Origin of the sequence: Kitasatospora sp. NPDC057223 (genome assembly GCF_042669755.1) — a bacterium.
Taxonomy (GTDB): Bacteria; Actinomycetota; Actinomycetes; order Streptomycetales; family Streptomycetaceae; genus Kitasatospora.
Genome location: NZ_JBHUWW010000008.1, coordinates 78,723 through 129,137, shown reverse-complemented (window position 1 = coordinate 129,137; position 50,415 = coordinate 78,723). Strand labels below are relative to the sequence as shown.

General features: G+C 73.1%; 42 protein-coding genes, 1 pseudogene and 1 riboswitch. Of the genes and pseudogenes, 26 read left to right on the top strand and 17 right to left on the bottom strand.

Going from position 1 to position 50,415, the window contains the following annotated elements:
• Nucleotides 1-40 precede the first annotated feature (40 nt).
• Nucleotides 41-772, bottom strand: coding sequence for a sensor domain-containing protein (locus ACFUK0_RS05800; protein ID WP_380246788.1), 732 nt, complete (start codon nucleotides 770-772; stop codon nucleotides 41-43).
• Nucleotides 773-891: 119 nt separating this feature from the next.
• Nucleotides 892-1,455: a GNAT family N-acetyltransferase gene (locus ACFUK0_RS05795; RefSeq protein WP_380246787.1), complete on the bottom strand. Its 564-nt coding sequence runs from the start codon at nucleotides 1,453-1,455 to the stop codon at nucleotides 892-894.
• A 34-nt stretch (nucleotides 1,456-1,489) separates the two neighbouring features.
• Here ACFUK0_RS05795 and ACFUK0_RS05790 point away from each other — a divergent pair, with 34 nt between their 5' ends.
• On the top strand, nucleotides 1,490-2,422 hold the full coding sequence (locus tag ACFUK0_RS05790; protein WP_380246786.1) for a hypothetical protein: 933 nt from the start codon (nucleotides 1,490-1,492) through the stop codon (nucleotides 2,420-2,422).
• A gap of 43 nt (nucleotides 2,423-2,465) precedes the next feature.
• On the opposite strand, the gene ACFUK0_RS05785 is transcribed toward ACFUK0_RS05790, so the two are convergent.
• Nucleotides 2,466-3,326, bottom strand: a complete 861-nt coding sequence (locus ACFUK0_RS05785) for a M23 family metallopeptidase (RefSeq protein WP_380246785.1) — start codon at nucleotides 3,324-3,326, stop codon at nucleotides 2,466-2,468.
• 12 nt (nucleotides 3,327-3,338) lie between these two features.
• Nucleotides 3,339-3,500: riboswitch (cyclic di-AMP (ydaO/yuaA leader) on the bottom strand.
• Between the two features lie 233 nt (nucleotides 3,501-3,733).
• Here ACFUK0_RS05785 and ACFUK0_RS05780 point away from each other — a divergent pair.
• The 15 genes from ACFUK0_RS05780 (at nucleotide 3,734) to ACFUK0_RS05710 (ending at nucleotide 18,068) form a co-directional block, all read left to right on the top strand.
• On the top strand, nucleotides 3,734-4,024 hold the full coding sequence (locus ACFUK0_RS05780; RefSeq protein ID WP_380246784.1) for a YiaA/YiaB family inner membrane protein: 291 nt from the start codon (nucleotides 3,734-3,736) through the stop codon (nucleotides 4,022-4,024).
• Between the two features lie 124 nt (nucleotides 4,025-4,148).
• On the top strand, nucleotides 4,149-4,970 hold the full coding sequence (locus ACFUK0_RS05775; RefSeq protein WP_380246783.1) for an alpha/beta fold hydrolase: 822 nt from the start codon (nucleotides 4,149-4,151) through the stop codon (nucleotides 4,968-4,970).
• 31 nt (nucleotides 4,971-5,001) lie between these two features.
• On the top strand, nucleotides 5,002-5,586 hold the full coding sequence (locus ACFUK0_RS05770; RefSeq protein WP_380246782.1) for a TetR/AcrR family transcriptional regulator: 585 nt from the start codon (nucleotides 5,002-5,004) through the stop codon (nucleotides 5,584-5,586).
• 149 nt (nucleotides 5,587-5,735) lie between these two features.
• A complete protein-coding gene (locus tag ACFUK0_RS05765; RefSeq protein WP_380246781.1) occupies nucleotides 5,736-6,896 on the top strand; it encodes a PP2C family protein-serine/threonine phosphatase in 1,161 nt (386 codons plus the stop codon).
• Nucleotides 6,897-6,967: 71 nt separating this feature from the next.
• The gene (locus ACFUK0_RS05760; protein ID WP_380246780.1) at nucleotides 6,968-9,262 is read left to right on the top strand and encodes a SpoIIE family protein phosphatase; all 2,295 of its coding nucleotides are present in this window, start codon (nucleotides 6,968-6,970) and stop codon (nucleotides 9,260-9,262) included.
• Nucleotides 9,263-9,455: 193 nt separating this feature from the next.
• Nucleotides 9,456-9,785 carry a hypothetical protein gene (locus tag ACFUK0_RS05755; RefSeq protein ID WP_380246779.1) on the top strand — a complete coding sequence of 110 codons (330 nt, stop codon included), beginning with the start codon at nucleotides 9,456-9,458 and terminating at the stop codon, nucleotides 9,783-9,785.
• A gap of 11 nt (nucleotides 9,786-9,796) precedes the next feature.
• Nucleotides 9,797-11,545 (top strand): alpha/beta hydrolase, encoded by a 1,749-nt coding sequence (locus tag ACFUK0_RS05750; RefSeq protein WP_380246778.1) that lies wholly within the window; start codon nucleotides 9,797-9,799, stop codon nucleotides 11,543-11,545.
• Nucleotides 11,546-11,660: 115 nt separating this feature from the next.
• Nucleotides 11,661-12,980: an ATP-binding protein gene (locus tag ACFUK0_RS05745; RefSeq protein ID WP_380246796.1), complete on the top strand. Its 1,320-nt coding sequence runs from the start codon at nucleotides 11,661-11,663 to the stop codon at nucleotides 12,978-12,980.
• Nucleotides 12,964-13,377, top strand: a complete 414-nt coding sequence (locus ACFUK0_RS05740; protein ID WP_380246777.1) for a roadblock/LC7 domain-containing protein — start codon at nucleotides 12,964-12,966, stop codon at nucleotides 13,375-13,377. Before ACFUK0_RS05745 ends, ACFUK0_RS05740 begins: the two co-directional genes overlap by 17 nt.
• Nucleotides 13,374-13,718 carry a DUF742 domain-containing protein gene (locus tag ACFUK0_RS05735; protein WP_380246776.1) on the top strand — a complete coding sequence of 115 codons (345 nt, stop codon included), beginning with the start codon at nucleotides 13,374-13,376 and terminating at the stop codon, nucleotides 13,716-13,718. Before ACFUK0_RS05740 ends, ACFUK0_RS05735 begins: the two co-directional genes overlap by 4 nt.
• Entirely contained in the window at nucleotides 13,696-14,337 is a 642-nt protein-coding gene (locus ACFUK0_RS05730; protein ID WP_380246775.1) for an ATP/GTP-binding protein, read from the top strand. Before ACFUK0_RS05735 ends, ACFUK0_RS05730 begins: the two co-directional genes overlap by 23 nt.
• The gene (locus ACFUK0_RS05725; protein ID WP_380246774.1) at nucleotides 14,334-15,836 is read left to right on the top strand and encodes a cytochrome P450; all 1,503 of its coding nucleotides are present in this window, start codon (nucleotides 14,334-14,336) and stop codon (nucleotides 15,834-15,836) included. The genes ACFUK0_RS05730 and ACFUK0_RS05725 overlap by 4 nt, the downstream gene beginning before the upstream one ends.
• Nucleotides 15,800-16,906 (top strand): cytochrome P450, encoded by a 1,107-nt coding sequence (locus ACFUK0_RS05720; RefSeq protein ID WP_380246773.1) that lies wholly within the window; start codon nucleotides 15,800-15,802, stop codon nucleotides 16,904-16,906. Before ACFUK0_RS05725 ends, ACFUK0_RS05720 begins: the two co-directional genes overlap by 37 nt.
• 43 nt (nucleotides 16,907-16,949) lie before the next feature.
• The gene (locus ACFUK0_RS05715) at nucleotides 16,950-17,795 is read left to right on the top strand and encodes a hypothetical protein (protein ID WP_380246772.1); all 846 of its coding nucleotides are present in this window, start codon (nucleotides 16,950-16,952) and stop codon (nucleotides 17,793-17,795) included.
• A gap of 54 nt (nucleotides 17,796-17,849) precedes the next feature.
• On the top strand, nucleotides 17,850-18,068 hold the full coding sequence (locus tag ACFUK0_RS05710; RefSeq protein ID WP_380246771.1) for a hypothetical protein: 219 nt from the start codon (nucleotides 17,850-17,852) through the stop codon (nucleotides 18,066-18,068).
• 65 nt (nucleotides 18,069-18,133) lie between these two features.
• Here the strand turns inward: ACFUK0_RS05710 and ACFUK0_RS05705 are convergent, their stop codons facing one another.
• Entirely contained in the window at nucleotides 18,134-18,967 is an 834-nt protein-coding gene (locus ACFUK0_RS05705; protein ID WP_380246770.1) for an isocitrate lyase/phosphoenolpyruvate mutase family protein, read from the bottom strand.
• A gap of 98 nt (nucleotides 18,968-19,065) precedes the next feature.
• Nucleotides 19,066-19,539, bottom strand: a complete 474-nt coding sequence (locus ACFUK0_RS05700) for a carboxymuconolactone decarboxylase family protein (RefSeq protein WP_380246769.1) — start codon at nucleotides 19,537-19,539, stop codon at nucleotides 19,066-19,068.
• Nucleotides 19,540-19,814: 275 nt separating this feature from the next.
• On the opposite strand from ACFUK0_RS05700, the gene ACFUK0_RS05695 reads away from it, so the two are divergent.
• Nucleotides 19,815-20,837, top strand: a complete 1,023-nt coding sequence (locus ACFUK0_RS05695) for a hypothetical protein (RefSeq protein ID WP_380246768.1) — start codon at nucleotides 19,815-19,817, stop codon at nucleotides 20,835-20,837.
• Between the two features lie 47 nt (nucleotides 20,838-20,884).
• Here the strand turns inward: ACFUK0_RS05695 and ACFUK0_RS05690 are convergent, their stop codons facing one another.
• The 6 genes from ACFUK0_RS05690 to ACFUK0_RS05665 form a co-directional block, all read right to left on the bottom strand.
• The gene (locus ACFUK0_RS05690) at nucleotides 20,885-21,085 is read right to left on the bottom strand and encodes a DUF6126 family protein (RefSeq protein WP_380246767.1); all 201 of its coding nucleotides are present in this window, start codon (nucleotides 21,083-21,085) and stop codon (nucleotides 20,885-20,887) included.
• 61 nt (nucleotides 21,086-21,146) lie between these two features.
• On the bottom strand, nucleotides 21,147-21,746 hold the full coding sequence (locus tag ACFUK0_RS05685; RefSeq protein WP_380246766.1) for a helix-turn-helix domain-containing protein: 600 nt from the start codon (nucleotides 21,744-21,746) through the stop codon (nucleotides 21,147-21,149).
• A gap of 88 nt (nucleotides 21,747-21,834) precedes the next feature.
• A complete protein-coding gene (locus tag ACFUK0_RS05680) occupies nucleotides 21,835-23,547 on the bottom strand; it encodes a pyruvate dehydrogenase (protein WP_380246795.1) in 1,713 nt (570 codons plus the stop codon).
• Between the two features lie 129 nt (nucleotides 23,548-23,676).
• Nucleotides 23,677-26,085, bottom strand: coding sequence for a glycoside hydrolase family 65 protein (locus tag ACFUK0_RS05675; RefSeq protein WP_380246765.1), 2,409 nt, complete (start codon nucleotides 26,083-26,085; stop codon nucleotides 23,677-23,679).
• Nucleotides 26,082-26,831 carry an HAD family hydrolase gene (locus ACFUK0_RS05670; protein WP_380246764.1) on the bottom strand — a complete coding sequence of 250 codons (750 nt, stop codon included), beginning with the start codon at nucleotides 26,829-26,831 and terminating at the stop codon, nucleotides 26,082-26,084. The genes ACFUK0_RS05675 and ACFUK0_RS05670 overlap by 4 nt, the downstream gene beginning before the upstream one ends.
• 93 nt (nucleotides 26,832-26,924) lie before the next feature.
• Entirely contained in the window at nucleotides 26,925-27,710 is a 786-nt protein-coding gene (locus ACFUK0_RS05665) for a VOC family protein (RefSeq protein WP_380246763.1), read from the bottom strand.
• Between the two features lie 543 nt (nucleotides 27,711-28,253).
• Between ACFUK0_RS05665 and ACFUK0_RS05660 the strand changes: the two genes are divergently transcribed.
• The 9 genes and pseudogenes from ACFUK0_RS05660 to ACFUK0_RS05620 all read left to right on the top strand — a co-directional run bounded on the left by ACFUK0_RS05660 (nucleotide 28,254) and on the right by ACFUK0_RS05620 (nucleotide 38,718).
• Entirely contained in the window at nucleotides 28,254-29,765 is a 1,512-nt protein-coding gene (locus ACFUK0_RS05660) for an ATP-binding protein (protein WP_380246794.1), read from the top strand.
• A 17-nt stretch (nucleotides 29,766-29,782) separates the two neighbouring features.
• Nucleotides 29,783-30,169: a roadblock/LC7 domain-containing protein gene (locus ACFUK0_RS05655; protein WP_380246793.1), complete on the top strand. Its 387-nt coding sequence runs from the start codon at nucleotides 29,783-29,785 to the stop codon at nucleotides 30,167-30,169.
• Nucleotides 30,166-30,525 (top strand): DUF742 domain-containing protein, encoded by a 360-nt coding sequence (locus ACFUK0_RS05650; RefSeq protein WP_380246762.1) that lies wholly within the window; start codon nucleotides 30,166-30,168, stop codon nucleotides 30,523-30,525. The genes ACFUK0_RS05655 and ACFUK0_RS05650 overlap by 4 nt, the downstream gene beginning before the upstream one ends.
• Nucleotides 30,506-31,120, top strand: a complete 615-nt coding sequence (locus ACFUK0_RS05645; protein WP_380246761.1) for an ATP/GTP-binding protein — start codon at nucleotides 30,506-30,508, stop codon at nucleotides 31,118-31,120. The genes ACFUK0_RS05650 and ACFUK0_RS05645 overlap by 20 nt, the downstream gene beginning before the upstream one ends.
• Before the next feature lie 110 nt (nucleotides 31,121-31,230).
• Nucleotides 31,231-32,694, top strand: coding sequence for a cytochrome P450 (locus ACFUK0_RS05640; protein WP_380246760.1), 1,464 nt, complete (start codon nucleotides 31,231-31,233; stop codon nucleotides 32,692-32,694).
• 222 nt (nucleotides 32,695-32,916) lie between these two features.
• Complete coding sequence (locus ACFUK0_RS05635) at nucleotides 32,917-34,059, top strand: selina-4(15),7(11)-diene synthase (protein WP_380246759.1); 1,143 nt, start codon at nucleotides 32,917-32,919, stop codon at nucleotides 34,057-34,059.
• Nucleotides 34,060-34,083: 24 nt separating this feature from the next.
• Complete coding sequence (locus ACFUK0_RS05630; RefSeq protein ID WP_380246758.1) at nucleotides 34,084-35,439, top strand: cytochrome P450; 1,356 nt, start codon at nucleotides 34,084-34,086, stop codon at nucleotides 35,437-35,439.
• A 375-nt stretch (nucleotides 35,440-35,814) separates the two neighbouring features.
• Nucleotides 35,815-38,220, top strand: a pseudogene (locus ACFUK0_RS05625) (discoidin domain-containing protein); the annotation flags it as partial.
• Nucleotides 38,215-38,718 (top strand): discoidin domain-containing protein, encoded by a 504-nt coding sequence (locus ACFUK0_RS05620; protein WP_380246792.1) that lies wholly within the window; start codon nucleotides 38,215-38,217, stop codon nucleotides 38,716-38,718. The pseudogene ACFUK0_RS05625 and the gene ACFUK0_RS05620, both read left to right, overlap by 6 nt.
• Nucleotides 38,719-38,817: 99 nt before the next feature.
• Here ACFUK0_RS05620 and ACFUK0_RS05615 read toward each other — a convergent pair whose 3' ends face one another.
• From ACFUK0_RS05615 to ACFUK0_RS05590, 6 genes are all read right to left on the bottom strand, one after another.
• On the bottom strand, nucleotides 38,818-39,831 hold the full coding sequence (locus tag ACFUK0_RS05615) for a LacI family DNA-binding transcriptional regulator (protein ID WP_380246757.1): 1,014 nt from the start codon (nucleotides 39,829-39,831) through the stop codon (nucleotides 38,818-38,820).
• A gap of 145 nt (nucleotides 39,832-39,976) precedes the next feature.
• Nucleotides 39,977-44,242, bottom strand: a complete 4,266-nt coding sequence (locus ACFUK0_RS05610) for a discoidin domain-containing protein (protein ID WP_380246756.1) — start codon at nucleotides 44,240-44,242, stop codon at nucleotides 39,977-39,979.
• 579 nt (nucleotides 44,243-44,821) lie between these two features.
• Nucleotides 44,822-46,459: a glycoside hydrolase family 13 protein gene (locus tag ACFUK0_RS05605; RefSeq protein WP_380246755.1), complete on the bottom strand. Its 1,638-nt coding sequence runs from the start codon at nucleotides 46,457-46,459 to the stop codon at nucleotides 44,822-44,824.
• Between the two features lie 121 nt (nucleotides 46,460-46,580).
• Nucleotides 46,581-47,471, bottom strand: coding sequence for a carbohydrate ABC transporter permease (locus ACFUK0_RS05600; protein ID WP_380246754.1), 891 nt, complete (start codon nucleotides 47,469-47,471; stop codon nucleotides 46,581-46,583).
• A 14-nt stretch (nucleotides 47,472-47,485) separates the two neighbouring features.
• Nucleotides 47,486-48,463 carry a carbohydrate ABC transporter permease gene (locus tag ACFUK0_RS05595; RefSeq protein ID WP_380246753.1) on the bottom strand — a complete coding sequence of 326 codons (978 nt, stop codon included), beginning with the start codon at nucleotides 48,461-48,463 and terminating at the stop codon, nucleotides 47,486-47,488.
• Between the two features lie 106 nt (nucleotides 48,464-48,569).
• Nucleotides 48,570-49,976, bottom strand: coding sequence for an extracellular solute-binding protein (locus ACFUK0_RS05590; RefSeq protein ID WP_380246752.1), 1,407 nt, complete (start codon nucleotides 49,974-49,976; stop codon nucleotides 48,570-48,572).
• Nucleotides 49,977-50,415 lie beyond the last annotated feature (439 nt).

Sequence of the window (50,415 nt, the reverse complement as noted above, 5' to 3'; positions counted from 1 at the left end):
GCCCGGCCGCGGTGGCGGCCGGGCCCTGCGGGTGCGCGGTTCAGCGGCCGAGCAGGCCGCGGATCGCGAGGCGGTCGACGTTGCTCATCGCGCGGACCAGCTTCGGGGTGAGGAGGACCATCACGAACCCGATCGCGGACAGCGCGGCGATCTGGGCCGGCGACTCGACGAAGTACTGGTGGTGCACGCCGTCCTTGGTGAAGTCGAAGACCTGGTAGCCGGGCCACGGCGTCCAGCGGGCGAAGACCCAGTGGTAGAGCGGGTAGGCGGCGACCACCCAGCCGGTGACCAGGAAGGTCAGCGTCAGCACGAAGCTGAGGATCGCCCACGGGAACATCACCACCTGGTACAGCACGGCCTTCCAGCCCGCCGGGTCGGTCAGGCGGGCGGTGGTGCCCGCCCAGAAGCCCTTCCGGGCCGGGCGGACGGGCTCCGGGGCCTCGACGTCCAGGGCGAGCATGCTCCGGGCCCGGGCCCGCTGGAGCGCCCCGAACCCGCGCGCCCCGCCCAGCAGCGCCGCCAGCACCGGCAGTCCGAGGGCGGTGACCAGGGTGCCGAGACCGAGGTTGAACAGGACGACGGCGAAGACGAACCCGGCGATCGCGACCGGGAGCCCGCTCAGCGCGAAGCCGACCTCGTGGAAGTAGGCGCGGCTGAACGGCGCCCGCCAGAAGCCGGCCGCCGGTGCGTCGTGGCGGACCGGCCGGCGGGTGGCGTACTCGTCGTGCCCGCCGTACTGGCTGTCCTGGCTGCGCTGCACGGTGCTGGTCATGGCCGCTTCCGTCCCCGTCGTGTCGTGTGCGGTGTCCTGCTGACCACTCCACGATGGCGGACGGGGCGGTCGGCGGGTATCCGGCCCACCGGCGGGTCCTGGGTGGGGTTAACCCCCCGTCACCCGGCGGGCGGCGTCCACTCGTCCTCCAGCAGCGAGTACTGCAGGGCGTCGTGCCAGGCGCCGCGCAGGTGGAGGTCGTGCCGGATCCGGCCCTCCAGCTGGAACCCGGCCCTGGTGAGCACCCGGGAGGAGGCGGTGTTGGCCGGGTCGACCCGGGCGGCGAGCCGGTGCAGGCCGAGGGTGGCGAAGCCGAGCCCGCAGAGCAGCTGGGTGACCTCGCCCGCGTACCCGTGGCCCCAGGTGTCGCGCCGCAGCGCGTACCCGAGGAACCCGGCGCGCTGCGGCTCGACGCCGAGGACGGCGTTGCCGATCGGCGCGGAGTCCTCGCCGTCCTCGTGCCGGACGACGGCGAGGCGGTAGGTGGTGCGCGGGACCTTCTCCGCCTCTTCGAGGTAGAGCTCGATCTGGTCGGCGCAGGTCTCCCGGTCACGCGGCTCGAACGGGAGGTAGCGCGCCGTCTCGGCGTCCCCGAACACGGCGTGCAGCGCGTCGACGTCGCCGGGGGTGTGGTGGAACTCGCGGATGAGCAGGCGCGGGCCGGTGAGCAGTACGGGGACCATGTCTGCCAACGGTACAGCGGCTACGGTACGTCACATGGACCACGATGACCTGCGGCTCACTCCCCGTACCCGGACCGCCGAACTCCTCGCCTGGGCGGCGGCCGAGGGCCGCGAGCCGGTGGCCGAGGGCCCGCTGCGGGCGGTCCTGGCGCTGCTGGAGCTGGGCGGCGCCAGGTTGCACGACGGCTGGCCGGAGCTGACCTCGGCGGCGGTCGAACACCTGCTGTACGAGCGGCTCTACCTGTACGTCCAGCCCGCCCCCGGCGAGGACCCGCTGGCCTACGGCGCCGCCGTCGAGCTGCTGATCGACCATCAGCGGGCCGCCAAGCGGCTCAACGCCAAGCGCTACGAGCGGCTCCAGGCCGAGGCCCGCTGGCAGGGCGAGGTCGCGGCCGGCCTGCTGCACCGGGCCGATCTGGTGACCTGGCCCCGGCTCTACACCCTGCTGCTGCGCGCGGACGGCGTGGACGAGCACGACCCGGAGGCCGTCCGCGGCTGGCTCGACTGGTTCCGCGACCTGACCCCGGAGGACCGGGTGGCCGTGTACGAGGCCCTGGAGGACACCGGCACCCTCGACCGGGTGGACGTCGACGGCGGCTGGGGCCCGGCCCGGATGCTCTCCGTGGCGATGGCCACCGACGGCGCCCGGCTGATGCTGGAGAACGGCCTGATGCAGCGCAGCTACCGCAACCTGGCGGACGCCAACGCCCTGGGCCTGCCGATGCCGGCCGAGCTCGCCGGCGACCCGGCCTCGTTCGAGGCGGCGGTGGTGGCCGAGGCGTTGGAGCTGTTCGGCGGGTGGACGGTGCCCGGCCTGCCGGAACTCCTGGCCACCGAGTACCTGGACCTCGCCCCGGAGCCGGGCCAGGACGAGATCGACGCCTACCTGGCGCAGTTCCCACCGGAGGAGGAAGCCGTGGAGGAAACCGTGGAGGAACAAGCGGCCGGGCAGGAGCCGCAGGACTGACGGGCCGCCCCGCCCCGGCGGCGGCCGGGGCGGGCGGCAGCCGTCAGGGGTTGACGCCGCGCTGCTCGAACCAGGTCTCCGGGTCGACGGGGGCGCCGCCGTCGGGGCGGACCTCGACGTGCAGGTGCGGGCCGGTCACGTTGCCGGTGGCGCCGACCCGGCCGATCTGCTGACCGGGAACGATCTTGCCGGAGGCGCGGAGGATCGCGGAGAGGTGGCAGTACCAGATCTCGGTGCCGTCGGGCAGGGTCTGGATGATCCGGTAGCCGTACGAGCCGGACCAGCCGGCCGAGGTGATGCTGCCGGCGCCGACCGCGTACACGGGGGTGCCGGTGGAGGCGGCGAAGTCGAGGCCGGTGTGCAGGTGGGCCCAGTAGGAGGCGCTCTGGCCGTAGTGCGCGGAGAGGTGGTAGTCGCGCACCGGCAGCTGGACGGCGGCGAGCTTGGCCTTCTCGGCGGCCGCGGCGGCCCGGTCGGCCTCCTGCTGCTGGGCGGCGCGCTTGGTCTCGGCCTCCTTGGCGGCCTGAAGGCGGGCAGTCTCCTCGGCGGCGGTGCGCTGGCTGTCGGCCTGCAACTGGATGCGGGCGGCGAGCGCGAGACCGGGGTCGGCGGAGAGCACGGGGGTCTCGTCGGGCGAGGCGACGGCCGGTGCGGCGGCGGGGGTCGCGGAGGCGAAGCCGGTGGCGCCGAGGGTGGCGGCCATCGCGGTGACGCCGAGCAGCGGACCGGTGCCGCGGGACTGACGGGGCATCCGGTGGCGGTTGGCGTCGGCGGGCTGGTGGGCGGCCGCGCCGTCGGGGGCCGCGCCGTACGTGCCGCCGTGGGCCGGGGGCCACGGGTGGTCGAGCAGCTGGGTGCCGGCCTGGGAGCCGGACGGGTATGCCGGAGAGTGCGTCGACGCCACGGAGGCGCGCTCCTTTCCTTCCTTCGCGCCTACCGGGTTAGCTGACGGGTTCGGAGCAGGAAGGTCTCCTACGGCCGGGCCTGGGCCTGGCCGATTCACCCCAAGGAACGGTGGTTCCCCGGCTCCCCGACACGCCCCACAGGGCGGGTCTTGGGGATTAGGCGCAGGCGCACGGTGCCGTTGGTACGGCGTTGCCGACCGCGCTGCGTTATCAAACGTTAATCCTAGGAGCCCCTGATTCCAAGCCATTCGTGGTGCGGAGTCACATTTCTAAGGGTCAAAATGGGCGGTTTGGCATGGTTCTCATCGGTCGGCACTACGGATCGTGAGCATCTGTCGACGAACAGCTCTCGAATCTGAGTACTCGTACTCATGTGCGGCGCACGACAGTTGGCCATCCTGACGACATGAGCACCCCGATGCAGTCGCGTACCACGGCGGCGTACTACGCCCAGGCCGTGCTGTCCTTCGCCCTCTCCGCCACGGCCCTCGCGGTCGGGATCGCCTACCTGCCGGTCAGCTCCTGGATGAGGGCCTTCCTCGCCGTCGGCCTGCTGTACACGGTCACCTCCTCGTTCACCCTGGCCAAGGTGATCAGGGACCGGCAGGAGAGCACCGAGATCGTCACCCGGGTCGACCAGGCGCGGCTGGAGAAGCTGCTGGCGGAGCACGACCCGTTCAGGGTCGAGGGAATCTGACGGCCGAATCGGCGCGCCGTCGCGGGCATCCCTTGACGGCTAAGGCTATTAGCCTTAGCTTTATGGCTATCGGCAGGTCGCCGACAGCACCGCCAAGGCAAGGCCCAGGCCAAGGAGGCCCGCGATGTCCCAGACCACCGCTCCCGCCACCCAGTACCTCGACGTCCCCGGCGGCCGGCTCGCCTTCGACGACACCGGGCACGGCACCGGCGCCCCCGTCCTGCTGCTGCCCGGCATGATGGTCCCGCGCAGCGTCTACCGGGACGTCCGCCCGCTGCTGGCCGCGGCGGGCCACCGGGTGATCACCCTGGACGTGCGCGGCTTCGGCGACTCCTCGATCGCCTGGGACGACTACTCCCCCGCCGCGCTCGCCGACGACGCCCTGGCCCTGCTCGACCACCTCGGCATCGAGCGCGCCGTCCTGGCCGGCCACTCCTACACCGGGGCCACCGTGGTGAGGCTCGCCGGGCTGGCCCCCGAGCGGGTCGCCGGGATCGCCCTGCTCGCCGCCTTCGTCGAGAGCCCCGCGCCGAACGCCGTCATGAAGGTCCTGATGAAGGTGATGGGCGCGGCCTTCGTGCACCTGCCCAGCACCTGGGGGATGTACCAGAAGCTGGCCTTCCCGACCAAGCCCGCCGGCTTCGAGGAGTACCGCGCCGGGCTGGTCGCCGCCCTGCGCACCCCCGGCCGCAAGCAGGCCACCCGCGGCTACGTCACCGGCGACTCCGCGCCGGTCGGCTGGAGCGCCGCCGTGACCTGCCCGGCACTCGTCGTGATGGGCGGCAAGGACCCCGACTTCCCCAGGCCCGAGCTGGTCGCCGACCGCCAGGCCGCCGCGCTGCACGCCCGTAAGGTGATCGTCGAGGGCGCCGGGCACTACCTGATGGTGGAGCGTCCGCAGGCCACCGCCGACGCCCTGCTCGGCTTCCTCGCCGACCTCGCCTGAGCCCCCTCACCACCCCGCAGCGGAGACCCCCATGCCACGCGTCGGACTGACCCCGGACAGCGTCGTCACCCACGCCCTCGGCCTGATCGACGAGCAGGGCCCCGATGCCCTGACCCTGGCCGCCGTCGCCGCCCGGGCGGGCGTCGCGACCCCCTCCCTCTACAAGCACGTCGCCGGCGGCCTCGCCGAACTGCGCCGCCTGGTCGCCGTCCGGGTCACCGAGGAGCTCGGCGCCCGGCTCGCCCGCGCCGCCCTCGGGCGCAGCGGCGACGAGGCGGTCGAGGCGGTCCTCCGCGCCTACCACGCGTACGCCACGGAGTACCCGCACCGCTACAGCTCGCTGCCGCAGGCCCCGCAGCCCGACGACGAGCTGACCCGGGCGGCGGCCGAGCTGGTCGGCGTGATCGTCGCGGTGCTGCACGACTACGGGCTGCCGGACCGGGAGGTGATCCACGCGGCCCGGACGGTGCGCTCGGTGGCGCACGGTTTCGCCTCGCTGTCGATCGCGGGCGCGTTCCAGCTGGCCGAGGACCCCGCGGTGACCCAGGCGCGGCTGATCGGGATGCTGACCGGCGGCCTGCGGGCCTGGCCGAAGGCCGCCGCGCCGGAGGGCTGAGCCCGGCGGCGGATCCGCGGGCCGCCCCGGCCTGCGTCCGGCGCCGTGGGCCCCGCGTCCTGCCAGGACCGAACACCCGTATGGCGTTAGATTGACTGCTCCAACGGGTGGTCAGCACGGGTGACCTCCCGACCCCGGGGGAGGTCGAGGTGTCCGCACCGAAGGAGGCAGCCGGACACCGGCCGGGCCGGGGGCGCTGGTCCCGCGTGCTGCGCCGGGGCCCGTTCGGCCGCTGGGGCAACCGCCTGCTGGACGGTGACCCGGGCGCGGAGCGGGACGCGCTGCTCCTGCTGCTGGTGTCGGCCGCCCTGTTCAGCACGATGTCCATCGCACTGCCCGGTAGCTGGCCGCCGTCCTCGCTCGTCCTCCCGCTGGTGGCCGGCTGCACGGTGCTGCGGACGGGCCGCCAGCTGGTGCTGACCTCCGCCGTCCTGGCCGGCAGCCTGCTCAGCGGCCTGCTGGCGGAGCCGCACGGGGTGCGGGTGGCGGTCACCGCGGTGCTGGCCTGCACCGCCGGCTTCGGCCTGCTGACCTCGCGGTTCCGCAACCGGCTCGGCCTGCGCGGGCTGCGCGGCGACTCGATGCTGCTGGAGCTGGCCGAGCACACCCGGGCGCTGGGCCGGCTGCCGGACCGGCTGCTGGACTGGCACTTCGACCGGGCCCTCGCGCCGGTCGGCGGCAACTCGTTCTCCGGCGACTTCCTGCTCTGCTCGCACCGGCCCGACCAGGATCTGCTGGAGGTCGTCCTGGTGGACGTCTCCGGCAAGGGCAGCCGGGCCGCCGCGCGCTCGATGCACCTCTCGGGCGCGTTCGCGATGCTGCTCGGCTCGGTACCGGCGGAGGCCTTCCTGCCCGCCGCGAACGACTACCTGGTCGGGCTGGGCTGGGAGGACGAGTTCGCCACGGCCGTCCACCTGGCACTGCGGCCGGCCAGCGGGCACTACCGGCTGTTCAACGCCGGTCACCCGCCGCCCGCGCACTACACCCCGGCGCGCGGCGGCAGCTGGCTGCTCGGCGGCGAGGGCGGGCCCGCGCTCGGGCTGCTGGCCGGCAGTCCCTATCCGGAGACGCACGGACGGCTGGCCCTCGGTGACTCGCTGCTGCTGTACAGCGACGGGCTGGTGGAGGTGCCCGGCCAGGACATCGACACCGGGATAGGGCGGTTGCTGACCGCGGCCGAGCCGGTGCTGCGGCTGCCGCGCGCGGACGGCAGCCCGGCGGGGCGGCTGCTGCGGGCGGTGGCCAGGGACGTGCCCGACGACCGGACTCTCGTCATGGTCCGGCGTCTCGGACCACCATTCCACCCCTGAGCAAATAGGATAAACAATTACGTATGCCATAAGCCCGCACCCCTCGCAGAACGGAAAGGCCGGGTAGCCCGATGGACCTGACCTCCCCGTGGTTCCCTCCCTCCCCGCCGGCCGCCGGCGAGAACGGGACCCCCCTCGCCGCCACCGGCACCCGCAGTGCCATGCGCTGCGTCCGGCTGCTGCTGCAGTGCTCCAGCGCGGGCGAGCTGCTCGGCACCGTCCTCGCCGAGGGCCCGGCCTGGATCACCGGCGAGGGCAGCGCCCTCTACCTGCTCGATCCCGCCGGCATGCTCCGGCTGACCGCCTCCCACGGCCTGCCCGACTGGGCGCACGAGCGCTACGGCACCGTCGACGCCGACAGCGACCTGCCCGCCGCGATGGCCCTGCGGCTGCGCCGCCCCTACCTGCTCAGCCCCGAGCGCACCAGCATCGACTACCCCAACCGCAACACCGGCATGGGCACCGGCATGGTCGCCCTGGTGGCGCTGCCGATGATCGTGGACGAGCAGCCGGTCGGCACCCTCGCCCTCGCCCTCGCGCACCGCGGCACCGTGCCCCGGCGCGACCTGGACGTCCTGGAGACGATCGGCGCCGCCTGCGCCCACCGGCTCTCCCACCTGCTGGACCACGTGCACGCGAGCACCGGGGCCCCGAAGGGCGTCCGCACCCACACCCCCGCCGGCAATCCCGCGCCGCTCGCGCACCCGCTGCTCTCGCTCGCCGTCCACGCGGCCGGCGCGGGCGCCTTCGAACGCGACCTGGTCACCGGCGAGACGTTCTGGGACGCCCAGGCGTACCGGGTGGTCGGCCTGCCGCCGCCGCCCGAGGGCAGTGCCGCCGAGGCCCCCGACCTGAGCCGCCTGGTCCACCCCGAGGACCTGCCGGACGTCCAGGCCGGGCTGGCCGAGGCGCTGTCCGACGGCGGCCCCTACCGGCTCGCGTACCGGGTGCTGCGCCGGGGCGGCGGCGTCATCCGGGTCGGCGAGAGCGGTGAGGTGATGCTCGACGTCCACGGCCGCCCCGTCCGGATCGCCGGCCTGCTCGCCGACCGCGACCGGACCGGCGCCGAGGACCGGCCCGACACCGCCGAGGACGCGGACGCCGACGCCGACGCCCCGCCGCTCGGCGCCCGCTCCGCGCTGCTGCTCGCGCTGACCCGCACGCTCTCCCGCGCGGTCACCGTCCGGGACGTCACCACCGCGATGACCGACGTGGCCGGCCCCGCCCTGGGCGCCGCCAGCCTGGTGCTCGACCTGGTGGACGAGGGCCGGCTGCTGCCCGTCTCGCACACCGTCTACGGCGGCCCGCGGCGCACCGAGCTGAACCGGCTGGCCACCCTGTCCGAGGGCGTCATGCAGCACTCGCTGGCCCGCTCCACCCCGCTGTTCAGCGAGCCCGGCCGCGGCGGGAACGGCGGCGGCCGGGACGGCGCGAGCCCGCTCACCCCGCCCGCCTGGGCCGTCCTGCCGCTGATCGCCTCCGGCCGGCAGGTGGGCTCCTGCCTGATCACCTTCGCCACCGAACGCGGCTTCAGCCGCGACGACCGCACCCTGTACTCGGCCTTCGCCGGCATCCTCGCGCAGTCCCTGGAACGGGCCCGGCTGTACGACACCCACCACCACCGGGCCACCGAACTCCAGCGCGCGATGCTGCCCCGCACGCTGCCCGCCATCCCCGGCGTCACCGCCGCCGCCCGCTACCTGCCCAGCACCGAGGGCATGCAGATCGGCGGCGACTGGTACGACCTGATCCGGCTGCCGGACGGCAAGGTCGGGCTGGTCATCGGCGACGTCCAGGGCCACAACGCCGAGGCCACGGCGGTGATGGGCCAGCTCCGCAGCGGCCTGCGCGCGTACGCCACCGACGGGCACGACCCCGCGGCCACCCTCACCCGGACCAGCCGGCTGCTCGCCGAGCTCGACACCGACCTGTTCGCCACCTGCCTCTACCTCACCCTCGACCCCGCCGACGGCACGCTGCGCGCGGCCCGCGCCGGGCATCCGCCGCCGGTGCGGATCAGCGGCGCGCAGGCCACCGAACTCGACCTGCCCGGCGGGCCGCCGCTCGGCGTCGACCCGGGTGCCCCGTACCGGCTGACCACCGGGCACCTGGCGGCCGGCGAGTCCCTGCTCGTCTACACCGACGGCCTGGTCGAGGACCGCGAGGAGGACTACGACGAGTCGGTGCACCGGATGCTCGGCGGCCTGGAGCTGTGGGCCCGCCAGACCGGCCCCGTCCAGGGCGCGTCCGGCGCGGAACTGGAGCGGCTCGCCGACCTGCTGACCCTCAACGTGACGGAACGGCGCTCCCGCCCCGACGACGTGGCGCTGCTGCTGCTGCACCGCACCGGGGCCGCCGGAAACTGATACCGGCCTGAACCCTCACTGAACCCGCCCTGAACCGGCCCGGGCCGGGACCGGCCCCACCCGCGGGCGAGCGCCCGCCCGCGCACGCCGCCGCACCCGCCCGCGCGCACCGCCCCGTTCACGCCCCGGCGCCTGGAACCGCCCGCCCCGCCTGGCTAGCCTCGGCCCGAGCACCGCCGGAAGGGGCACGCGGATGACAGGCACGGCAGCGCCCCACGGCGCCGGGTTCCACGTCCGGCCGGACGAACTGCGGGCCGCCGGGGACAGCGCCCGGCGGACGGCCGAACTCCTGCCGCCCGCCGCCCGGCCCCTGCTGGAGGCGGCCGACCGGGCCGAGAACGCCCTCGCCGGCTGGGCCACCGCCGCCGGGCTCGGCGGCTGCGCCGACTCCTGGCGGGCCCTGCTCGGCGCACTCGGCGCCGAACTGGACCGGCAGGGCGGCAACCTGCTGGCCACCGCCGCCAACTACCGGGACTGCGACACGGCCGCCGCTGCGGCCGCCCGCCCGGCAGCCGGCCGCTGAGGGCCCCGGAGATGGACGTCCCCGCCCTGCGCGACGCCGACCCCGTCGAGCTGTACACCTGCGCCGACGCGTACGACCGGCTCGCGGACGAGTTCACCGCACACGCCCGGAGCTGGCAGGACACCGTCCACGCCCGGGTCCGCGACTCCGGCTGGACGGGCGGCGCCGCCGAGCGGGCCGAGGACGCCCTGAGCGCCACCACCGCCCGGCTGGGCGCCGCCCGGACCGAACTCGACCTGGTCGGTCCCGTCCTGCGGGAGGGCGCCGAGGCCTTCCTGCTCGCGCAGTCCCAGCTCCGGCAGGCCCTGACCGAGGCCGCCGGCCACGGCGGCACGGTCGCCGACGACGGCTCCGTCTCCTGGCCGCCCCCGCCGGCGGCCGACCGGCACGACCCCGACGCGGCCCTGCTCACCGCCGCCGGCCGCGACCTGCGCCGCCGAATCACCCGCGCCCTCGCCGACGCCGACCGCGCCGACCGCGCCGTGGCCGACCGGCTGCGCCGCTTCGCCGACCTCACCCGCACCGGCCCCGCACCGGCCCTCGCCGCCGCCGAACGCGCCCGCAGCGCCACCGCCCACGTGCTCGGCGCGGACCAGCCGCTCACCCTGGGCATGCCGGCCCCCGGCACGGCTCCGGCCGAGACCGCCGCCTGGTGGCGCCGGCTCACCGACGCGGGACGCGAGCGCCTGCTCGACCGCCACCCCGAACTGCTCGGCAACCTGGACGGCCTGCCCGCCGCCGTCCGCGACGCCGCCAACCGGCGCACGCTGCCCCGGCTGATCGCCCGGCTGGACGGCACGCTCCCGCGCACACCGCGCGAACAGGACCTGCTGGACGGCTTCCGGCGGATCCAGGACCGGCTGCGCGCGGAGGACGCCGCGGGCGGCGGACCCGTCCTCCTGCTGGCGCTCGCCGAGGAGGGCCAGGGCCGGGCCGCCCTCTCCTTCGGCGACCCGGACACCGCCGACGACGTGGCCGTCTACGTCCCGGGCCTGGGCACCCGACTCGGCGACGTGGGCGGCAAGGACGGCGACCGGGCCAAGACCCTGCTGGCCGCGGCCCGGGCCGCCGACCCCGCCCGCAGCACCGCCTCGGTCACCTGGCTCGGCTACGACGCCCCGCAGCTGGAGAGCGCCGGACCGGACGCCCTGGCGGTCGCCGGCACCACCCGGGCCGAGCAGGGCGGGGCCGGCTACCAGCGCTTCCTGCAGGGGCTGCGGGCCGGCCGCGCGGGCGCGCCCGCGCATCTCACCGCGCTCGGCCACAGCTACGGCTCGCTGACCGTGGGCCTGGCGGCGCAGCGCCCGGGCGGCATCCCGGCGGACGAGATCGTGCTGGTCGGCAGTCCGGGCACCGGCGCGCAGCGGGCAGCCGACCTGCGCGCCGACCCGGGGCACGTGTGGGTGGGCGCCGCCGAGCACGACCCGGTGACGCGCCTGCCGGGCCGGGCCGCGGCCGGCCGGGCGGGGCTCGGAGCGGGTGCCGGGCTGCTGCTCGCCAATCCGGCGGCGGTGGCGGCCGGGGCGGCGGCCGCCCGCTCGGTGGCCGCCGCCGACCCCGGCGAGCTGTGGTTCGGCCAGGACCCGGCGAGCCGGGAGTTCGGCGCCCGTCGCTTCGCGGTCGAGGACGGCGACTGGCAGCACGCGCACTCCGACTACTGGGGGCGGGACTCCGGGGGCGCCGGCGGGAGTTCGCTGGACAGTCTGGGGGCGATCGTCTCCGGGCACGGCGAACGGGTGCCGCGGCAGTCCCCGAGGTGAGCGGCGGCGGCCTTCGGGGAGAGCCGCGCCGGGCGCCTTGGCAGGATCAGCTCAGCTGACCCGGGATCCGTTCACATCATCGTAGGATCATCGCCCTAGAATTCGCGGCGTGACGATGACTCAGTGGTGCGAAGCAGCGATCGGCGTTCTGGCCGCCCTCTCGCTGGCAGCGGTCGCACGGTACCGGGCGGTCACTCGCACGCAGCGTCGCCGGCTCGCCGCCCAGCAACGCGAGATCGACTCGCTGCGCGAACAACTGCACGCCGAACTCGTCCACCGCGGCAGCGAGAACGCCGCCGTCGAGCAGGAGCAGGAACTCAACGCCTCCACCCAGCGGGCCTTCCTCAGCGTCGCCCGCCGCATCCTGGTGATGGCCCACGACCAGCAGGCCCTGCTGGACGAGATGGAACGCACCCACCACGACCCCGAACTGCTGGACGGTCTGCTCAAGGCCGACCACGCCGCCGCCCAACAGGCCCGGCTGGCCCAGACCCTGGCCGTCCTGTGCGGTGCACGGGCCGGCCGGCACTGGCCGGAGCCGGTCTCGCTGGAGGACGTGGTCCGCGGCGCCCAGTCCCGCATCCTGCCGTTCCAGCGGGTGGTCGTCCGCAGCCGGCTGGAGACCGCGGTGATCGGCGCCGCCGCCGAGGCACTGATCCACGCCGTCGCCGAACTCCTGGACAACGCCACCCGCTACTCGCCGCCCAGCACCCAGGTGTTCGTCACGCTGATGCCCGTCCACAACGGCGCCGTCATCGAGATCGACGACGGCGGCGTCGGCATGCCCGAGCAGTCCATCGCCAAGGCCGCCTCCGTCCTGGCCGGCGGCACCACCCTGGAGGTGTCCCGGCTCGGCGAGGTACCGCAGCTGGGCCTCGCGGCGGTCGGCCGGCTGGCCGAGCAGTACGGCTTCCGGGTGACCCTCAGCACCGCGCCCTCGCCGTACGGCGGCGTGCGGGTCGTGGTGCTGCTGCCCAACACCCTGCTCACCGATCCGCTGCCGCCGACCGTACCGACCCTCGGCGGGCCGGTACCGCCGCTCGGCCTCGGCGGCGGTCAGTCCGGCGGGCTCGGCGGCCTCGGCGGCGGCGTCTCCGGCAGCGGCGGCAAGGCCGCGCGGCACGCCGGCCCCGCCCGCCCGGCCGGCGCTCTCCCGTCCCACCAGAACGGCGAGGCCGCCCCGGGCGGCGGCACCCCGCCGCCGCTGCCCCGCCGCCGGCACCGCCGGGACAGCGTCGCCGACACGCCCCCGCCGCCCGCCCCCGGGCCGGTACCGCCCCGGTCCGCCTACCAGGCGCAGACCTTCATGGCGCTCTTCCAGGCCGGCACCGCGAACGGCCGCTCGGCCGCCCGCGAACAGTCCGGGGCGGACCACCAGCAGGACCGACCGCACCCTCACCAGCACTCCGGAGAATTCGATGACCACCAATCCTGACCTCGGCTGGCTGCTGACCGACATCATCACCGTCCCCGAGGTCCAGCACGCCGTCGTGGTGTCCAACGACGGGCTGGAGATCGGCCGCAGCGGCGCGATCCCCCGCGAGGACGCCGAGCGGCTGGCCGCCGCCTGCTCCGGCCTGCAGTCACTGGCCAGAGGCGTCGCCCAGGGCTTCGGCGGGCGGAACAGCAGCACCCGGCAGATCATCATCGAGTACGGCGGCGGCTACCTGTTCATCGTCGCGGCCGGGGCCGGCACCCACCTCGCGGTGGTGACCGGCGAGGCCGTCGACGCAGGGCTGGTCGCGTTCCAGATGCAGGTGCTGGTCGAGCGGATCGGCGCCCACCTCACCAGCCCGCCACGGGTCGACCACGCGGCGGGCGGCCTCCGGTGAGCAATCCCGTCCGGCCGTACGTGATCACCGGCGGCCGCAGTCGAACGAGCCGTGAGTCGCTGGCCCTGGAAAGCCTGCTGAGCGTCTCGCCCGACTGCCCCGAGTTACCCGCCGACAGTCTCAACCGGGAGCACCGGCGGATCCTGGCCCTCTGCCGCCGGCTGCTCTCGCTGGCCGAGGTCGCCGCCCACCTCGGCCTGTCCCTGGGCGTGGTCAAGGTGCTGGTCGGCGACCTCTGGGACCTCGGCGCCGTGCAGGTCCTCCCGCCCGCCCCGCAGGCCGAACGCCTGCCCGCAACCCTCCTGGAAGAGGTGCTCGTTGGCCTCCGCCAACTCCGCTGAGACCGCCCCCGGACCGGACGGCGCGGTGCCGGGCGACGAGCCCGACTACCTGCCCTCCACCGTGCAGGGCGCGGTGAAGATCCTGGTCACCGGCCCGTTCGGGGTCGGCAAGACCACCCTGGTCGGCTCCCTCAGCGAGATCACCCCGCTGCGCACCGAGGAGGTCATGACCATGGCCGGCTCCGGCGTGGACGACCTCGGCGGGCGCCCCGACAAGACCACCACGACCGTCGCCCTCGACTTCGGCCGGATCACGCTCAACCCCAGGCTCGCGCTCTACCTGTTCGGCACCCCCGGCCAGGAGCGCTTCCAGCCGCTCTGGGACGACCTGTCGCGCGGCGCGCTCGGCGCCGTCGCCCTGGTGGACCTGCGCCGGATCGACGAGAGCTTCGACGTCCTCGGCCGGCTGGAGGAGCAGCGCATTCCCTTCGCCGTGGCCGTCAACGTCTTCCCCGACAGCCCGAGTTACCCCGAGGATGAGCTGCGGGCCGCACTCGACCTGCTGCCCGGAGTGCCGATCCTGCACTGCGACGTCCGCGACCGCACGGCCGCGTACGACCTGCTGATCGACTTCGTCGGCCATCTGCACGCCACTGCCGTACTGGAGCTCCAGCCATGACGACTCCCGAGCCGGGCACGCTGTCGGCCGCCACCGCACCGCCGCAGCCCGCCCCCGGGGGCGCCCGGCCCGGGTGCCCGATCCGCGGCGGCGCACCGCTGTTCGGCGCGGCCGTGGCCGAGGACCCGCACGGCATGTACGCCCGGCTGCGCGAGCAGTACGGCCCGGTCGCACCGATCGAACTGGAGCCCGGCGTCGAGGCCTGGCTGGTGCTCGGCTACCCCGAACTGCTCGAACTCACCCGCAACGAACAGCTGTTCTCCAAGGACTCGCGCCGCTGGCGGGTGCCCGCCGAGGGCCGCCTGCGCCCCGACTCCCGGCTGCTGCCGATGACCGCCTGGCGCCCGACCCTGCTCAACCTGGACGGCGCGGAGCACCAGCGGCTGCGGGCCGCCGTCTCCGACACCCTCGCCCAGATCGACCAGCGCCGGCTGCGCGAGACCACCGAGGCCGCCGCCGACGCGCTCATCGACGACTGGGGGCCGGACGGCACCGCCGACCTGGTCGCCCAGTACGCCCGCCGGCTGCCGCTGCTCGTCTTCACCCAGCTGCTCGGCCTGCCCGCCGCCGCCGGCCCCCGGCTGATCGAACTGATCAGCCACTTCGTGGACAGCAGCGAGAAGTCCGTCCGGGCGAACGCCGAGTTCCAGGCGATCCTGGTCGAGCTGGTCCGCCGCTGCCGGGCCGAACCGGGCGCCGACCTCACCTCCTGGCTGCTCGCCCACCCGGCCGCGCTCACCGACGAGGAGGCCGTGCACCACCTGGTGGTGATCCTGGTCGCGGGCAACGAGACCGCCATCAACTGGACGGGCAACACGCTGCGGCTGCTGCTGACCGACCGGCGCTTCCGGGCCACCCTGAGCGGCGGCCGGCTCACCGTCGCCGACGCGCTGGAGGAGGTGCTCTGGCGCGACCCGCCGACCCAGAACTTCCCCGGCCGCTGGGCCACCGGCGACACCGTGCTCGGCGGCCAGTACATCACCGAGGGCGACATGCTCGTGCTCGGCCTCGCCGCCGCCAACGCCGACCCGGCGGCCCAGGGGCCGGTGAGCCCGCCGACCGGCTACGGCGCGGCCGCCGCCCGCGAGGGCAACGGCATGACCGGCAACCGCGCCCACCTCGCCTGGGGCGCCGGGAAGCACGTCTGTCCGGCGCAGCAGCCCGCCCGGCTGATCGTCGAGACCGCCGTCGAGACGCTGCTGCACCGCCTTCCCGACCTCCAGCTGGCCGTTCCCGCAGGGGAGCTGACCTGGCGTCCGTCGCCCTGGTCGCGAGCCCTGGTCAGCCTGCCGGTGCTCTACAGCGCCTTCACCCCGCCCCGCCCCGCCGCCACCGAGAGGCCCGTATGGACACCGCCGCCGCACCCCGCCCCGGGGGGCTCGCCCCCATCGTCCTCGACCCGTTCGGACGCGACCAGCACGCCGAGAACGCCCGCCTCCGCGACGCCGGGCCCGCGGTCCTGGTGGAACTCCCTGGCGGGGTGGTGGTCTGGGCGATAACCCGGCACGACACCCTCCAGCAGCTGCTGGCCGACCCCCGGGTCGGCAAGAACCCCCAGCTGTGGACGACCTTCACCGAGGGCCGGCTGCCGGAGGGCTGGCCGCTGCTCAACTTCGTCACCGTCCCCGGCATGATCACCGTGGACGGCGACGAGCACCGGCGACTGCGCTCGCTGGTCGTCCAGGCGTTCACCCCCCGCCGGATCGCCGAGCTGCAGCCCGCCATCGAGGGCCGCACCGCCGCCCTGCTCGACGAGGTGGCCCTGCTGGAGGGCGAGTTCGACCTGCGCGAGCACTTCGCCTACCCGCTGCCGATGCAGGTGATCGGCGAGCTGCTCGGCCTGCCCGCCAAGCAGCAGGACGAGCTGCACGAGCTGTCCAACACCCTGGTCAGCAGCTCGGCGACCCCGGAGGCGGCGCTCGGCGCGCAGCGCGGCCTGTTCGCCCTGCTGGCCTCGGTGGTGGCCGCCAAGCGTGCCGAACCCGGCGACGACCTCACCACCGACCTGATCGCCGCCCGCGAGGCCGACGACCGGCTGACCGAGCAGGAACTCGTCGGCACCCTGCTGCTGATGCTGGTCGCCGGGCACGAGACCACGCTCAACCTGATCACCAACGCCGTCCGCGCGCTGCTCGCCCACCCGGAGCAGCTGCGCCTCGTCCTCGACGGTGAGCAGCCCTGGTCGGCGGTGGTCGAGGAGACGCTGCGCTACGACTCCCCGGTCGGCCAGTTCCCGCTGCGGTACGCCGTCGAGGACATCGAGGTGGACGGCGTGCTGATCCGGCGCGGCGAGGCGCTGCTCGCCTCGTACGCCTCCGCCGGGCGCGACGGCGAGCACTACGAGAACGCGGACGCCTTCGACATCACCCGGCACGGCCGGCACCTCTCGCTCGGCCACGGCCCGCACTTCTGCCTGGGCGCCGGCCTGGCCCGGCTGGAGGCGGAGACCGCGCTGCGCGGTCTCTTCGGGCGCTTCCCGACGCTGGCGCTCGCCGACGGCCCGGCCCCGGAGCCGATCGGGTCCTTCGTGAGCAACAGCGTGCGGACCCTGCCCGTCCGGGTGGGCTGACCCCGCTCCCGCGCCGCCGGCCCGGCCCGGGGACAATCGGCGGATGAGCGAACCGTTCGTGGACCTCGGGTCCGTCACGACGCCGTCGGGCGTGCTGGTGCTGGGCCTGGGGTCGTGGATCGACCTGTGGCCCGAGCTGGGGGCGCCGCTGTCCGAGCGGGCCGGGGCGGCCGCGGCCGCCGGCGGGGGCCACCTGCGGGACGAGGAGTGCGAGGCGGTCGCCGTCCCGGCGGCGGCCGGCCGGCCGCTGCGGGTACGGGCGGCCACCGCGCCCTCCTGGGTCACCGAGGATCCGGTGATCTCGGTGCTGGAGGTCGGCCTCGGGCTGCCCTGGACGCGGGCGGGCGACGCGCCCGTCCTGCTCGGGGACCTCCCGGTCGACCGGGGCGGCATGGTGATCGGGGACGGCTCGGGGCTCGACGTCTGGCGGGGCATGCACGCCGAGCCCGCCGACGGGCTGGCCGACGTCATCTACTGGGGGCTCCACGCGGACGACGCGCACGCCCGCTTCGGCGGGCAGCGGATGCCCTCGCCCCACGGCCCCTGGGGGCGGCCCGACCTGCCGGTCGCGGAGGCCGAGACGCTCGCGACGGAGATCGAGGTCTGGCGGGGCGGCCTGGGAAGCGGCCGGGGCGTGGCGGTCTCCGTCGAGCGGCACACGGACTTCTACCGGGCGATGCAGGCGGGCGAGAAGCATCCGCTGCTGGCCGGGGCCGTCGAGGTCGGCGGCTGCCGGATGCTCGGCATCGGCTGGGATCCGTCCGACCACTCGATGCTGCACCGCGGCGGCCGGGCGGAGGGCCTGGTCCACCCGGTGACGCTCGAAACCGACGGTGCGGGCGGCACGGTGCTGCGCTGGACGATCCGGCCGCCCGAGGGCGAGGAGTAGCCGGTCGGTCCGGGCCGAGGGTGACCGCCGGGCCGCCGGCTCGTTTGACCGGCCATGAAGAAGCTCGCGGCCCTCGCCGCCCTCACCATGGCGGGCCTCGCCCTGGCCGCCCCCGCGCACGCCGCCGACGACGTGCTGAGCGGCGCCGCCGACGGGCTGTCCGTCTCGCCGGCCGACCTGGCCCTGAACGAGGCCGGCCGGCTGCCGGTGGTCGGCGGCCCCGTCCGGGACGTCCGGACGAACATCCCGGACCCGGGCTCACTGGGCCGCTGACAGGCACGGACGGGTACGGACCGGGGCGCCGACAGGCACGGACAGGCACTCGGGGCACGGCCGGCTCAGCCGCCCAGCAGGCCGTTCAGCTCGCCGTAGCCGATGCCGCCGTCGATCGCCCGGTAGGTGCCGCTCGCGTAGAACTCCTCGGCGGCGTCGCGCAGCGCGGTGTAGGCGGCGCGGGCCAGGCCGGGGCCGAGGCTGATCCGGGCCACGCCCAGCTTCGCCAGCTCGGGCACACTCGGGGCGCCGGGCCCGGCCAGCACGTTCAGCGGCGCGGGCACGGCGGCGACGAGCTCGGCGACGGTCTCCGGGTCGGTGACGCCGGGGACGAAGACGCCGTCGGCACCCGCCTCGACGTACGCGCGGGCCCGGGCGACGGCCTCCGCCAGCCGGTCGGCGGGGTCGCCGACGGCCCGCAGGAAGACGTCGGTGCGGCCGTTGACGAACAGCCCGACGCCGGCCGCGTCCGCCGCCGCGCGGGCGGCGGCGATCCGCGCGGCCGCCTCGGCCACCGGCCGCAGCGGCGCGGCTCCGGCCGGCCCGGCATCCTCCAGGTTGACCCCGACCGCGCCGGTGGCCAGCAGGGCGGTGATGGTGCCCCCGACCCCGGCGGCGGTGTCGGCGAAGCCGCTCTCCAGGTCCACCGTGACGGGCAGCGCGCCGGCCGCGCGGACCACCAGGGCGCTCTGCGCGAGGACCTGGGCGAGGTCGGCCCGGTCCCCGTCGGGGAAACCGAGCGTCCAGGAGACGCTCGCGCTGGCGGTGGCGACGGCCGCCGCTCCGGTCGCGGCGACCAGGCGGGTGCCGGCCGCGTCCCAGACGTTGGCGAGCAGGAGCGGGTCGCCCGGGCGGTGCAGGGTGTGCAGGAGCCGGGCCTTGTCGTGCTGAGTGGTCATGGGTGTGAGCCTGTCAGTCCTCGGGGCGGTGTTCCGGCGGATTTCGGACCGGTACCGGGGCCGGTCCGCGGCGACGGCCGCGACGGCTATCGCGGCGGCTATCGCGGCGCGGGGCTGAGCCGGGAGGTGACGCCGATCCGGTTCCACGCGTTGATGGTGACGATCACGGCGATCAGGTGGGCCAGCTCGGTCTCCTCGAAGTGCCGGGCGGCCTCCTCGTAGACGGCGTCCGGCACGTGGCCCTGGGTGAGCAGCGTGACGGACTCGGTCAGGGCGAGCGCGGCGCGCTCGCGGGCGGTGAACCAGGGGGTCTCGCGCCAGGCGGGCAGGGAGCGGATCCGGTACTCCTGCTCGCCGCCCTTGACGGCGTCGGTGGCGTGCATGTCGATGCAGAAGGCGCAGCCGTTGACCATCGACGCTTGCACCTTGACGAGTTCGGCGAGCTGCGGGTCGAACCCGGCCTTGGAGCTCTTCTCCAGGGCGGACATCGCCCTGTAGAACTCGGGCAGCAGGTGCGGCAGGGAGATCCGCTGCTCCGGGGCGGGGACGGGCGTGGTGTCTTCGGTAGTCATGACTGCCAGCCTAGGAGCCGACTGGCCCCCTCACATGGTTCATTCGGAGCACCGGTTCATGTGTCACTTCGGGCGGGCGGGCCGGCCCCGGGCCACCCGCCCGACCATCTGTCGTACGGTCAGATATGCGCCATTCGTATGAATTTCGGCATGTCTGTCACCCGCCCGCCCGGCGCACCCACCCGGACGGCCTAGCGTCCGAGCAGATCCGGCGCCCGCACAGGGCCCGGCGGCGCTGCCGAGGGCGGCCGCGCCCGAGGCGAGGAGCAGCCCCCGTGACAGCGCGACCAGCCTGGAAGCCCCGGAACGCGCCGCGTACGGCGGCGGCCGTCACCGGCTCGGCCCTGCTCGCCCTGGGCATGTCCGTGCCCGCCGGTGCCGCGGCCGTGGGCCCCCTGGGCGTGGCCGCCGTGCCGGGCGGCTGCCCCGCCACCCCCGAGCACACCGCGGAGGGCGAGATCACGGCCGCCCTCCGCGGTGTCTCCAACCCCGCCTGCGGGCCCGCCCCGGCCCGGGTGGACGCCCCGGCCGCCGGGCCGGACCTCAAGGTCGGCAAGAGCGCCTCCGCCGTCTCGGCCGCACCCGGCGACCTGGTCGGCTACACCATCACCGTCGAGAACACCGGCAGCACTCCCTCCTCCGGCGCCACCCTGGTGGACGACCTGACCGAGGACCTCGACGACGCCTCCTACGGCTGGGACCTCAGGGCGGACCGGGGCACGTTCTCGTACACCGGGCCCAAGGTGCGCTGGCAGGGCACCCTGGCGGCCGGCGAGAAGGCCACCGTCACGTACTCGGTGAAGGTGCGGGCCGCCGGCTCCGGGGACGGCGCGATGCGCAACGGGGTCGTGGTGGCCGGCGGGCGGAGCAACTGCGGCCCGGGCAGCGAGGATCCGGCCTGCCGGGTGCTGACCACGGTGTCGGCCGCACCCGTCGGGACGGCCTCACCCTCACCCTCAGCGGAGCCGTCACCCTCACCGGAGCCGTCGCCCACTCCCACGGCCACTCCGTCGCCCGCGGCCACCGCGTCGGCCACCGCTGCGCGGCCGTCGGCGGACCCCGCTCCCGAGCCGCCCGCACCCGGCGGGGACGCCGTGGCGCCTCCACCTGCCACCGCGATACCGTCACCGACCACCGCGACGGCCACCGCGACAGCCACCGCGGCACCGTCCGGCGCGCCGGTCGCGGGCACCCTCCCGGGCACCGGCGCCGGGCGGTGGCTGCCCGCCCTGGCGGGAGCCGCCGCCGTCCTGCTGTCCGTCGGCGCCCTGCTGGTACTGCGCACCCGCCGCAGGTGACGCATCCTCACCGCACCCTCACCGCACCCCGGTCGTGCGGGCGGCCGTCAGCCCTTGCGGTTGCCGATCTCGAACAGCAGCATGATGAACCCCGCGAAGGCGTGGGTGGCGACCATGTAGATGAGGACCCGGATCCCGACCCGGCGGTTGGCCCGCTTCCCGGCGTCGATGGTGGCCGGGGCGAGGACGGCCGGGGCTGCCGCGTCGGCGGGGGCGGCAGCGGCGGGGGTGGCAACTGCTTCGGACATGAGAAGCCTCCTGGGGTGTCATGACGGCGTGTCATCACGGGTGGGACGGTGGGACCGCGGTTCAGTGCGGCCCGCCGCCGAGGCAGAGTTCGCCGCCGGGGCTCTGCAGCAGGGTGTGCAGGAAGAGCAGCTCGACGCCGCTCGCCGAGTCCGCCGCGATGCAGTGCGGCGTGAGGGAGTCGAAGTGGGCGGAGTCGCCCTCGTCGAGCAGGTGGACGCGGTCGCCGAGGGTCAGCCGCAGCCGGCCGCGGACGACGTGCAGCCACTCCTCGCCCGGGTGGACCCGGACGACCGCGTCCTGGACGCTCGGCGGCACCTGGACACGCAGTGCCTGCATGGCGCGGCCGGGGGCGCCGGCCCGCCGGTAGCCCCAGCCGCCGGCCCGGCCGGGTTCGATCGCGCCGCCCCGGACGACCGGGTCGAGGTCGTCGGGGGTCTCGCCGAGCAGCCCGGAGACGGTGCTGCCGTAGGCGCGGGCGAGACCGAGCAGGACGGGCAGCGAGGGCTGGCGCTGTCCGGTCTCCAGCCGGGAGAGATAGGCTGGGGAGAGCCCGACCCGGGCGGCCGCGGACTCCAGCGTGAGCCGGCTGCCGAGGCGGTGCTCACGCAGGCGAGCGGCGAGGCCGGCGACCTCACGGTCGTCCGGTTGGCTGGTGGTCATGTACCCAGTGGACACCCGCCGTGCCTGCCGGGCAAGAATTTTGCCTCAGAGGCAAACCCGGCGTTCAGCGCCCCGTCCGCGAACCTGCTCAGGGGCGCGGGATGTTGCGCAGGTTGCTGCGCGCCAGGTCGATCATCCGGCCGACGCCGCCCGACAGCACCGTCCGGCCGGCCGCCAGCGCGAAGCCCTTGACCTGCGCGGCGGTGATGTGCGGCGGGATGGACAGCGCGTTCGGGTCGGTGACCACGTCGACCAGCGCCGGGCCGGGCCGCTCCAGTGCCTCCGCCAGCACCTCCCGCACCTTCGCCGGATCGGTGACCCGCTTGGCCGGGATACCGGCGGCGCGGGCGATCGCGGCGTAGTCCACGTCCCCGTTGTCGATCTCGGACTCGGGGTAGCCGGAGACCAGCATCTCCAGTTTGATCATGCCGAGCGCGCCGTTGTTGAACACCACGGTCTTCACCGGCAGCCGGTGCCTGGCCACCGTCAGCAGCTCGCCGAGCAGCATCCCGAGCCCGCCGTCGCCCGACATCGAGATCACCTGCCGCCCCGGGCAGGCCAGCTGGGCGCCGATCGCGTGCGGCAGGGCGTTGGCCATCGAGCCGTGCAGGAAGGAGCCGATCACCCGCCGGCGGCCGTTGGGCGTCAGGTAGCGGGCCGCCCACACGTTGTTCATGCCGGTGTCGACGGTGAACACCGCGTCGTCGGCGGCGACGTCGTCGAGCACCGAGGCGACGTACTCGGGGTGGATCGGCAGGTGCTTCTCGATGTCCCTGGTGTAGGCGCCGACGACGCCGTCCAGCGCCTTGTAGTGCTTGTCCAGCATGCCGTCCAGGAAGGCCCGGTCGGTCTTCTGCTCCAGCAGCGGAAGCACCGCCCGCAGGGTGGCCGAGACGTCCCCGTGGACGGCCAGCTCCAGCGGGGTGCGGCGGCCGAGGCGGGTGGCGTCGTGGTCGACCTGGATCGTCCGGGCCTGCGGGAGGAAGGAGTCGTAGGGGAAGTCGGTGCCGAGCAGCAGGACCAGGTCCGCCTCGTGCAGTGCCTCGTGGCAGGCGCCGTAGCCGAGCAGGCCGCTCATCCCGACGTCGTACGGGTTGTCGTACTGGATCCACTCCTTGCCGCGCAGCGAATGCCCGACCGGGGCCTGGACGGCGCCCGCCACGGCCATCACCTCGGCGTGCGCGCCCCGCACACCGGCGCCGCAGAACAGCGCGACCCGGCGCGCCGAGTTGAGCGCCCTCGCCAGCTCCTGCACCTGGCTCCAGGGCGGCGCCGCGACCGCCTGCTCGGTCAGGAAGGTGCTGGTGCCGGTGGGCCCGGCGGCCGGCAGCGCGGCCACGTCGCCGGGGAAGACCAGCACCGAGACGCCGTGCGCGCCCAGCGCGTGCTGCACCCCGACCCGCAGCAGGCGCGGCAGCTGCGCGGGCGTGGAGACCATCTCGCACCAGCTGCTGCAGTCGGTGAACACCCGCTCGGGGTGGGTCTCCTGGAAGAAGCCGGTGCCGATCTGGCCGGACGGGATGTGCGAGGCGAGGGCGAGCACCGGCAGGCCGCTGCGCTGGGCGTCGTACAGGCCCTGGATGAGGTGGGTGTTGCCCGGGCCGCAGGAGCCGGCGCAGACCGCGAGCCGGCCGCTGAGTTCGGCCTCGGCGGCGGCCGCGAACGCACCGGCCTCCTCGTTGCGCACGTGCACCCAGCTGATGCCCTCGGTGCGGCGGATCGCGTCCACCACCGGGTTGAGGCTGTCGCCGACGACCCCGTAGACCCGCTCCACCCCGGCCTGCCGGAGCACCTCCACCATCTGCTCGGCCACACTCACCACGGGGGCACTCCCTCTTCGGCACCGGTCACCGGACACCAGCACCCTGCCCCGGCGGCGGGCCCGCACGCATCCGGGGCGGCCCGCCCGGGTGACGGGCCCCGGCCGGCCCTACTCGGCCGCGAGGTGCTCGGGCCCGGCGCCGACCGTCCCGCCGGTGACCCCCGCGTGTGCCTGCCGCCGGGCCGGTTCGCGGCCGGGCGGCTGGACGCAGCGCTCCTGGGCCGGCGGGACGGCGGTCGGGCGGCGCACCGGGCTGCCGGCCTTGATCTGGATCTCCTCGCCGTCGTGGGTGGCGTGCAGGACCTCGCCGCGGCGCAGCGTGTACGTCGTGCCGGAGTGGGTGATGGCGACCTGCAGCAGGCACTGGCGGACCTTCAGCGCGAAGGTCAGCCGGCGCAGGCCGGAGGGCAGCCGGGGCCGGAACGCGAGCGTCTCGTCGTGGTCGCGCAGCCCGCCGAAGCCGGCCACCAGGGCCATGCAGGCGCCCGCTAGCGAGGCCATGTGCAGGCCGTCGCCGGTGTTGCCGCCGAGGTCGTGCAGGTCCATCAGGGCGGCCTCGGCGGTGTAGTCGTACGCGAGGTCCAGCTGGCCGACCTCGGCCGCCATCACCGCCTGGGTGCAGGCCGAGAGGGAGGAGTCGCGCACCGTGAGGCGTTCGTAGTAGGCGAAGTTGCGGGCCTTCTGCTCGTCGGTGAACGCGTCGCCGCGGACCTGCATGGCCAGCACCAGGTCGGCCTGCTTGACCACCTGCTTGCGGTAGAGGTCGAAGTAGGGGAAGTGCAGCAGCAGCGGGTACTTCTCCGGCGGCGTGCCGTCGAAGTCCCAGAGCTGGTGGTCGGTGAAGCCGTCGGCCTGCGGGTGCACCCCGAGGTTCTCGTCGTACGGGATGAACATCGCGGCCGCGGCGTCCCGCCAGGCGGCCATCTCCTCGGTGTCGACGCCGAGGGCGGCGGCCTCGGTCTGGTGCCGGTTGGCGGCCTCGGCGGCGGCCCGCAGGTTGGTCTGCGCCATCAGGTTCGTGTAGACGTTGTTGTCGGCCACCGCGCTGTACTCGTCGGGGCCGGTGACGCCCTCGATCCGGAACCGGCCGGCGGCGTCGTGGTGGCCGAGCGAGCGCCACATCCGGGCGGTCTCCACCAGCAGTTCGAGCCCGTACTCGCGCTCGAACCCGACGTCGCCGCTGGCCCGGGTGTAGCGGGCGGCGGCGGCCGCGATGTCGGCGCCGATGTGGAAGGCGGCGGTGCCGGCCGGCCAGTAGCCGGAGCACTCCTCGCCGCGGATCGTCCGCCAGGGGAACACCGCGCCGGCCAGGCCGAGCTGGGTGGCGCGTTCGCGGGCCAGCGGCAGCGTGGTGTGCCGCCAGCGCAGGGCCTGGTTGACGGCGCCGGGCAGGCAGTAGGTCAGCACCGGCAGCACGAACGCCTCGGTGTCCCAGAAGCTGTGGCCGTCGTAGCCGGGGCCGGTCAGCCCCTTCGCCGGGATGGCCCGCTCCTCGCTGCGGGCGCCGGCCTGCAGCACGTGGAACAGCGCGAAGCGGACGGCCTGCTGGAGTTCGACGTCGCCCTCGACCTCGATGTCGCTGGTGTCCCAGAAGTCCTTGAGGAAGGCGACCTGTTCGGCCACCAGACCGTCCCAGCCGGTGTACCGGGCGGCCGTCAGCGCGGCCTCGACCTGGTCCCGGACGGCGGGCAGCGAGCGGGTCGCCGACCAGCCGTACGCGATGAACTTGACCAGTCGCAGCCGCTCACCGGGCCGCAGCACCGTGGTGACGCTGACCCGGCCCTGGTCGTCGCTGCTCTCGGCGGTGGCGTCGAAGCCTGCGGGGCCCTCGATCAGGTGGTCCATGCCGGCCGCCACCCGGATCCCGCTGAACCGGGTGCGGTGCACCAGGACGGCCTTGCGGTTGGCGGCGTGGTGCGCCTCGGAGATCAGCGGGGCCTCCAGCACGGCCGCCGCCCGGGGGTCGCCGCCGGCGCCGCCGGGCAGCTGCTCGTTGGCGACCAGCTCGGACTGCAGGACGATCCGGACCGGACCGTCCACGGCCTCCACCACGTAGTCGACGGCCGCCACCGCCCGCTGGGTGAGCGAGACCAGCCGGGAGGAGCTCACCTTGACCGTCCGGCCGGCCGGCGAGGTCCACTCGGCCTCCCGGCGCAGCAGGCCCTCGCGGAAGTCCAGGCTGCGGCGGTGACTGCGCAGTTCGCCGTAGCGCAGGTCGAACGGCTCGTCGTCGACCAGCAGCCGGATGATCTTGCCGTTGGTCACGTTGATGACGCTCTGGCTCGACTCGGGGTAGCCGTAGCCGCCCTCGCCGTACGGCAGCGGGCGCAGCTCGAAGACGCCGTTCAGGTAGGTGCCGGGCAGGCCGTGCGGCTCCCCCTCGTCCAGGTTGGCGCGCAGGCCGACGTGGCCGTTGGAGAGGGCGAAGACGGATTCCGCCCGGGCGAGTCCGGCCGGGTCCAGGCCGTGCTCGGCGACCGCCCACGGGTCGACGGTGAAGTTGTCCGGCGGAGTCATGCGGACGCCCCCTCGATCAGCTCGGCCAGGTCGGCCACCACGACGGAGGCGCCGTTGCGGCGCAGCTCCTCCGCCTGCCCCGTGCGGTCGACGCCCACCACCGCGCCGAAGCCGCCGGCCCGCCCGGAGGCGACCCCGGCGAGCGCGTCCTCGAAGACGGCGGCGCGGGCCGGCTCGACGCCCAGGGCGCGGGCGGCGGCCAGGTAGGTGTCCGGCGCGGGCTTGCCCGGCAGGCCCTCCCGCTGGGCGACCACGCCGTCGACGATCACGTCGAACAGGTCCTCGATCCCGGCGGCCCGCAGCACGTCCCGGCAGTTGGCGCTGGAGGAGACCACCGCGCTCGGCAGGCCGAGCGCCCGCAGCCGGTGCACGTACTCCACCGAGCCGGCGTACGGCTGGACGCCCTGCTCGCGGATCAGCCGCAGCACGGTGTCGTTCTTCGCGCTGCTGAGCCCGTGCACGCTGCGGGTGCCCGGCGGGTCGTCCGCGGTGCCCTCGGGCAGTTCGACGGCGCGGCTGCGCAGGAACGCCCTGGTGCCGTCCAGGCGCGGTCTGCCGTCCACGTAGGTGTCGTAGTCGGCGACCGCGTCGAAGGGGACGAAGCTCCCGCCGGAGCGGGCCGCCTCGGCGCGCAGGAAGCCGTCGAAGGTGTCCTTCCAGGCCGCGGCGTGCACCTTGGCGGTCTGGGTGAGGACCCCGTCGAGGTCGAAGAGGAAGGCTCGGATGTCGTCCGGAAGACCCAGCATGAGGGCAGTCTTACCCGGATCCGCGCACGAAACCGCCCATTCCCGGCGCGGCTGGCGCGTCGTGAACGGGCGGCTTCGGGTGCGGATCCGGCCTCAGGGCGCGGCGGGCGCGGCGATCACCGAGAAGACGGCGCCCTGCGGGTCCTGGACGACCGCCATCCGGCCGGCCGCCATGTCGAAGGGCGGCCGGAGCACCGAGCCGCCGGCCCGGACCAGGGCGTCCACCACCGAGTCGCAGTCGTCCACCGAGAAGTACGTCATCCAGTGCGGCGGCGTGCCGGGCGGCAGGTAGTCGGGCAGCAGCTGCATGCCGCCGACGGAGCGCTCGCCGGCGTTCAGCGAGTAGTAGTCGGGCACGCCCTCGACGGTGTCCGGGCGCAGCCCGGCGGCCTGCTCGTAGAAGCTGCCCGTCGCGGCGGTGTCGGTGGTGTTGATCTCGTTCCAGGTCAGCGCACCGGGCTCGTTGACGATCTGGGCGCCGAAGAAGTCGAGCGGCTGCCAGACGCCGAAGACGGCGCCGGTCGGGTCGGCGGCGACCAGCATCCGGCCGACGGTGCCGACGTCCATCACCGGGTACATGACCGTGCCGCCGTGCTCGGTGATCGCCTGCTGGGTGGCCTCGGCGTCGTCCGAGGCCAGGTAGGTGGTCCAGACGGTCGGCGGCTCGGGCTGCCCCTCGGGGGCCATCGCCGCCATGATGCCGGCCACCGGCTTCCCGTTCAGGGTGCACATCGCGTACCCGCCGAACTCGGCCGGGCCGACCTCGCCCTGCCAGCCGAACAGGTCGCGGTAGAAGTCGAGGGCGGCCTGCTGGTCCTTGGCCATCAGGTCGACCCAACAGGGGGTACCGGGTGCGTACGCGGACTTCACTTCGGGCATCGCGGGCCTCCGTGCGAGAGTCCGCCCTCGGGTCGGGATCCGGGGCGGTGGGTTTCCACCGCCCACGATGGCCGCGCCGTCGCGATCCCGCCACCCGGCGCAGGGGCGCCGCCGGGCCCGCCCCGGGGCCCGGCAATACCACGGGTGCTCCGTGTCCCGTGGCAGTTCGGCGGGGAGTCCGCTCCCATGGGCGAACCGGGCTCAGACACCGGTGCGAGGGGCCCGCAACGGGGCAAGCCTGGTGCGAGAACCACCCCGGCCGCGACCGGCGCGGACCGGCCGGGGCCGTCGCAGGAGCGGGCAAGATGCGCGAAATGTCCGTCAGGGGGGCATTAAATCGGCTATAGAGCAGTGTTGTTGAGGTTGCGTCAGGCATATCCGCAAAACCGGCTATGCTACTTCCGGCTCAGCCAGCTGCACCCCATCACAGCAGGTCAGCGAGGACCGGCTCGGCCCCGACGGGCCGCGTGACACCGCAGCCCGTAGCGCCGGCGCCGACTCCCGCCCGTCGTTCCGTAATCTTTCGATCGTTTGAGGATGCTGATGCTTCGTGCTGGATCGTCACCCGGAGGTCGGCGCTCCGCTCCCGTTCTCGTGTGGCTCCTGCCCACGGTCGTGACGGCGGCCGCAGCCGCGGTCGCCGCGTCGGTGGTCTCCACCGGTGCCCGCGCGGGCGTCGTCTGGTGCGGCGTGATCGGCACCGCGGCCGTCGCCGTGGTGGCCGCCGAGGCCGCCCGCCGAGGCCGTGCCCTGGTGACCCTGCGCGAGCGGTACGCCCTGCAGGAGACCGAGTTGCGCCGCCGGCTGTCCCGGCAGGAGGCCGAGACGGTCCAGCTGGCCCAGGTCGTGCTGCCCGAGGCGGTGGCCAGGCTCCAGCGCGGCGAGCTGGTCGAGGACGTCCTGCGGGCGTCCGAGTCGCCCGACGGCGCCGTCAGCCTCGAATTCCGCGCCGCCCGCCAGGCCGTGCTGCGGACGGTCCTGGAGGCCGTCGACAACGAGGAGGGCATGCGCGAGTCCGCCCAGCGGGCGTTCGTGAACATCGCCCGCCGCGTGCAGGCGATCGTGCACCGCCAGGCCCAGGACCTGCGCGAGATGGAGGACCGGCACGGCAACGACCCGGCGGTCTTCGAGGACCTGCTGCGCCTCGACCACGGCAACGCGCTCGTCGGACGTCTCGCGGACTCCATCGCCGTCCTCGGCGGGGCCCGCCCCGGCCGCCAGTGGAGCCGTTCGGTGCCGCTGTACAGCGTGCTGCGCGGCGCCGTCTCGCGGATCCTGGACTACCCCCGGGTCGAGCTGCACCCCGTCTCCGAGGTCGCCGTCGTCGGCCCGGCCGTCGAGCCGCTGATCCACGCGCTCGCCGAGCTGCTGGACAACGCCACCCGCTACTCGCCGCCGCAGACCAACGTGCACCTCACCGCCGTCGAGGTGCAGACCGGTATAGCGATCGAGATCGAGGACGGCGGCCTCAGCCTCTCCGAGGAGGGCCGGGCCCGCGCCGAGCGCATGCTCAAGGAGGCGCAGGCCGGCATCGACCTCAACGACCTCGGCGAGACGCCGCGACTCGGCCTGGCCGTGGTCGGCCGGCTCGCCCAGGCCTACGGCTTCCAGGTGTCGCTGCGCCCGTCCGCCTACGGCGGTGTGCGCGCGGTGCTGATCGTGCCGCAGGAGCTGATCACCACGGCGCCCGCGACCGGGCGCGCGCACGGCATCGGCGTCGCCTCCGGCCCCCGGACGGCACCGGCGGCGATCAGTCCCCGGCCCGCCGCCGGTCCGCGGCAGTGGGCGCCGTCGGCAAGGCCGGCGGTGGCGTCGGCACAGGAGGAGACCCCGGTGGTGAGCGAGCGGACGCCGAACGGGCTGCCGCAGCGCCGCCGCCACGCGGCACCCTCCCGGGCGGGCTCCGCCGCTCCGAAGATCCCTCAACCGGCCGAGGCTCCGGTGCAGCCCGGCATGTGGCTGGCAGCGTTCCAGGACGGGGTGAACGGCCAGGCGCCGGTCGCCTCCCCGGCCGGCCACACCAGTGACGAGTCGGCAGGGAAGGGCGAGCAGTGATTCAGCAGCGGGCCAACATGGACTGGATGCTCAAGGAACTGGCGGACGGCGTACCGCAGACCCGTCACGTCGTCGTGCTCTCCGCGGACGGGCTGCGGATGGCCCAGTACGGCACCGACACGGACACCGCGGACCGCCTCGCCGCGGCCTGCGCCGGTCTGCAGAGCCTGGCCGCCGCGGTCGGCCACGAGTTCCCGCACGGGGACGGGCGGATGCGGCTGGTCGTGATCGAGATGGGCGGCGGCTTCTTCTACCTGATGGCGGCCGGCGCCCGCGCGTACCTCGCGGTGCTGGCCGACGAGGGCGTGGACGCCGGGCTGATGGGCCAGCGGATGCGGGACCTGGTCGCGCGGATCGGCGAGCACCTCAGCACGCCGCCACGAAGCGGCGAGCAGGTCGCATGAGCGAAACCGACCAGGACTGGGACGAAGGCAACCCCGAGCGGCTCTACGTCATCACTCGCGGTCGCAGCGGCTCATCCGGGCCGACCACCTTCGACCTGGTCACCCTCGTCGTCAGCCGTGCGGAGCCGACGCCGACCATGCAGCCGGAGCACGCCGCGATCCTGCGGATCTGTGCCTCCCCACTGTCGGTGGCGGAGGTCTCCGCGTATCTGGGCCTGCCGATGAGCGTGGTCACCGTCCTCCTCGCGGACCTGCTGACCGAGCACCGGGTCGAGGCCCGGCTCCCCGTCCCGCAGGCAATTCTTCCCGACCGTGCCCTGATAGAGGCGGTGATTCATGGACTTCAGAAGCTCTGAGACGGTGGTGGGGCCGCAGAGCGCGGACCTGCTGCCGTCCTCGGCCGCCATGGCGGTCAAGGTCGTGATCGTGGGCGGATTCGGGGTCGGCAAGACGACCCTGGTCGGCTCCGTCAGCGAGATCCGCCCGCTGACCACCGAGGAGACGATGACCCAGGCCGGTGCGGACGTCGACGACGTCGCCGGGGTCGAGCGCAAGACCTCCACGACGGTCGCGATGGACTTCGGCCGGATCAGCATCAACGAGGAACTGGTGCTGTACGTCTTCGGCACCCCGGGCCAGGAGCGGTTCTGGTTCCTCTGGAACGGCCTGTTCGAGGGCGCCCTCGGCGCCGTCGTGCTGGTCGACACCCGCCGGCTGGAGGTCAGCTTCGACGTGATCGGGCGGCTGGAGGAGCGCGGCGTCCCGTTCGTCGTCGCGGCCAACACCTTCCCCGGTTCGCCGTCCTACCCGACCGAGGAACTGCGGGCCGCCCTCGACCTGCCCCCCGACGTGCCGATCGTCGCCTGCGACGCCCGCACCCGGGAGTCCAGCCGGGACGTCCTGATGGCCCTCATGCGGTACCTGTACTCGCTCTCGGCGGCTCCCGCCTGATGCTGCCCCCGGTATGCCGCCCCGCTCACCGACCCGATCGGCACATGGTCTTGACTATCCCTCGAATACCCTCACAACGATGATCCCCCCGCGATGACCCCGGAGATACCGTGACGACCCCGTCCTCTGCAGACGCCTCCCTCACCCCTCCGCCCGGCTGCCCCGCCCACGGACTCGGCGCCGACGGCCTCCGGCGGCTGTACGGGCCGGAGGCCGAGGCCGACCCGGCGGGCCTGTACGAGAAGCTGCGCGCCGAACACGGCGAGGTGGCTCCCGTCCTGCTGCACGGCGACCTGCCCGCGTGGCTGGTGCTGGGCCACTCGGCGAACCTCACCGCCATGCGCACCCCGTCCCGCTTCTCCCGGGACTCCCGTCGCTGGAGCGCGTTCCAGGAGAACCGGGTCACGCCGGACTCCCCGCTGATGCCGATGGTGGCCTGGCAGCCGCTGTGCGTGTTCGCCGACGGCGAGGAGCACAAGCGGCTGCGCGGCGCGGTCACCGACAGCCTGGGCCGCTTCGACCGGCGCGGCATCCGGCGCTACGTCACCCGCTTCGCCGACCAGCTGATCGACGCCTTCGGCGAGTCCGGCCGGGCCGACATGGTCTCCCAGTTCGCCGAGCACCTGCCGATGCTCGTGATGACGCAGCTGGTCGGGATGCCCGAGAGCTACGGGCCCCGGCTGGTCCAGGCGGCCCGGGACCTGATGAAGGGCACCGAGACGGCGATAGCCAGCAACGACTACGTCGTGGCGACGCTGCGTCAGCTCGTCGAGCGCAAGCGCGCCGCCCCCGGCGCCGACCTCGCCTCCTGGCTGCTCCAGGACGAGGCCGGGCTCAGCGACGACGAGGTCATGGAGCACCTGCGGCTCGTCCTGATCGCCGCGAACGAGACCACCGTCAACCTGATCGCGGACACCCTGAAGATGGTCCTCACCGACCGCCGCTTCCGGGCCAACCTGTCCGGCGGCCACATGACCCTGCCGGACGCGCTGGACCAGGTGCTCTGGGACACCCCGCCGCTGTCGGCCGTCCCCGGGCGCTGGGCCACCGGTGACACCGAGCTCGGCGGCCAGGAGATCAAGGCCGGTGACATGCTGCTGCTCGGCCTCGCGGCCGGCAACGTCGACCCGGCCGTCCGTCCCGACCTCAACATGCCGCTCTACGGCAACCGCTCGCACCTGGCGTTCAGCGGCGGCCCGCACGAGTGCCCCGGCCAGGACGTCGGCCGGGCCATCGCCGAGACCGGCATCGACATCCTGCTGACCCGGCTTCCCGACCTCCAGCTCGCGGTGGCGGAGGAGGAGCTGCACTGGGACTCCGCCTGGTTGTCCCGTCACCTCTCCGAACTGCCCGTGCAGTTCGCCCCGCGGCGCCCGAAGAGTGAGACGGAGGCGGCGGCGGGAACCGGCGCACTCCCCGAGGCGTTCCCGGCGACCCCGGCTCCGACGCCGCCGGCCACCCCCCGGCCGGCGCCGGCCGCCGCCACTCCGGCCGCCCCGCCGCAGGTGGCCAACATTCCCGCTCAGCGGCGTAGTTGGTGGAGCGCACTGCTGGGAGGCTCCCGCCGCGGCTGAACCGGCGCAGCGCCGGCGCGAGCCCGTGGGCGGCCGGCCGGGAGCCGGACGGCACCCGCGAGTTCAAGCCATGGCGCATTCGTACCCTTGACGGCGTCCGTCGCATGCCGCTGTATTGGCGCGTGATCCACTTCGGCCGGGCCGCGGGCAGTCTCCCGCGACCCGGCCGCCTGTGGGAGGAACGCCAGTCGACCGAGGTGACGGACAGTGCACGAACTCACGATGGTCCCGCCGATATTCTCGCCCTACCGGCCGGCAATCCACCCCTGCCACGAGGCAGTCGACCGACGGACCACCGAATGGGCCGAGGCCTTCGACATAGGCTCACCCGCCCTGCGCAGCGCACTGGTCACGCACAGCATCGGCACCTTCGCCGCACGGATCCTGCCCGGAGGCCGCGAGGAGGTCGTCGGCATCCTCTCCGACTTCGTCCTGTGGCTGTTCGGCGTGGACGACGGCTTCTGCGAGGAGGGTGACCTGGGCACCCGCCCGGGCGAACTCCTCGCCGCGCTCTCCAGACTGCTGAGAGTCGCCCAGAACCCGGAAGTACCGATGCTGCTGGACGATCCGCTGGCCCAGGGCCTGCGGGACCTCCGGTACCGGCTCGACCAGTACGGCACGCCCGGCCAGATCGCCCGCTGGGTGGACGCACTGCGCGAGTACTGCCTCTCGGTCGGCTGGGAGGCGGAGCACCGCAGCCACGGCAGCGTACCCGATCTCAACGACTACACCCTGATGCGCATCTACGACGGCGCCACCTCGGTCGTGCTGCCGCTGCTGGAGATGGGGCACGGCTACGAACTCCAGCCGCACGAGCGGGACTCCACCGCCGTCCGGGCCGCCGCCGAGATGGCGTACTTCGTCATCTGCTGGGACAACGACCTGTTCTCCTACCACAAGGAGAGCCGGACGGGCCTGTACTACCTCAACGTCATCCGGGTGCTGGAGCACAGCCGGGGCCTCACCCCCGAGCAGGCGCTGACCACCGCGATCGCCCAGCGGGACCGCGTCCTGACCCTGTTCGTCCGCCTCTGCGCGCACCTGCGCACCCAGGCCAGCCCGCAGTTGAAGCAGTACCTGGCCAGCCTGGAGACCTTCATCCGCGGCGCCCAGGACTGGGGCATCAGCTCACGCCGCTACACCACCCCGGACGACCCGGCCGATCTGCCGGACGCCTTCTGCGACACCCCCACCGACACCAGCCAGGACCCGCTGGACATCCCCGCGGTCGCCTGGTGGTGGAGCGTCCTGCCCCGGGACGAGGCCGCCGTCGCCACCGAGGCCGGCCGGCTCTCCGCCCTGTACGCCGCCACCCGCCCCGCCGCCCGTCCGGCACCCCTCCACTCCGCGCTCCGCTCCGCGTAGTCCCACCGCAGGAAGGAGCCCCCGGTGACAGCCGGTCTCGAAACCGTCCCCCGTGCACCCGGCGCCCTGCCGCTGATCGGCCATGTCTGGCCGCTGTGGCGCGACACCCTCGCCTTCGTCAAGTCCCTGCGGCAGCAAGGTGAGCTGGTCCGCGTCGACGTCGGCGGGATGCCGATCTACTTCGCCACCAGCGCGGCCTACGCGCACGCCGTGATGGTCACCCACGGCACCAGCTTCGAGAAGGGCCGCCTGTTCGACCGGATGCGCCCGCTCGTCGGCGCCGGCCTGGCCACCGCCGACAGCAGGACCCACCGCAGGCACCGGCGGCTGATGCAGCCCTCGTTCCACCGCGAGCGGATCGCCGACTACTGCGCCGTCATCAGCGGCCAGGCCCGTACCCTCACGGACAGCTGGCAGCCCGGCCAACAGGTGGCCGTGGAGGAGGTGATGGGCGAGTTCTCGGTCAGCACCCTGGCCGCCACCATGTTCTCCGCCGACATCGGCCGGGCCGCCGTCGACGCGGTCCGCCGGGACGTCCCGGTGATCCTCAAGAACATGCTGCTCCGCGCGGTCTCCCCGCAGTTCCTGGACCACCTGCCGATCCCGCCGAACCGCCGCTTCGACGCGGCTGCCGCGAACCTGCGGCGCGTCATCGACGAGGTGGTCGCCGCCACCCGCCGGGCGGGCGGCGCCGAAGGCCACGACCTGCTCTCCACCCTGCTCGCCGCCCGCGACGCCGACACCGGCGAGGCGATGACCGACACGGAGGTCCGGGACGAGCTGGTCACCATCCTGTTCGCCGGCACCGAGACCGTCGCGTCGACCCTCAGCTGGGCCTTCCACGAGATCGCCCGGCACCCCGAGGTCGAGAAGCGGCTGCTCGCCGAGATCGACAGCGTGGTCACCGACGGCGCCGTCGGCTTCGAGGAGGTGGCCCGGCTCACCTACACCCGCCAGGTGCTGGACGAGACGCTGCGGCTGCACGGCGTCACGCTGCTGATGCGCCGGGCGACGGCGCCGGTGGAGCTGGGCGGCGTGACCGTCCCGACCGGTACCGAGATCGCGTTCAGCCTCTACGCGGTGCACCAGGACCCGGCCCTCTACCCGGAGCCCGGGCGCTTCGACCCCGACCGCTGGCTGCCGGAGAACCGGGAGGGCATGCCGCGCGAGGCCTTCGTCCCGTTCGGCTCGGGCTCCCGCCAGTGCATCGGCGACGCCTTCGCCCGCGCGGAGATGACCATCACGCTGGCCACCGTGCTCTCCCGCTGGCGCCTGCGGCCGGTGCCCGGCCACACCCCGAAGGACGTGGTCGCGGCCATGCCGCACCCCGACCACGTGCCGATGACGGTGACCGCGCGGGAGGCGCCCGAAGGCGCCTGACCCTCCGACCGACGACCGGTGAGCCGCACGGCGACGTGCGGCTCATCGGCATGCCCCGATCCGCCGGCACATCGCCAGGCGGGGGCTCCTGACAGCACGTCAGTTTCCTGCTCCCGGCCGTCCTATTCCACGGAGTTCTATGATCGAAACTTGCGTTGTTGCTGTCAGATTTTTGCTCATTCATATGGACTTCATGCGGCGGTCGCCATAGTCTCTCCTCGCTCGGCCGAAACCACCGCGTCACGCCCCCGAAGCCCCTGCGCAATACGTCCCCTCCGCAGCGCCCCAGGGCACTGTCCGGTGCCGACTGCCAAGCCGCCTGGTCCCCACCCCCTGTGGCCCACCCCCACGACCAGCAAGGATGTGCATCCAGCCATGCAGTCACCACCCACCCGCAGACTCCGGAGCAGCGTGGCCGCGCTGACCGCCGTCGCGCTCGGCACCGCCGGCCTGTTCACCGCGGCCGTCGTGTCCAACGCCACCCCCGCTGCGGCGGCCGCCGGCGTCCCCACGCTGTCCCCGCTCAACGTGGCCGGCCGCGGCGCCACCGTCCCGTTCAAGGAGCAGGAGGCCGAGTACGCGGCCACCAACGGCTCCGTGGTCGGCCCCGACCGGCTCTACGGGCACCTGCCCTCCGAGGCCTCGGGCCGGCAGGCCGTCACCCTCAACTCGGTCGGCCAGTACGTCGAGTTCACCCTCACGGCGCCGGCCAACTCGATCGACTTCCGCTACAGCCTCCCGGACACCTCGGACGGCAAGGGCCGGGACGCCTCGATGGACCTGCTGGTCAACGGCAGCCGCCTGAAGAGCGTCGACGTCACCTCCAAGTACAGCTGGTACTACGGCGGTTACCCGTTCAACAACAACCCGGGTGACACCAACCCGCACCACTTCTTCGACGAGACCCGCACCCTGTTCGGGACCACCTACCCCGCCGGGACGAAGATCCGTCTCCAGGTCACCTCGACCGCGCAGTCCCCCAGCTTCACCATCGACCTGGCCGACTTCGAGCTGGTCGGCGCGCCGATCGCCAAGCCCGCCGGGGCACTCGACGTGGTCGCCGACTTCGGCGCCGACCCGACCGGTGCCACCGACTCGACCGCGAAGTTCCAGGCCGCCGTCAACGCCGGCCAGGCGCAGGGCAAGACGGTCTTCATCCCGCAGGGCACCTTCACGCTGTACGACCACGTCGTGGTCGACGGCGTCACCCTCGCCGGCGCCGGCCCCTGGTACAGCGTGCTCGGCGGCCGCGACCCGAACAACCGGGCCAAGGCGGCCGGTGTCTACGGCAAGTACGTCGGCCAGGGCGGCCCGAGCCAGAACGTCACCCTCAAGGACTTCGCCATCATCGGCGACATCCGCGAGCGGGTCGACGAGGACCAGGTCAACGCCGTCGGCGGGGCGATGTCCAACTCGACGCTCGACAACCTGTGGCTCCAGCACACCAAGGTCGGCGCCTGGATGGACGGTCCGATGGACCGCTTCACCATCAAGAACAGCCGCATCCTGGACCAGACCGCCGACGGCGTGAACTTCCACACCGGCGTGACCAACTCGACCGTCACCAACACCTTCGTCCGCAACACCGGTGACGACGGCCTGGCCTCCTGGCCGGAGCGGGTGCCGAACGTCAACGACAGCTTCACCCACAACACGGTGATCCTGCCGATCCTGGCGAACAACATCGTCACGTACGGCGGCAAGGACTTCACCATCTCCGACAACGTCATGTCGGACACCATCAGCAACGGCGGCGGCCTGCACATCGCCAACCGCTACCCCGGCGTCAACTCCGGCAGCGGCACCGCCGTCGCGGGCACCATCACGGCCGCCCGCAACACCCTGATCCGTACCGGCAACAGCGACTTCAACTGGCAGTTCGGCGTCGGCGCGATCTGGTTCGACGGCCTGAACGAGCCGATCGCCGGCGCGACCATCAACATCACCGACACCGACATCCTGGACAGCTCCTACGAGGCCGTCCAGACCATCGACGGCTCGTCCAGCGGCATCAACTTCAACAACGTGAACATCGACGGCGCCGGCACCTACGCCATCCAGGCCCAGGCCAACGCCAACATGAAGTTCACCAACGTGAAGGCGAAGAACATCGCCCAGGCCGCGACGCCGATCCACAACTGCGTCGGCACCGGCTTCGTGATCGTCGACGGTGGCGGCAACTCCGGCTGGAACAACGGCACCACCTGCAGCGGCAACTGGCCCGCCCCGCAGTGGACCTACGGCGGGCAGCCCGCGAACGGCGGGAACACCCCGGACCCGACCCCCAGCCCCACCGTGACGCCCACCACCACGCCCACCGCGAGCCCCACCCCGACCGCCACGCCCACCACCCCGACCACGCCGCCGGCGTGCAACCCGGGCACCGGCAACCTGGCGCAGGGCAAGACGGCCACCGCCAGCAGCTTCAACCAGACCTACACCGCCGCCAACGCGGTGGACGGCAACGCCGCCAGCTACTGGGAGAGCGCCGGCAGCGCCTTCCCGCAGACGCTGACCGTCGACCTGTGCGCCGTCACCGGTGTCGGCAGCGTCACCGCCAAGCTCCCGACGAGCTGGGGCTCGCGCACCGAGACCCTCAGCGTGCAGGGCTCCACGGACGGCGTCACCTTCACCAACCTGGCCGGCTCCGCCGCGTACAACTTCGACCAGGGCACCGGCAACACCGTCACCATCGGCTTCGCCCAGGCGAACGTCCGCCACGTCCGGGTGACCGTCACCGGCAACACCGGCTGGCCGGCCGCGCAGCTCTCCGAGCTGGAGGTCCGCTCCACCGGTGCGACCAGCACCCCCACCACCACCCCGACGGCGACGCCCACCAGCACGCCGACCACCCCGGCCAACACCAACCTGCTCGCCGGCAAGGCCCTGACGGCCACCAGCACCGTGGACGTCTACGGCGCGAACAAGGCCAACGACGGTGACGCGAACAGCTACTGGGAGAGCGCCGCGAACGCCTTCCCGCAGTCGCTGACCGCCGACCTGGGCTCCTCGGCCGCCGTCGGCCGCCTCGTCCTGAAGCTGCCCCCGGCCACCGCCTGGGCCTCCCGGACCGAGACCCTGAGCGTCCTCGCCAGCACCGACGGCACCAACTGGACGACCGTCAAGGCCTCGGCCGGCTACACCTTCAACCCCGCGACCGGCAACACCGCGACCATCAGCGTCCCGGGCACCACCGCGCGCTACCTGAAGCTCTCCTTCACCGGCAACACCGGGTGGCCCGCCGCCCAGCTGTCGGAGTTCGAGGCCTACACCTCCTGACCGACCCCCACCGGAGAAGCCCCGCCGTTCCGCAGCCAGCGGAACGGCGGGGCTTCTCGGTGTGTACGGGCGAACGGGCGAGCGGCCGCACGGGCGCGGTCAGCTCCGCGGGCGCACCGGCGCGGTGGAGCCGCGGACCACCAGCTCCGGCTCGAAGAACAGCTCCCCGTGGTTGCCCCGGCCGCCGGCGATCTCGCCCGCGAGGAGTTCGACGGCGGCCCGGCCCATCGCCTCGATCGGCTGGCGGACGGTGGTCAGCGGCGGGTCGGTGCAGGTCATGAACGCCGAGTCGTCGTAGCCGATCACCGACACGTCCTCCGGCACCGAGAGCCCGGCCCGGCGCACCGCGCGGACGGCGCCCAGCGCCAGCGGGTCGCTCGCGCAGACGATGCCGGTGACACCCTGGCGCAGCAGGCGGGTGGTGGCGGCCTGGCCGCCCTCCAGGCTGAACAGGGCGCGCTCGACGCATTCGTCGGGCAGCTCCAGGCCGGCCTTGGCGGCGGCGGCGCGGGCGGCGTCGAGCTTGCGGCGGGAGGGCATGTGGTCGGCGGGGCCGAGCACCATGCCGATCCTGCGGTGGCCGAGCTGGTTCAGGTGGCCGATGGCCTGCTCGACCGCGACCGCGTCGTCGCACGACACCCGGGCGAAGTCGAGGTGGTCGACGGCGGCGTTCAGCAGCACCGTGGGCAGGCCGCGCTCGGCGAGCCGGTCGTAGTGCTCGTGCGGGGCGTCCTGCTGGGCGTAGAGGCCGCCGAAGAAGACCACGCCGGCCACGTGCTGCTCCAGCAGCAGCCCGACGTAGTCGGCCTCGGAGACGCCGCCCGCGGTCTGCGTGCACAGCACCGGGGTGAAGCCCTGGCCGGCCAGCGCCCCGCCGACGACCTCGGCGAATGCCGGGAAGATCGGGTTCTGCAGCTCCGGCAGGACCAGCCCCACCAGCCGGGCCCGCTCGCCGCGCAGCTGGGTCGGCCGCTCGTAGCCGAGGACGTCGAGCGCCGTCAGCACCGCGGCCCTGGTCGCGTCGGAGACGCCGGGCTTCTCGTTCAGCACCCGGCTGACCGTGGCCTCGCTCACCCCGACCTTCTGGGCTACCTGGGCAAGTCGTCGTGTCATGGTCGAAAGTGTACGGTTCTGAGCGCAAGATCCTTGCGCTGGCTTGCGGTCCGACGCAAACGGCCGCCCGATGACGCGCCCGGGCCCGGACAGCAGAGTGCCGCCGGGAGGGGTCTCCCGGCGGCACCGTCCTGCTGGTGGATCCTTACGGGTTCACGGTGATGGTGAACGTCGAGGTGGTGTTCTTGATGTTCTGGAAGTTGTTGCTCAGTCGCAGGTTGTTGAAGGTCACCGAGCCGACCGCCGGGCCCTGGCCGGCCTCGGCCGCCTCGTTGGCCCAGATCGCGATGCCCGACTTGGCGTCGAAGGCGTCGCCGCTCTTCTGCGCCCCGGTGATCGAGACGTTGGTGAAGACGGTGTCGGTGATCGGGTTCTGCGGCTGGCCGCCCGAGTAGTTCGTCTGGAACATGATGCCGTGGTAGGTCGGGTCGACGATGTCGACGTCACTCACCCGGATGCCCTGGAACACCTTCGAGGCGGAGAAGACCCAGATGCCGCCGAAGGTCTGCGACCCCCAGAAGTGGCCGCCGGCCCGCACGATGGAGATGTTCTGCAGGTTGGTCGGGATGGTGCCGAACCCGTTCATGGCGTACCCGAAGTCCAGCGAGCTGATGGTGATGCCCGAGTAGACCAGGGTGTCCGCGATGTAGATGTTGCGGAAGGTGTTGTCGTAGCCGCCGTAGACCGCGACGCCGGCCGCCCGCCAGGTGAGGATGGAGGTCAGGTTCTCGAAGATGTTGTTCTTCTCGTCCGCGCCGCCGGAGTCGATGGCGGAGAAGAGCGCGAAGCTGTCGTCACCGGTGGAGCGGGCCTCGTTGTTGGTGACGAGGTTGTCGGTGCTGCCGTTGGTCATGTTGATGCCGTCGGCGAAGGTGTCCCGGATCCGCGAGTTCTTGATCACCATGGAGTCCGTGTTGGCACCCCAGTACATGCAGATCATGTGCTCGGTCCAGATGTTGTCGATCGTGATGCCGGAGACGTTCGCGAAGTCGAACACCTTGCCGGGGCCGTCGATCCGGGACGTGTAGTTACCGAAGTAGCCGAACCCGGAGAACGTGGAGCCGTTGGCCGTCGACTGGGCGCGGAAGCCCACGTCCGTGTTGGACTGGTCGGTCGGCGCGTAGAAGCGGGTGAACCAGGGGCCGGCCCCGACGACCTTGATCGCCTTGCCGTAGACCTGGAACTTGTTCGCGGTCTGGTAGTCACCGGCCGGCAGGTAGACGCCCACCAGGTTGCCGGTGGTGTCCATCCGGACCTTGTCCAGGGCGGTCTGCACGTCGCCCTGCGCGAAGCCGGTCGGCACGACGTACTTGGCCGGGTCCGGGTTGGCGATCTGGGTGGCCTGCTCCAGGCTCACGAAGTCGATCGCGTAGTTGGTGGTGTTGGCGGCGTCCTTCTGCAGCTTGATCTTGCTGCCGGCCGGGACGGTCGTCCCGAGCAGGACGTTGGCCTCGTCGTAGATGTGACGCGGCCCGCCGGCGCCCGGCGAGTTGCCCGGGCCGGTCTCGCTGCCGTACAGCCAGGAGTACTTGGACGTCAGGTCGATAGCCTTCAGGAAGGTGCCGTTGACGTAGACGTTCAGGGTGGAGTTGATGCCGTCGCCGCCCGCGGCGTCCGGGATCGAGAACCGGGTGACCAGCGTGTTGGTGCTGGCCTTGGTGGTGAACTCGACCGAGCTGCCGGTGGAGTTCAGGGTGACGGCCTTGCGGCCGGAGGCCTCGCCCGCGATGTCGCCGACCGTGCGGTTCGGGCCGACCACGGCCGCGCCGCCCGCGAGGACGCCGTCCTCGGCCTCGTACGTGTCGTACGGCATGTTGGCGCCGCGTCCGACGTACAGCGGCAGGCTGCTGGTGTTGTTCGCCTGCTTGACCGGGAGCTCGTTGGCGTCGTTGGCGATCACCGTCTTCACGGTGTACTTGCCGTTGCCGGCCGTCCAGGTGCCGAGGTTCACCGGGGTGGCGGTGGCACCGGGCGCGATGGCACCGGTGTACGAGCCGGTGAGGGTCTTGACCACGGCGCCGGTGGTGGCGTCCGCGACGGTCAGGGTGACGCTGTGCGCGCCGCCCGCCGAGGCGACGGTGCCCTGGTTCTTGATCGCCGCCGTGAAGGTGACGTTGTTGCCGGCCGCCGGGTTGCCCGGGGTCCAGCTGACCGGGGCGGCGACCAGGTCCGAGCTGGCGACCTGGGCGACGACCAGCGCGGCCGGGTTGGTGTAGCTGTTGTTGGTCTCGTCCTGCTCGATGACGGCGTTGGCCTCGTCGACCTTGGCGATCACCTGGTAGCTGCCCGCGTTCTGCAGGCCCGCGGACACCGAGACGGTGCTGGATGCACCCGCGGCCAGCGCGCCGACCTGGGCGGTGCCGACCTTGGTGGCGCCGAGGTAGACGTTGACACTGGTCGCGCCGGAGGCCGCCGTGCCGACGTTCTTGACCGTCGCGGACAGCGTGACCGGGTCGGTCTCCACCGGGGAGGCGGGGGTGGCCGAGGTCGCGGTGACCGTGAGGTCGGGGTTCGGCGCCGGGGTGCCGATGACCTGGAACTCGGCGATCTGGCCGGCCGAGGAGCCGGTGTTGGTGGTGATCTTCAGCTGCACGTCGGCGACGGTGGCCGAGACCGGGATCGTCACCGTGTTGCCGGAGGCCGGGTCGAAGGTGTACGCCTTCGCGGCCGAGATGCTGGTGAAGCCGCTCGCGCTCTGCTCGCGCCCGAGCACCTCGATGGTCTGGGTCCGGGTGGACCAGGCCGAGGACGGGTTGAGCTTCAGCACGACCGAGTTCACGACCGCGTTCGAACCGAGCTGGGTGGTCAGGGTGTTGGGGTAGCTGCCGCCCGCGCCCTCCCAGTAGGTGGTGGCGTCGTTGTCGGTGGCGTTCGCCGCGACGAAGGTGAAGACGCTGGAGTTCGCCGTGACCGGCTTGCCGCCGGCCAGGTTGGTGCCACCCGTGCTGGTGCCGGTGCGGATCACGGTGTTGCTCGCCGCGGACTGGTTGGCCGCCGCGTCCTTCGCCTTCACGAAGTACGAGACGGTCGCCGTGTCGGGCTGGCTGTCCGTGTAGGTCAGGACGTTGCCCGCCACGCTCGCCCGCAGGGCGCCGTTGGCGTAGACGTCGTAGCCGGTCACGCCGACGTTGTCGGACGAGGCGCCCCAGGTCAGCTTGAGCTGCCCGGAGGCCGGCTGGGTGTACGCCAGGGTCGACGGCGCGGACGGCGCCTGGGTGTCGCCGGCCGCACCGGTGCGGGTCACCGTGTTGCTGGCACCGGACTGGTTGCCCGCCGCGTCCTTCGCCTTCACGAAGTACGAGACGGTGGCGCTGTCCGGGCGGCTGTCGGTGTACGTCAGGACGTTCCCGGCGACGCTGCTGACCAGGGTGTTGTCGGCGTAGACGTCGTAGCCGGTGACGCCGGTGTTGTCGGTCGCCGCGTTCCAGGTCAGCTTGATCTGGCCGGAGGCGGGCTGGGTGTACGCCAGGTTCGACGGCGCGGACGGCGCCTGGACGTCACCCGTGGTCGGCCCGTACACCTCCAGCTCGGACAGCTGGCCGGCCGGCCACGCGGTGTTCGCGGTGACCTTCACCCGGACGTACCGGGTGGTGGTGGTGCCGAGCGGCACCGTCACGGTGTTGCCGGTGGCCGGGTCGAAGACGTAGCCGGCCGAGGCCACCGAGTCGGCGAAGTTGGTGCCGTCGGTGCTGGTCTGCACGGTCAGGGTCTGGGTGCGCGTCCCCCAGCCCGCCGGGAGCTTCAGCACCACCTTGTTGACCGCGACGGCCGAGCCGAGGTCGGCCTGGATCCACTGCGGCAGCGCGTTGTTGGCGCTCTCCCAGTAGGTGGCCTGGTTGCCGTCGTTGGCGTTGGCCGCACCGTAGACGTCCGAGGTGCTGCTCGCCGTGAGGGTACGGCCCTGGGCCAGGTTGCCGCTGGAGCTGGTCGTGCCGTGGACCTCCAGCTCGGAGATCTGCGCGGCCGGCCAGCCGGTGTTGGCCGAGATGGCCAGCCGGACGAACCGGGTGTTGGTCGCCGGGAAGTTGATCTTCACCGTGTTGCCGGCGCCCGGATCGAACGAGTACGTCGCCGAGTTGGTGATGGTGGCGAAGCTGGTGCCGTCGGCGCTGCCCTGCACGGCGAGCGTCTCGGTCCGGGCGCCCCAGCCGGCGGGGAGCTTCAGCACGACCTCGTCGATGCTGGTGCTGCTGCCCAGGTCGACCTGGACCCACTGCGGGAGGGAGCTGCCGGAGCTCTCCCAGTAGGTGCCCTGGTTACCGTCGTTGATCAGCGCGGCGCTCTGTGCGCCGTTCGCGCTGCTGGCCGAGACGGCCTTGCCGGCCGCGAGGTTGGGGCCGCCCGCCGCCGAAGCGGTGGGCAGGAGCGGGCCGGCCACGATCAGCAGGCTTGCTGAGGCAAGTGCCGCCATCAGCCGGGGAATTGGAGCTGTGGATCTCACTGGGTCCTCTTGATCTCGTCAGGATGACAGGGTGGGGGGCGAGGAGGCGCGGTGGGAACGTCCTGCTCGCGTGCCGATCCGTGAGTGCCGCGGGCACGGGGCTCGGGACATGGGAGATGCCCGGGTGACCGGCGGCGAGGAGTGCCCGATGGGCGGTGACCGAGCTGACATCATCTGGAGCCTCCGCTGGAGGGCCGACGAGCTCATGACAGGAGTTGGCGCGGGTCGCGCACGTGGCGCGGGCAGTGCGGCGATGCGGCGGTGCGGCGGTGCGGCGGAGTGGCAGTGCGATGGCGCGGCAGTGCGGGGACTTCAGCAGTGCGGTGGCGCGGGCAGTGCGGCGGTGCGGGAGCTTCAGCGGTGCGGCAGTGCGGTGGCGGCGCGGAGAGGGGGCCGGGCGGCCGCGCCGTCCTCCCTCAAGGACGGCGCGGCCCTACGGTGGGCGGCGGTGCTGTCAGGCGGCCCGGCGCCCACCGGGCGCGGGGTGACGGCGGCCCCTCACGGTGCGAGCGGTCGGACGAGCGTGGGACGAACGTCGGACGAGCGGGGTCAGGCCAGGTGCAGCCAGGCGGCGGTGTCGGCCGGCAGCAGGCCGTCGGCCAGCGGGCCGCTGGCCAGGACGGTCACGGTGTTCGCGGGCAGCGGCACCGGCTCCGCGCCGAGGTTGACGACGCAGAGGAAGTCGGTGCCCCGGCGGAACGCCAGGACGCCGGGCTCGGCGGTGAGCCACTCGAACTTGTCACCGCGCAGCCCGGCCTCGCCGCGCCGGATGCCCAGCGCGGTGCGGTAGAGCGAGAGCATCGAGGCCGGGTCGGCGGCCTGCGCCTCGACGGTGAGCGCGGCCCAGTCGGCGGGCTGCGGCAGCCAGGGCCGGACGCCCTCCGGCGAGAAGCCGTACGGCTGCGCGTCGCCCGCCCAGGGCAGCGGCACGCGGCAGCCGTCCCGGCCGGGGTCGGTGCCGCCGGAGCGCAGGTGCATCGGGTCCTGGAGCTGGTCGACGGGGAGGTCCTCGACCTCGGGCAGGCCCAGCTCCTCGCCCTGGTAGAGGTAGACGGCGCCGGGCAGGGCCAGCGAGAGCAGCGCGGCGGCGCGGGCCCGGCGCAGGCCGAGCACCAGGTCGGTCGGCGTGCCGAAGGCCTTGGTCGCGAAGTCGAAGCGGGTGTCGCGGCGTCCGTAGCGGGTGACGGTGCGGGTGACGTCGTGGTTGCAGAGCACCCAGGTGGCCGGCGCGCCGACGGGGGCGTGCAGCGCGAGGGTGGAGTCGATGGAGACGCGCAGCCCGTCCGCGTCCCAGGGGCGGGCCAGGAAGTCGAAGTTGAAGGCGGTGTGCAGCTCGTCCGGGCGCAGGTAGCGGGCGAAGCGTTCGGCGTCGGGCAGCCAGACCTCGCCGATCAGGATCCGGGTGCCCGGGTAGGAGTCGGCGATGGCCCGCCACGAGCGGTAGATGTCGTGCAGCTCTTCGAGGTCGGCGTACGGGTGCGGGTCGACGTCCTTGACGAAGTCGGGCAGCGCCGGGTCCTTGGCGAGCAGCGCCGCCGAGTCGATCCGTACGCCGGCCGCGCCGCGGTCGAACCAGAACCGCAGGATCGACTCGTGCTCGGAGCGGACCTGCGGGTGGGCCCAGTTGAGGTCGGGCTGCTGGACGGCGAACAGGTGCAGGTACCAGTCGCCGGGGGCGCCGTCCGGGTCCGTGGTGCGGGTCCAGGGGCAGCCGCCGAACTCGGACACCCAGTCGTTGGGGGGCAGTTCACCGTTCTGGCCGCGGCCGGGGCGGAAGTGGAACAGCTCGCGCTCCGGGCTGCCGGGCGCGGCGGCGATTGCCTCCTGGAACCACGGGTGGTCGGAGGAGACGTGGTTGGGGACGATGTCGACGATGGTGCGGATGCCGAACCCCAGCGCCTCGTCGATCAGCTTCTCGGCCTCCTCCAGGGTGCCGAACAGCGGGTCCACGTCGCGGTAGTCGGCGACGTCGTAGCCGCCGTCCGCCATCGGGGACGGGTACCAGGGGTTGAACCAGATCGCGTCGACGCCGAGTTCGGCCAGGTACGGGAGGCGGGAGCGGACCCCGGCCAGATCCCCCGTGCCGTCGCCGTTGCCGTCGGCGAAGCTGCGCGGGTAGACCTGGTAGATCGCCGCGTCGCGCCACCAGTCCGATTGCTCGGGCTGGAGCCTGGAGTTCTGTCCCACGGTGGGGGGTCCTTTCGACCGGAAGCGGAGAAGGGCGTGGTCGGTCTCTAGCCGCCGGCCCGTTCGCGGGGAGGGCTGGACGGGGCCGGCGGCTGGTCCTGCGGGCACTGCTCTCGGCTGGTCAGCCCTTGAGGCCGCCGGAGGTCAGGCCGGACATGATGCTGCGCTGGAAGATCAGGAAGAACACGATCGTCGGGGCCGAGGCGATGGCCAGGGCGGCGATGATGACGTTCTGCGGGAGGCCGGTGGCGAGCGAGCGGATGCCGATGTTCAGCGTCTGGTCGGCCGGGTTCGGCTGGACCAGCAGCGGCCAGAGGAAGTCCTTCCAGACGTTGACCACCGCGAAGATCGACACGACGCCCAGGATCGGCTTGGACATCGGCAGCACGATCGAGCGCAGGGTCCGCAGCGGGGAGGCGCCGTCGATCGCGGCCGCCGCGAGCAGGTCCTGCGGGATGGAGTCGAAGAACCGCTTCAGCAGGAAGATGTTGAAGGCGTTGGCGACGGTGGGCAGCCAGATCGCCCACGGGGTGCTGATCAGGTTCAGGTGCAGGATCGGCAGGTCCAGGACGGTCAGGTACTGCGGCACGATCAGGACGGCCGACGGGATCATCAGCGTCGCGAGCATCATGCCGAGGATGACGTTGCCGAGCGCCGGCCGCAGCTTGGACAGCGAGTAGGCCGCGGCGACGTCGAAGACCAGCTGGAAGGCGAGCGCGCCGAACGCGTAGTAGACGGTGTTGAACAGCAGCCGGCCCATCTTGAGCTGGTGCCAGGCGGTGGCGTACGTGCCCCAGTGGATCTTCGACGGGAAGAACGTGGGCGGGTTCTGGACGACTTCCTGGGTGGACTTCAGGCCGCCGGTCACCAGCCAGTACAGCGGGCCGATGAAGACCAGGGTGAAGACGACCACCACGACGGTCAGGACCGTCCAGTAGACGGCCTTCCCGAGCGGCCGGTTGAGCTGGGTCTGCGCGACGAGCGTGCGCATCTGGGGTTCTTTCACTGCCATGGTCGGCTCCCTTCCTAGTCGTTGTCGCGGCTCAGCCGCGCGTACAGAGCGGAGAATCCGGCGAGCACCACGAGCATGACCAGGCCGAGCGCGGAGGCCACGCCGTAGTTGTTGCCGCCCAGGTCGAACGCGTACTCGTAGACCAGGTAGACGACCGTCATGGTGGAGTTCTGCGGACCGTTGCCGCCGGTCAGCAGGAACGGCTCGACGAAGACCTGCATGGTCGCGACGATCTGGAGCAGCAGCAGCAGCGACAGGATGAGCCGCGTCTGCGGGATGGTGACGTGCCAGATCTTGCGCAGCAGGCCGGCGCCGTCCAGGTCGGCCGCCTCGTACAGCTCGCCGGGGATGCCCTGCAGGGCCGCCAGGTAGATCAGGGTGGCGCCGCCCATGTTCATCCAGGTGGCCGCGATCACCACCGAGACCATCGCGGTGTCCGGGGAGTTGAGCCAGGCCGAGGTGGGCAGGTGCAGCGTCTTCAGGATGTCGTTGAACAGCCCGTAGTCGGGGTTGTAGAAGTACTTGAACAGCAGCACCGCCGCGACCGGCGGCATCATCACCGGGATGTAGACCAGGATCCGCAGGTAGGCCTTGGCGTGCCGCAGTTCGTTGAGCAGCACCGCGACGAAGAACGGCAGCGCGAAGCCGAGCACCAGCGCGAGCGCGGTGAACAGGAAGGTGTTGCGCCAGGCGTGCCAGAAATCCGGGTCGTGGAAGATCCGGTCCAGGTTGTCGAGGCCGACCCAGGTGGTCTTGCCGCGCTTGGTCTTCTGGAAGCTCATGATCACTTCGCGGACCATCGGGTACCAGGTGAAGAACCCGAAGCACAGCAGCGCCCCGAACAGGAAGCCGTGGGCGGTGATGTTGCGGCGCACCTTCTGGCCGAACCCCGTACGGTCCCGGCCCCCGGAGCTGTCCCGGCCCCCGCCGGGGCCACGGCCCGCCGGCGCGGACCGGCGGTTGGTCTTGTAGGGGGAGATGGTCCCGGCCATCGGTTCTCCTGGTGTGCTGGCGCTGCTGGCTGGTCGGTGGACTGCTGCCAGGTGGACGGTTGCCAGGGGTACGGGGGCCGGCGCCTGGGCCGGCCCCCGTCCGCTGCTACTGGAGGCTGCTCAGGACCTGGTTGGCCTGGGTCTCGGCGTCGGACAGCAGCTTGTTGATGTCCGCCCCCTTGTCGGTGAGCACGGCGGAGACGGCGGCGTCCAGCACCTTGTAGAGCTGCTGGGCGTTGGCCGGCTCGGTCCGTCCGGGCACCAGGGTCGAGACGTACGGCGCGTAGTTCTTCACCGGGACGGTCGCGCTGGCGGCCTTCGCGGTGTTGTCGGCCTCCAGGGAGGCGCCGGTGAAGAAGTTCGGCTGCGGGATGCCGACGGGCAGGCCGTCACCCTTGTTGCGGGAGTAGTCGAACTGGCCCTTGCCCATGGTGAGGTACTTGAAGTTCACCCAGGCGACGCCGGCCTTGATCTGGTCCGGGGTGGAGCCCTTCTTGAAGAAGCGGCCGTCACCGCCGAGCAGCGCGGCCTTGCCGCCGGGGACGGGGCCCATGCCGTAGTCCTCGTAGTTGCCCTTGAGGGTCTGCACCATGTACGTGATGTCGTCCGGCGCGCCGACGTAGATGCCGAGCTTGTCGGTCGAGGTCTGCGTCATGAGGTCCGGCCACTTCAGGCCCTGGGTGGCGCCCATGGTGTTGTCGGTCCAGCGCATGTCGTACAGGTTCTGCAGGACCTGCTTGCCCTCGGCGCTGTTGAAGGCGACCTTCTTGCCGTCGTCGGAGAGCATCTTGCCGCCGACGCCGTAGAGCTCGGCGGTGAAGTGCCAGCCGCCCTGGTTGGTGGCGCTGTAGTCGCCGTAGCCGTTGATGCCGTTGCCGAGGGCGGCGATCTTCTTCGCGTCCTCGCGGATCTCGGCCCAGGTGGTCGGCGGCTTGTCGGGGTCCAGGCCGGCCTGCTTGAAGAGCTTGCGGTTGTAGATCAGGCCCATCTTGTAGTTCGTGACCGGCAGGCCGTAGAGCTTGCCGTCACTGTCCTTGAGGGTGCTCAGGACGGACGGGTCGATGTCCTTCAGCGCGGGGACGGTCTTCTCGTTGACGTAGGCCGAGATGTCCTCCGCGGCACCGGCGTCCAGGATCTGGTTGGTGTCGGTGAAGTACGCGTAGAAGAGGTCCGGCTGCGTCTTGCCCGCGAGCTGCGCGGTGAACTTCGCGGGCTCCTCGCACGGCGAACCGTCCGTGGCCTTGATCGTGACGTTCGGGTAGATCTTGTTGAACGCCGCGATGTCGTCGTCCCACTGCTTGCGCTCGGCGGGCTTGGTGGTCGGCGGCTGGCAGTCGGCGGTGATGGTCACCTTGGTCGCCGGGTCCAGCGGGGCCGCCGCGTCGCTCGACTTGCCGGAGTCGCCGCCCGACGACTTGTCGTCGGCGGAGCTGCTGCAGGCGGCGGCCGAGAAGGCCAGGGCGCCGACGACCACTGCGACGGCGGATCTGCGGAGAAGTCCGTTGGTCTTCATGTGCGGGTGGACCCTTCTACAAGCACGGTGGGCACGGTTGGCGCTCGGGGCGCAGGAGAGCCCATGTGTTCCGGTGGGGGCCGCGCCGTCCTACGGACGGAGCGGGGACGTGCGGGTGAGGTGGTGCACTCTGCGGCTTCGGTGCCCCCGGCGGTGTCCTTGCGGGGCCCCTGGGCGGGGCCTCCGTTCGGGCTCCCCCTGGTGGCGCCGCTCACTTAACCACCACCCGACAGATGACCACAAGATGTCTACAGGATTTCGCAAAAACACGATACTGAGTCGTGACTTACGAACCACGAGGCCGCAACTTACAGGTTTGGGACATGACAGGGGGGTGGGGGGCGGAGCCCCCCCCCCCCCCCCACCCCCCCCCGCCCCCGGCCCGGACCAGTGGCGTATACAAAAAGGGAACGGGCGCCGGAGGAAATAGTGTTGTTAT

Bases quoted from the DNA above. Each gene is read 5' to 3' on its own strand.
- ACFUK0_RS05800 (WP_380246788.1), bottom strand. From the start codon at position 772: ATGACCAGCACCGTGCAGCGCAGCCAGGACAGCCAGTACGGCGGGCAC.
- ACFUK0_RS05795 (WP_380246787.1), bottom strand. From the start codon at position 1,455: ATGGTCCCCGTACTGCTCACCGGCCCGCGCCTGCTCATCCGCGAGTTC.
- ACFUK0_RS05790 (WP_380246786.1), top strand. From the start codon at position 1,490: ATGGACCACGATGACCTGCGGCTCACTCCCCGTACCCGGACCGCCGAA.
- ACFUK0_RS05780 (WP_380246784.1), top strand. From the start codon at position 3,734: ATGAGCACCCCGATGCAGTCGCGTACCACGGCGGCGTACTACGCCCAG.
- ACFUK0_RS05775 (WP_380246783.1), top strand. From the start codon at position 4,149: ATGTCCCAGACCACCGCTCCCGCCACCCAGTACCTCGACGTCCCCGGC.
- ACFUK0_RS05770 (WP_380246782.1), top strand. From the start codon at position 5,002: ATGCCACGCGTCGGACTGACCCCGGACAGCGTCGTCACCCACGCCCTC.
- ACFUK0_RS05760 (WP_380246780.1), top strand. From the start codon at position 6,968: ATGGACCTGACCTCCCCGTGGTTCCCTCCCTCCCCGCCGGCCGCCGGC.
- ACFUK0_RS05755 (WP_380246779.1), top strand. From the start codon at position 9,456: ATGACAGGCACGGCAGCGCCCCACGGCGCCGGGTTCCACGTCCGGCCG.
- ACFUK0_RS05750 (WP_380246778.1), top strand. From the start codon at position 9,797: ATGGACGTCCCCGCCCTGCGCGACGCCGACCCCGTCGAGCTGTACACC.
- ACFUK0_RS05745 (WP_380246796.1), top strand. From the start codon at position 11,661: ATGACTCAGTGGTGCGAAGCAGCGATCGGCGTTCTGGCCGCCCTCTCG.
- ACFUK0_RS05740 (WP_380246777.1), top strand. From the start codon at position 12,964: ATGACCACCAATCCTGACCTCGGCTGGCTGCTGACCGACATCATCACC.
- ACFUK0_RS05725 (WP_380246774.1), top strand. From the start codon at position 14,334: ATGACGACTCCCGAGCCGGGCACGCTGTCGGCCGCCACCGCACCGCCG.
- ACFUK0_RS05715 (WP_380246772.1), top strand. From the start codon at position 16,950: ATGAGCGAACCGTTCGTGGACCTCGGGTCCGTCACGACGCCGTCGGGC.
- ACFUK0_RS05710 (WP_380246771.1), top strand. From the start codon at position 17,850: ATGAAGAAGCTCGCGGCCCTCGCCGCCCTCACCATGGCGGGCCTCGCC.
- ACFUK0_RS05705 (WP_380246770.1), bottom strand. From the start codon at position 18,967: ATGACCACTCAGCACGACAAGGCCCGGCTCCTGCACACCCTGCACCGC.
- ACFUK0_RS05700 (WP_380246769.1), bottom strand. From the start codon at position 19,539: ATGACTACCGAAGACACCACGCCCGTCCCCGCCCCGGAGCAGCGGATC.
- ACFUK0_RS05690 (WP_380246767.1), bottom strand. From the start codon at position 21,085: ATGTCCGAAGCAGTTGCCACCCCCGCCGCTGCCGCCCCCGCCGACGCG.
- ACFUK0_RS05685 (WP_380246766.1), bottom strand. From the start codon at position 21,746: ATGACCACCAGCCAACCGGACGACCGTGAGGTCGCCGGCCTCGCCGCT.
- ACFUK0_RS05680 (WP_380246795.1), bottom strand. From the start codon at position 23,547: ATGGTGGAGGTGCTCCGGCAGGCCGGGGTGGAGCGGGTCTACGGGGTC.
- ACFUK0_RS05675 (WP_380246765.1), bottom strand. From the start codon at position 26,085: ATGACTCCGCCGGACAACTTCACCGTCGACCCGTGGGCGGTCGCCGAG.
- ACFUK0_RS05670 (WP_380246764.1), bottom strand. From the start codon at position 26,831: ATGCTGGGTCTTCCGGACGACATCCGAGCCTTCCTCTTCGACCTCGAC.
- ACFUK0_RS05665 (WP_380246763.1), bottom strand. From the start codon at position 27,710: ATGCCCGAAGTGAAGTCCGCGTACGCACCCGGTACCCCCTGTTGGGTC.
- ACFUK0_RS05660 (WP_380246794.1), top strand. From the start codon at position 28,254: ATGCTTCGTGCTGGATCGTCACCCGGAGGTCGGCGCTCCGCTCCCGTT.
- ACFUK0_RS05655 (WP_380246793.1), top strand. From the start codon at position 29,783: ATGGACTGGATGCTCAAGGAACTGGCGGACGGCGTACCGCAGACCCGT.
- ACFUK0_RS05650 (WP_380246762.1), top strand. From the start codon at position 30,166: ATGAGCGAAACCGACCAGGACTGGGACGAAGGCAACCCCGAGCGGCTC.
- ACFUK0_RS05645 (WP_380246761.1), top strand. From the start codon at position 30,506: ATGGACTTCAGAAGCTCTGAGACGGTGGTGGGGCCGCAGAGCGCGGAC.
- ACFUK0_RS05635 (WP_380246759.1), top strand. From the start codon at position 32,917: ATGGTCCCGCCGATATTCTCGCCCTACCGGCCGGCAATCCACCCCTGC.
- ACFUK0_RS05615 (WP_380246757.1), bottom strand. From the start codon at position 39,831: ATGACACGACGACTTGCCCAGGTAGCCCAGAAGGTCGGGGTGAGCGAG.
- ACFUK0_RS05610 (WP_380246756.1), bottom strand. From the start codon at position 44,242: ATGGCGGCACTTGCCTCAGCAAGCCTGCTGATCGTGGCCGGCCCGCTC.
- ACFUK0_RS05600 (WP_380246754.1), bottom strand. From the start codon at position 47,471: ATGGCAGTGAAAGAACCCCAGATGCGCACGCTCGTCGCGCAGACCCAG.
- ACFUK0_RS05595 (WP_380246753.1), bottom strand. From the start codon at position 48,463: ATGGCCGGGACCATCTCCCCCTACAAGACCAACCGCCGGTCCGCGCCG.
- ACFUK0_RS05590 (WP_380246752.1), bottom strand. From the start codon at position 49,976: ATGAAGACCAACGGACTTCTCCGCAGATCCGCCGTCGCAGTGGTCGTC.